Annotated in this window: 50 protein-coding genes and 1 CRISPR repeat array (2 of these 51 only partly in view); of the genes, 30 read left to right on the forward strand and 20 right to left on the reverse strand. The window is 72.8% G+C overall.

The window, feature by feature from the left end; all coding sequences use genetic code 11:
* Window positions 1-775 carry the 3' portion of an ABC transporter ATP-binding protein gene (locus AMK24_RS04895; protein ID WP_079190421.1) on the forward strand. Its footprint begins 113 nt before the window's first position, so the window shows 775 of its 888 coding nt (coding positions 114-888); the start codon falls outside the window, past its left edge; the stop codon is at window positions 773-775.
* Entirely contained in the window at window positions 760-1953 is a 1194-nt protein-coding gene (locus AMK24_RS04900; protein ID WP_073765256.1) for an ABC transporter permease, read from the forward strand. Before AMK24_RS04895 ends, AMK24_RS04900 begins: the two co-directional genes overlap by 16 nt.
* A gap of 110 nt (window positions 1954-2063) precedes the next feature.
* Here AMK24_RS04900 and AMK24_RS04905 read toward each other — a convergent pair whose 3' ends face one another.
* Window positions 2064-2966 carry a CPBP family intramembrane glutamic endopeptidase gene (locus AMK24_RS04905; protein ID WP_073765258.1) on the reverse strand — a complete coding sequence of 301 codons (903 nt, stop codon included), beginning with the start codon at window positions 2964-2966 and terminating at the stop codon, window positions 2064-2066.
* 347 nt (window positions 2967-3313) lie between these two features.
* On the reverse strand, window positions 3314-3736 hold the full coding sequence (locus AMK24_RS04910; protein ID WP_073765260.1) for a peptidoglycan-binding domain-containing protein: 423 nt from the start codon (window positions 3734-3736) through the stop codon (window positions 3314-3316).
* A gap of 676 nt (window positions 3737-4412) precedes the next feature.
* Here AMK24_RS04910 and AMK24_RS04915 point away from each other — a divergent pair.
* A complete protein-coding gene (locus AMK24_RS04915) occupies window positions 4413-5192 on the forward strand; it encodes a hypothetical protein (protein ID WP_073765699.1) in 780 nt (259 codons plus the stop codon).
* Window positions 5193-5348: 156 nt separating this feature from the next.
* Here the strand turns inward: AMK24_RS04915 and AMK24_RS04920 are convergent, their stop codons facing one another.
* Window positions 5349-5765 (reverse strand): hypothetical protein, encoded by a 417-nt coding sequence (locus AMK24_RS04920; protein ID WP_073765262.1) that lies wholly within the window; start codon window positions 5763-5765, stop codon window positions 5349-5351.
* 332 nt (window positions 5766-6097) lie between these two features.
* Here AMK24_RS04920 and AMK24_RS04925 point away from each other — a divergent pair, with 332 nt between their 5' ends.
* The 3 genes from AMK24_RS04925 to AMK24_RS04935 all read left to right on the forward strand — a co-directional run bounded on the left by AMK24_RS04925 (window position 6098) and on the right by AMK24_RS04935 (window position 9314).
* Window positions 6098-6967 (forward strand): helix-turn-helix domain-containing protein, encoded by an 870-nt coding sequence (locus AMK24_RS04925; protein ID WP_073765264.1) that lies wholly within the window; start codon window positions 6098-6100, stop codon window positions 6965-6967.
* Window positions 6942-7763 carry an SAM-dependent methyltransferase gene (locus tag AMK24_RS04930; protein ID WP_073765267.1) on the forward strand — a complete coding sequence of 274 codons (822 nt, stop codon included), beginning with the start codon at window positions 6942-6944 and terminating at the stop codon, window positions 7761-7763. Before AMK24_RS04925 ends, AMK24_RS04930 begins: the two co-directional genes overlap by 26 nt.
* An 87-nt stretch (window positions 7764-7850) precedes the next feature.
* A complete protein-coding gene (locus AMK24_RS04935) occupies window positions 7851-9314 on the forward strand; it encodes a helix-turn-helix domain-containing protein (RefSeq protein ID WP_073765269.1) in 1464 nt (487 codons plus the stop codon).
* Window positions 9315-9513: 199 nt separating this feature from the next.
* Here AMK24_RS04935 and AMK24_RS04940 read toward each other — a convergent pair whose 3' ends face one another.
* The 3 genes from AMK24_RS04940 to AMK24_RS04950 form a co-directional block, all read right to left on the reverse strand.
* On the reverse strand, window positions 9514-9843 hold the full coding sequence (locus AMK24_RS04940; protein ID WP_073765271.1) for a nuclear transport factor 2 family protein: 330 nt from the start codon (window positions 9841-9843) through the stop codon (window positions 9514-9516).
* Between the two features lie 166 nt (window positions 9844-10009).
* Window positions 10010-10897 (reverse strand): LysR family transcriptional regulator, encoded by an 888-nt coding sequence (locus tag AMK24_RS04945; protein ID WP_073765273.1) that lies wholly within the window; start codon window positions 10895-10897, stop codon window positions 10010-10012.
* A 188-nt stretch (window positions 10898-11085) separates the two neighbouring features.
* Window positions 11086-11847 carry an SDR family oxidoreductase gene (locus tag AMK24_RS04950; protein ID WP_073765275.1) on the reverse strand — a complete coding sequence of 254 codons (762 nt, stop codon included), beginning with the start codon at window positions 11845-11847 and terminating at the stop codon, window positions 11086-11088.
* 290 nt (window positions 11848-12137) lie between these two features.
* Here AMK24_RS04950 and AMK24_RS04955 point away from each other — a divergent pair, with 290 nt between their 5' ends.
* The gene (locus AMK24_RS04955; RefSeq protein WP_073765277.1) at window positions 12138-13082 is read left to right on the forward strand and encodes an SDR family oxidoreductase; all 945 of its coding nucleotides are present in this window, start codon (window positions 12138-12140) and stop codon (window positions 13080-13082) included.
* Window positions 13083-13217: 135 nt separating this feature from the next.
* On the forward strand, window positions 13218-15326 hold the full coding sequence (locus tag AMK24_RS04960; protein ID WP_073765279.1) for a serine/threonine-protein kinase: 2109 nt from the start codon (window positions 13218-13220) through the stop codon (window positions 15324-15326).
* 262 nt (window positions 15327-15588) lie between these two features.
* Here AMK24_RS04960 and AMK24_RS04965 read toward each other — a convergent pair whose 3' ends face one another.
* The 3 genes from AMK24_RS04965 to AMK24_RS32530 all read right to left on the reverse strand — a co-directional run bounded on the left by AMK24_RS04965 (window position 15589) and on the right by AMK24_RS32530 (window position 20268).
* Window positions 15589-16074 carry a hypothetical protein gene (locus AMK24_RS04965; protein WP_073765701.1) on the reverse strand — a complete coding sequence of 162 codons (486 nt, stop codon included), beginning with the start codon at window positions 16072-16074 and terminating at the stop codon, window positions 15589-15591.
* 161 nt (window positions 16075-16235) lie between these two features.
* Window positions 16236-17639 carry an erythromycin esterase family protein gene (locus AMK24_RS04970; protein WP_073765281.1) on the reverse strand — a complete coding sequence of 468 codons (1404 nt, stop codon included), beginning with the start codon at window positions 17637-17639 and terminating at the stop codon, window positions 16236-16238.
* 370 nt (window positions 17640-18009) lie between these two features.
* Window positions 18010-18770: a CRISPR direct-repeat array (repeat unit 29 nt; unit sequence GGGACCACCCCCGCGTGCGCGGGGACCAC).
* A 220-nt stretch (window positions 18771-18990) separates the two neighbouring features.
* Entirely contained in the window at window positions 18991-20268 is a 1278-nt protein-coding gene (locus tag AMK24_RS32530) for a MarR family transcriptional regulator (RefSeq protein WP_079190422.1), read from the reverse strand.
* A gap of 585 nt (window positions 20269-20853) precedes the next feature.
* Between AMK24_RS32530 and cutA the strand changes: the two genes are divergently transcribed.
* Entirely contained in the window at window positions 20854-21177 is a 324-nt protein-coding gene (gene cutA / locus AMK24_RS04985; RefSeq protein WP_199876368.1) for a divalent-cation tolerance protein CutA, read from the forward strand.
* Here cutA and AMK24_RS04990 read toward each other — a convergent pair.
* Window positions 21174-22475, reverse strand: coding sequence for a helix-turn-helix domain-containing protein (locus AMK24_RS04990; protein ID WP_073765283.1), 1302 nt, complete (start codon window positions 22473-22475; stop codon window positions 21174-21176). The genes cutA and AMK24_RS04990 overlap by 4 nt on opposite strands.
* Window positions 22476-23299: 824 nt before the next feature.
* On the opposite strand from AMK24_RS04990, the gene AMK24_RS04995 reads away from it, so the two are divergent.
* The 7 genes from AMK24_RS04995 to AMK24_RS05025 all read left to right on the forward strand — a co-directional run bounded on the left by AMK24_RS04995 (window position 23300) and on the right by AMK24_RS05025 (window position 29387).
* On the forward strand, window positions 23300-23719 hold the full coding sequence (locus AMK24_RS04995; protein ID WP_242434907.1) for an ATP-binding protein: 420 nt from the start codon (window positions 23300-23302) through the stop codon (window positions 23717-23719).
* Window positions 23720-23863: 144 nt separating this feature from the next.
* Window positions 23864-25069 carry a hypothetical protein gene (locus AMK24_RS05000; RefSeq protein ID WP_073765286.1) on the forward strand — a complete coding sequence of 402 codons (1206 nt, stop codon included), beginning with the start codon at window positions 23864-23866 and terminating at the stop codon, window positions 25067-25069.
* On the forward strand, window positions 25066-25971 hold the full coding sequence (locus tag AMK24_RS05005) for a lactate/malate family dehydrogenase (RefSeq protein ID WP_107427350.1): 906 nt from the start codon (window positions 25066-25068) through the stop codon (window positions 25969-25971). Before AMK24_RS05000 ends, AMK24_RS05005 begins: the two co-directional genes overlap by 4 nt.
* The gene (locus AMK24_RS05010) at window positions 25968-27110 is read left to right on the forward strand and encodes a hypothetical protein (protein WP_073765290.1); all 1143 of its coding nucleotides are present in this window, start codon (window positions 25968-25970) and stop codon (window positions 27108-27110) included. Before AMK24_RS05005 ends, AMK24_RS05010 begins: the two co-directional genes overlap by 4 nt.
* 81 nt (window positions 27111-27191) lie before the next feature.
* Entirely contained in the window at window positions 27192-27866 is a 675-nt protein-coding gene (locus AMK24_RS05015) for a hypothetical protein (protein WP_073765292.1), read from the forward strand.
* Between the two features lie 280 nt (window positions 27867-28146).
* Window positions 28147-28644, forward strand: a complete 498-nt coding sequence (locus AMK24_RS05020; protein ID WP_073765294.1) for a hypothetical protein — start codon at window positions 28147-28149, stop codon at window positions 28642-28644.
* A gap of 89 nt (window positions 28645-28733) precedes the next feature.
* Window positions 28734-29387: a class I SAM-dependent methyltransferase gene (locus tag AMK24_RS05025; RefSeq protein ID WP_073765296.1), complete on the forward strand. Its 654-nt coding sequence runs from the start codon at window positions 28734-28736 to the stop codon at window positions 29385-29387.
* Between the two features lie 1403 nt (window positions 29388-30790).
* On the opposite strand, the gene AMK24_RS05030 is transcribed toward AMK24_RS05025, so the two are convergent.
* Window positions 30791-31237, reverse strand: a complete 447-nt coding sequence (locus AMK24_RS05030; RefSeq protein WP_073765298.1) for a VOC family protein — start codon at window positions 31235-31237, stop codon at window positions 30791-30793.
* Window positions 31238-31326: 89 nt separating this feature from the next.
* Between AMK24_RS05030 and pip the strand changes: the two genes are divergently transcribed.
* Window positions 31327-32301: a prolyl aminopeptidase gene (pip, locus tag AMK24_RS05035; RefSeq protein ID WP_073765300.1), complete on the forward strand. Its 975-nt coding sequence runs from the start codon at window positions 31327-31329 to the stop codon at window positions 32299-32301.
* Window positions 32302-32427: 126 nt separating this feature from the next.
* On the opposite strand, the gene AMK24_RS05040 is transcribed toward pip, so the two are convergent.
* Window positions 32428-32601, reverse strand: coding sequence for a CsbD family protein (locus tag AMK24_RS05040; protein ID WP_073765302.1), 174 nt, complete (start codon window positions 32599-32601; stop codon window positions 32428-32430).
* 122 nt (window positions 32602-32723) lie between these two features.
* On the opposite strand from AMK24_RS05040, the gene AMK24_RS34565 reads away from it, so the two are divergent.
* The 5 genes from AMK24_RS34565 to AMK24_RS05065 all read left to right on the forward strand — a co-directional run bounded on the left by AMK24_RS34565 (window position 32724) and on the right by AMK24_RS05065 (window position 37433).
* Window positions 32724-33116, forward strand: coding sequence for a DUF5133 domain-containing protein (locus AMK24_RS34565; RefSeq protein WP_242434908.1), 393 nt, complete (start codon window positions 32724-32726; stop codon window positions 33114-33116).
* Between the two features lie 27 nt (window positions 33117-33143).
* Window positions 33144-33584, forward strand: a complete 441-nt coding sequence (locus AMK24_RS05050; RefSeq protein WP_073765304.1) for an ATP-binding protein — start codon at window positions 33144-33146, stop codon at window positions 33582-33584.
* A 315-nt stretch (window positions 33585-33899) separates the two neighbouring features.
* The gene (locus AMK24_RS05055; protein ID WP_073765306.1) at window positions 33900-35624 is read left to right on the forward strand and encodes a diacylglycerol kinase family protein; all 1725 of its coding nucleotides are present in this window, start codon (window positions 33900-33902) and stop codon (window positions 35622-35624) included.
* Window positions 35624-36577, forward strand: coding sequence for a YihY/virulence factor BrkB family protein (locus tag AMK24_RS05060; protein ID WP_073765308.1), 954 nt, complete (start codon window positions 35624-35626; stop codon window positions 36575-36577). Before AMK24_RS05055 ends, AMK24_RS05060 begins: the two co-directional genes overlap by 1 nt.
* A 1-nt stretch (window position 36578) precedes the next feature.
* Entirely contained in the window at window positions 36579-37433 is an 855-nt protein-coding gene (locus AMK24_RS05065) for a phosphatase PAP2 family protein (RefSeq protein WP_073765310.1), read from the forward strand.
* 134 nt (window positions 37434-37567) lie between these two features.
* Here AMK24_RS05065 and AMK24_RS05070 read toward each other — a convergent pair whose 3' ends face one another.
* The gene (locus tag AMK24_RS05070) at window positions 37568-38038 is read right to left on the reverse strand and encodes a hypothetical protein (protein ID WP_073765312.1); all 471 of its coding nucleotides are present in this window, start codon (window positions 38036-38038) and stop codon (window positions 37568-37570) included.
* 267 nt (window positions 38039-38305) lie between these two features.
* Here AMK24_RS05070 and AMK24_RS05075 point away from each other — a divergent pair, with 267 nt between their 5' ends.
* Window positions 38306-38548 carry a DUF6411 family protein gene (locus tag AMK24_RS05075; protein ID WP_073765314.1) on the forward strand — a complete coding sequence of 81 codons (243 nt, stop codon included), beginning with the start codon at window positions 38306-38308 and terminating at the stop codon, window positions 38546-38548.
* Window positions 38549-38711: 163 nt separating this feature from the next.
* Here the strand turns inward: AMK24_RS05075 and AMK24_RS05080 are convergent, their stop codons facing one another.
* The 3 genes from AMK24_RS05080 to AMK24_RS05095 form a co-directional block, all read right to left on the reverse strand.
* Window positions 38712-39701, reverse strand: coding sequence for an aldo/keto reductase (locus AMK24_RS05080; RefSeq protein WP_073765316.1), 990 nt, complete (start codon window positions 39699-39701; stop codon window positions 38712-38714).
* Window positions 39702-40084: 383 nt separating this feature from the next.
* Window positions 40085-41419: an MFS transporter gene (locus AMK24_RS05090; protein WP_073765318.1), complete on the reverse strand. Its 1335-nt coding sequence runs from the start codon at window positions 41417-41419 to the stop codon at window positions 40085-40087.
* 137 nt (window positions 41420-41556) lie between these two features.
* On the reverse strand, window positions 41557-41997 hold the full coding sequence (locus tag AMK24_RS05095; protein ID WP_073765320.1) for a MarR family winged helix-turn-helix transcriptional regulator: 441 nt from the start codon (window positions 41995-41997) through the stop codon (window positions 41557-41559).
* Window positions 41998-42131: 134 nt separating this feature from the next.
* Here AMK24_RS05095 and AMK24_RS05100 point away from each other — a divergent pair, with 134 nt between their 5' ends.
* A complete protein-coding gene (locus AMK24_RS05100) occupies window positions 42132-42392 on the forward strand; it encodes a hypothetical protein (protein ID WP_073765322.1) in 261 nt (86 codons plus the stop codon).
* 44 nt (window positions 42393-42436) lie between these two features.
* Here the strand turns inward: AMK24_RS05100 and AMK24_RS05105 are convergent, their stop codons facing one another.
* A complete protein-coding gene (locus tag AMK24_RS05105; protein WP_073765324.1) occupies window positions 42437-43891 on the reverse strand; it encodes an NCS2 family permease in 1455 nt (484 codons plus the stop codon).
* A gap of 264 nt (window positions 43892-44155) precedes the next feature.
* On the opposite strand from AMK24_RS05105, the gene AMK24_RS05110 reads away from it, so the two are divergent.
* The gene (locus AMK24_RS05110) at window positions 44156-44488 is read left to right on the forward strand and encodes a DUF2530 domain-containing protein (protein ID WP_073765326.1); all 333 of its coding nucleotides are present in this window, start codon (window positions 44156-44158) and stop codon (window positions 44486-44488) included.
* Between the two features lie 130 nt (window positions 44489-44618).
* Window positions 44619-47186 (forward strand): HAD-IC family P-type ATPase, encoded by a 2568-nt coding sequence (locus AMK24_RS05115; RefSeq protein WP_073765328.1) that lies wholly within the window; start codon window positions 44619-44621, stop codon window positions 47184-47186.
* 75 nt (window positions 47187-47261) lie between these two features.
* Here AMK24_RS05115 and AMK24_RS05120 read toward each other — a convergent pair whose 3' ends face one another.
* The 3 genes from AMK24_RS05120 to AMK24_RS05130 all read right to left on the reverse strand — a co-directional run bounded on the left by AMK24_RS05120 (window position 47262) and on the right by AMK24_RS05130 (window position 52806).
* Window positions 47262-48119 carry a DUF5707 domain-containing protein gene (locus AMK24_RS05120; RefSeq protein WP_073765330.1) on the reverse strand — a complete coding sequence of 286 codons (858 nt, stop codon included), beginning with the start codon at window positions 48117-48119 and terminating at the stop codon, window positions 47262-47264.
* 191 nt (window positions 48120-48310) lie between these two features.
* Window positions 48311-51520, reverse strand: coding sequence for a sacsin N-terminal ATP-binding-like domain-containing protein (locus AMK24_RS05125; protein ID WP_073765332.1), 3210 nt, complete (start codon window positions 51518-51520; stop codon window positions 48311-48313).
* 353 nt (window positions 51521-51873) lie between these two features.
* Window positions 51874-52806, reverse strand: a complete 933-nt coding sequence (locus AMK24_RS05130) for a DUF3027 domain-containing protein (RefSeq protein ID WP_242434910.1) — start codon at window positions 52804-52806, stop codon at window positions 51874-51876.
* A gap of 393 nt (window positions 52807-53199) precedes the next feature.
* Between AMK24_RS05130 and AMK24_RS05140 the strand changes: the two genes are divergently transcribed.
* From AMK24_RS05140 to AMK24_RS05155, 4 genes are all read left to right on the forward strand, one after another.
* Window positions 53200-54639, forward strand: a complete 1440-nt coding sequence (locus AMK24_RS05140) for an MFS transporter (RefSeq protein ID WP_073765335.1) — start codon at window positions 53200-53202, stop codon at window positions 54637-54639.
* A 27-nt stretch (window positions 54640-54666) separates the two neighbouring features.
* Entirely contained in the window at window positions 54667-55143 is a 477-nt protein-coding gene (locus AMK24_RS05145) for a DUF2771 domain-containing protein (RefSeq protein ID WP_073765336.1), read from the forward strand.
* A 67-nt stretch (window positions 55144-55210) separates the two neighbouring features.
* Complete coding sequence (locus AMK24_RS05150; RefSeq protein WP_073765337.1) at window positions 55211-55906, forward strand: futalosine hydrolase; 696 nt, start codon at window positions 55211-55213, stop codon at window positions 55904-55906.
* A protein-coding gene (locus AMK24_RS05155; protein WP_073765338.1) for a 1,4-dihydroxy-6-naphthoate synthase crosses the window boundary here: on the forward strand, window positions 55896-56227 show its 5' end (the start). 547 nt of this gene lie beyond the right edge of the window; the window shows 332 of its 879 coding nt (coding positions 1-332); it begins with the start codon at window positions 55896-55898; its stop codon lies beyond the right edge, outside the window. The genes AMK24_RS05150 and AMK24_RS05155 overlap by 11 nt, the downstream gene beginning before the upstream one ends.

The following is a 56227-nucleotide window of genomic DNA, read 5'->3' on the forward strand; positions in this document are numbered from 1 at the left end:
CGTCCACGAGGGCGAACTCCTCGCGGTGGTCGGCCCGTCCGGCTCCGGCAAGTCCACGATGCTCAACGTCATGGGCACCCTGGACCGGCCCACCACGGGCACGGTCCGGGTCGCCGGCTACGACGTGTCCACGCTCTCCGACGCCCGCCTCTCCGCCCTGCGCGCCCGCCACATCGGCTTCGTGTTCCAGCACTTCCACCTGGCGGCGGGCCGCGACGCGGTGGACAACGTCGCCGACGGGCTGCTGTACACGGGCGCCGCCCTCCGGGAGCGGCGCGAGAGAGCGCGCCGAGCACTGGACCGGGTGGGCCTGGGTCACCGGACCTCGCACACCCCGAACGAACTGTCCGGCGGCGAGAAGCAGCGCGTGGCCATCGCCCGCGCCCTGGTCGGCGAGCCCGGCCTGCTGCTGGCGGACGAGCCGACCGGGGCCCTGGACACCGCGTCCGGCGCCGTCGTCATGGAGCTGCTGCACGAGCTGAACGCGTCCGGCACCACGGTCTGCGTGATCACCCACGACCAGCAGATCGCGGCCTCGCTGCCGCGGCGGGTCCGCTTCCGGGACGGCGAGGTGGTCGCGGACGAGCGCTCTCCCGTACGCACGGACGGACGCTCCCCGGCCCGTACGGACGAAGGCTCTCCGGTCCGTACGGGGGAGAGCCCCCCGGCCCGTACGGACGAGAGTCCCCCGGCCCGTACGGGGGAGAGTCCCCCGGTCCGTACGGACGAGGGTTCCGCGATACGTACGGGGGTGGACGCATGGCCCGCGGTCTGAAACCCGCCCGGCTCTCCGCCCGGGACGTCCTGCGCGTCGGCGCGGTCGGTCTGCGGGCGCGCCGGGCCCGGGTGGTGCTCTCGGCGCTCGGCATCGCCATCGGCATCGCGACGATGGTCGCGGTCGTCGGCCTGTCCGAGTCGAGCCGCGCGGACCTGATGTCCCGGCTCGACCGGCTCGGCACCAACCTCCTCACCGCCGAGGCGGGCGACACCCCGATGGGCGGCACGGTCGAGCTGCCGAAGAACGCGGTGGCGATGGTCGAGCGGATCGGCCCGGTGCTCCACGCCACGGCCACCGCCGAGGTCGACGCCCGGATCCGCCGCAGCGACGTCGTCCCCGAGGAGCGCACCGCCGGGGTCACCGCGCAGGCGGCCCGGACCGATCTGCTCTCCACGCTCGGCGGCGAGGTCGCCCGGGGCACCTGGCTGACGCCGGCCGGGGAGCGGCTGCCCACGACCGTCCTGGGAGCGGTGGCGGCGGACCGGATCGGCATCACGCGCCCCGGCGAGACGATCATGATGAACGACGTGCGCGTGGTCGTCGTCGGCATCCTCGAACCCGTCGAGCTGGTCCCGACCCTGGACCGGGTGGCGCTGGTCGGATTCCCGGCCGCCGAGCGCTACTTCGGTTTCGACGGCCGCCCCACCACCGTCTTCGAGCGCTCCACGGACGCCTCGGTGGAGGACGTGCGGGCGGTGCTGGCCCGTACGGTCAGCCCCGGCAACGAGGCCGCCGTCCGGGTCTCGCGCCCCTCGGACGCGCTGGCGGCCCGGGCGGCGGCCGACACAGGGCTGAGGACCCTGATGCTCGGGCTGGGCGCGGTGGCCCTGCTGGTCGGCGGGGTGGGCGTCGCCAACACGATGGTCGTCTCCGTGCTGGAGCGCCGCCAGGAGATCGGCCTGCGCCGTTCGCTGGGGGCGACGCGCAACGCGATCCGGCTCCAGTTCCTGACGGAGTCGCTGCTGCTGTCCGCACTGGGCGGGGCGGCGGGAGCCCTGCTGGGGGCGGGCGCGACCTACGGGTTCGCACGGGTGCAGGGGTGGACGGCGGTGATCCCGCCCTGGTCCCTGGCGGGCGGCCTGGCCGCGACCCTGCTGATCGGCGTCGTCGCGGGCCTCTATCCGGCGATCCGCGCGGCCCGCCTGCACCCCACGGTGGCGCTGAACGCGGTGTGAGGGGCGGAATGGTTGCGGCGGGGGACGGCGGACGACGCGGAACGGTGACGACGCGGGGTGCGAGCCGCGAGGGCGGGGCGGGCTGTGGGAGGAGCGGGGCGGGCCGCGCCTCAGGGGCTGACCCGCTCGACGCCGCGCCGTTCCGCGAGCTTCGCGACGATCAGGCAGTACAGCGGGGCGAAGACGAGTTCCAGGACGAGGGCCTGCCAGGGGGCGTCGGCTGCGGTGCTGCTGTCGTCGAGGTCCCCGAAGCCCGCCGCCAGGCCGAAAGCCAGCAGGTTGTTGGCGGTGTGCAGCACGATCACCGCTTCGAGGCCGCCGGTGCGGATCACCAGCCAGCCCCACCACATGGCCGAGTAGAACAGCAGGAGGAATCCGGAGAGTTCGCCGAACCCGTGGGCCAGGGCGAACAGCAGGGACGCCACGACGATCGCGGGCCACGGCGAACGCACCGTCCGGCCGATCGCCTGGACCAGCCAGCCCCGGAAGACGTACTCCTCCGCTGCGGCCTGGAACGGGACGAGCGCCAGGACCACGGCCAGGCTCAGCAGGAAGTAGGGCCAGCCCGGGAAGCCTCCGCCCGACTCGGTGAGCGGCTCGGAGTCCCAGGTCCACGCGATCAGCAGCCCGATCTGCAGGATGATCAGCGGGACGCCCACGGCGGCGCACCACCCGAGCCAGCCCCAGCGAAGCCGCCCGACGACGGAGGACAGGGTTCCGGCGGGGCGGCGGCCCAGGAGCCGGACGACGCCCATGACGACGGGTATGCCGATCGCGATGCCGAGGAGCGAGATGGTCAGGTCGGCGACCGGGTCCTCGAAGAAGAGGTGGCTGTCCGCCGAGTCGGGCCCCGCGTCCAGCACCTCGGCGATGACCACGCCGATCAGGGTGACGGCCAGGACGCCTCCCACGACCAGCAGCAGGGCGACCACCACCTCGCCCAGCCAGCCGAACCGCCCGCCCTGGCCGTTGCGCCCCTGCTCGTCGTAGCGGGAGCCCGAGGGCGCGCGCACCGGGCCGGACGGCGGACGGCCCCAGGGCGGGGGCGCGTCCCAGCCGCCCTGCCAGGACGCCGGGGGCGGCGGGATCGGCGGGCCGGCCGGACGCGACGGCTCGGCCGGGGCCGACGGCGGGGCCCAGGGCGACGGAGGCGGAGTCCAGGGCGACGGGGGCTGGTTCGGGGGTACGTCGGGAGGCGGGTTCACACCAGCGATCTTCGGCTGCCGCGCGGCACGGGTCAACGCGGTACGCGGCCGGGGCAGGGGCAGGGGTCGAGCGTGTCACCCCAGGCGTCCCACGCGCTCACGGCCCGCGGCCCCGGCGCCACGATGGCGGTGCCGGGACCGCGGGACCGGATTCCCTACTTCCGCAGCTGGCGCCAGGTGGACGGCCCGACGATGCCGTCCGCTCCGATTCCCCGAGCGCGCTGGAACGCGGTGACCGCGCTCTTGGTCCCCGGGCCGAACTGCCCGTCGACCGTCACGCCGTGACCGTGATAGCCGAGGAGGCACTGGATCTCCCGGACCCGGTCGCCGGTGGCCCCCTGACTGATCACGACGTTCCACGCCCAGCTGTAGCCCGCGGTCAGCCCCGCGTAGTCCACGCCCACCTTCCAGTAGACCGAGCATGCTGCCTGCACCGAGACGGCCGTCGCGTTCCGTCCCGTCTCCGTCGAGGCGGCCGCGGTGCCGGGGCCGGCCAGCACGGTCCCGAGAGCGAGGGCCGAACAGACGGCTGCACCGGTGAACGCGCCACGGAACCGCGTCGAGGACCGCATGCTCATGTTTTCTCCTTGGTCGGTGCGGTTCGTCATGGAACAGACCGCGTCGGGCTGATGCGGCGACACACTGGCACGGCGAGGAAACGGCCACCAGAAGCCCCGCCCTGTTCTGGACAGAACGGAACTGTCCTGCGGCAGCCTTGTCCAGGCGTGAACCGTGATTCCGAAAGGGCGGCCGCCCACGGAATTCACCGGCGAACGGCGAGCAACCCTTTTCATCCGGGCCTGCGAGGGAGCTGGGTGATCAGCGACTCGACGCCTCGGCCTCCACCGGCTCGTCCACCCGTTCCGCAGGCAGACCCTCCTGCGCGCGAGAAGGGAACCAGCGAAAACCCCCGCAGAGGAGGCGGGCGGTGGTGGGCCCGGAATACGCGGAGCGCGTGCGACCGGTCCCTCCGCGGAACAGCGGGAGGCCGGCGAACGCACTCCTCGGGCCGAAAACTCTTGCTCGCCGTCAAGGGCGGTGGTCCATAACGTGGCCCGAAGTGACCGCCGGGGCGTCCGCGCCGTGGAGGACGAGTGGCTCATCGTCCGCGTGCTCACCGCCGGTCACCGGTCCGGACGTGCCGCGGTGATCAGATCGTTGCCGCTCCCCCTACAACCGAGGAGAACCGTCCCCGGTCACACAGTCAGCCGGAGGAAGGCCTTTGGCAGGAGAGAAGCGGGGCGGGGCCGGATGATGCGCAAGACGGTGTGGAGAGCGGCGGTGGCCGGCGGGGCGGCGGCGGTGTTCACCGGGGTGGCGGCCGTGCCGGCCGGGGCGGCGGAGGGCGGGGTCTCCTTCAGCCGGGTCACGGTGAACGGCGGGAAGCCGATCGTGCTCGGAGTGAAGAAGGAGGTCGAGCTGTACGTGACCTTCCGGATGACGACCAAGCTGAAGTACAGGTTCGGGCCGATGGTGTTCCCCTACCGGGGCGCGGTGGGTTCCAGCGAAACGCTGTGGAATTCCATCATCACCAACGACTGCGAGGTCGTGGACCAGGCCAAGGGCGTCTGCGACTTCGAGGAATGGCTGACCATCGATCCGCGCCACTACGACTTCGGCAACGAGGACGCGGGCACCTGGAAGACCGCGGCCAGGGTGAGCCTCTCCAAGGACACCGAGGACATCGACGACCAGAAGCTCCCGCTCCACGTCCAGCGGGCCACCCGGGTCACGGTCAACGCCTCCCCGGAGCCGGTCCGGAAGGGCGGGACGATCACCGTGACCGGCCGGGTCACCCGGGCGAACTGGGACACCCACACGTACCAGGGGTACGCGGGCCGCACGGTGAGCCTCCAGTTCAAGGCGGCGGGCGCCTCCTCGTACAAGACGGTCAAGAAGGCGGTGTCGAACGGCACGGGGGCGCTCAGGACCACGGTGAAGGCGGGCGCGTCCGGGACGTGGCGTTGGACGTACTTCGGCAACACCACGTCCGGCGCGAACTCGTCGGCCGGGGACCGGGTGGAGGTGCGGTAGCCGACGGGTGACGGGCGTACGGGCATCACGGGCGGCACCGTGTCGCCCGGCGCCACGGACACCGGCCTTGTGGACGCGGCCGGCGGCCCACCGGCCGAGCAGTCCCGCGCAGCGGAACACGCCCGCCGCGAGAACGCCCTCCGTCCGACCGGAGGATCAGTCGTTCCGCTCCACCGTGGTCGTCCGCACCAGCGACACCGGCTCCGACTGCTGGTTGGAGGCCGAGACGCGGGTGGTCTCCCGCGTGAGGCGGAGCCCCATGGTGGTGAGGGCGTCGGTGTCGTACAGCGCGCACAGGAGCGCCGCCGCGGCCGAGAGCGTCATCGAGTCCATCGGGCCGTGTCCGAACTGCGCGGCCATGTCCGGGTCGTCGAGAGCGGCCTGCTGGGCGTGGGCGAGCACCCGGTGCGGATCGTCGACGACGAGTTCGTCGATCTGGATGCGCTGGGCGCGGACACGCAGGTCGAGCGGGCGGGGCGGAGCGGACATCGGACCAGTGACGACGGACCGGAGCCTCGGATGGGTCAGGGGGGCCAGGTCGGAGAGTTCGGTCAGGTCGGTCACGTGGTTCATGAGGTGGGCTCCAGAGAACGGGCCGCCGGAACGACGGTGCGTGGAACGGCAGTGCACGAGACAGCCGGGGCGGTGCGGAGCGACGGACGGGCGTGGGAACGGGACCGGTGGGCGGGCCGGGCCGGTACGGGGCCACAGCCGTTGGCGGACACGGGAGTCGGGAGCGGCGGAGGAGGTGGGGCCAAGATCGAACCTGTCTCTCCCGGCGGACGTGGAATACGGTCGGACATGCTTACCTTGGGAGCGCCGTGCGAACGTCGCAAGGTGCGCTGTGTGCATTCCGCGCAAGCTGCGCGGAATGTCGGGTAGTTCGAGCCGAATCGGGGGGCGCGGTGGCGCGCGAGAGATCGGGCCGGACAGCGCGGCATCTGGTCCTGGTGGCTCGCCTGCGGCGTCTGCGGGAGGGCGCCGGGCTGTCCGTACCGCAGGCCGCGGCCCAGTTGGGCTGGCACCCCTCGACGCTGCGGCGGCTGGAACAGGCGCAGACCTCCCTCGACGGAGGCCAGGTGTCCGCCCTGCTCGCCGTCTACGGGGCGGGCGCGGCCGAGACCGACGACATCATGGGGCGGCTGAACTCCGCCAACCTGCCCGGCTGGTGGCATCCGTGGCGGGACGCGATGGACCCCTGGCAGATGGACGTGATGAGCGTGGAGTCCGCCGCGGGCGTCGTGCGCACCTGGAACCCGGCGCTGGTTCCGTCGCTGCTGCGCACCCCCGCGTACGCGATGGCCGTCGACGCGATCACGCGTCCGGATCAGGACGAGTCCGTACGGCGTCGGCGGGCGGACTTCTTGATGGAGCGTCAAAAGCGGCTCCGAGAACAGCAGACGAGGCTGTGGGCGCTGCTTCCCGTCACCGCCCTGCGCTGCCGCGTGGGCGGCGACGAGGTGATGCGCGAGCAGATGCGGGCCCTGTGCCGGATCGCCGAACGGGGCGACGTGACCGTGCAGTTGCACCCGGAGTACGCACCCCCGCACCCGTTGACCGGCGTACCGGCGTTGAGCCTGTACCGGGTGGAGGTGCGGGAGATCGCGGACCATGTGGTGCGGGAGGGAGGCCTGCCCGGAACGGCGGAGGTGTGGGACAGTCCGCACCCGGTGCAGACGTATCAGGGAATGCTGGACGTGTCGTGCGTGATGGCGATGCGGCCGGCCCGAACAGGAGAGGTGTTGCAGGATGAGTACGACCGGAAATGGGCCTGACGGAAATGGGCCGGAACTGCCCGCCCAGATCGACACGAGCGTCGCGCACTCGGCACGCGTCTGGAACTACTGGCTCGGCGGCAAGGACAACTTCCCCGCGGACCGAGCGGCGGGCGACGCGTACCGGGAGAAGTACCCGCTGATCGAGACGTTCGCCCGGGAGTCGCGCGACTTCCTCCGCCGCACGGTCACCTATCTCGCCCGGGACGCGGGAATCCGGCAGTTCCTCGACGTCGGCGCGGGGCTGCCGACCGCGAACAACACGCACGAGGTCGCCCAGCGGATAGCCCCCGACTCCCGGATCGTCTACGTCGACCACGACCCGCTGGTGCTCCTGCACGTCCACGCCCTGCTGACCAGCACCCCCGAGGGTGCGACCGCGTACGTCGAGGCGGACATGCGCGACACCGACGCCGTGCTCGCCGGGGCGGCGAAGACCCTGGACCTGACCCGGCCGGTCGCCCTCGTGATCAGCGACGTCCTCGGACACATCGTGGACTGGGACGACGCCCTCTCCCTCGTCCGCCGCCTGGTGGACCGCCTCCCCTCCGGCAGCTACCTCTCGCTCAGCCACTCCACCGCCTCCGACGACGCCCACCGGGCCGTCCAGGACGAGTACAACGCGAGTGGCGCGATCCCCTACATCTTCCGTGAGCCGGAGGTGACGGTCGCGTTCTTCGAGGGGCTGGAGATGGTGGAGCCGGGCATGGTGTCCTGGCCGAACTGGCGGCCCGACGCCAACACCGGCACCACCACGGCCCGAGCCGGGTGGGGCGCGGTCGCCCGCATCCCCTGATCCACGGCCCACGATCCACGTACGCAACCGCCGCGCCGCGCCCGGGACCTCCCCGGACGCGGCGCGCACGGCCGCAGAGGCTTGCGCATGAGCACCACAGGCACGACCGACCACGGGGACCCCGGCCCGTGGGGCGCCCGCGACGGGTGGGAGACGGCGGGCCGGCTGCTGCGTGCGGCGACCGGCTCCGGGGCCGGTCTGATCGCCGAGGCCGCGTCCCTGGTCCAGGGGTGGGCCGTGCTGGCCGACCCGATCGCCGGGGCCGTCTACAGCTCCCCCGCCGCCGCTGCCGCCAACGGCGTCCACGCGGCGGCGGCCCCGCAGGAACACCCGTACAGCGTCCAACTCCCCGCCGCCGGCGCCGTTCTCGTCCTGACGCCCGCACCGGCCACGCCCCCCGGGCACACCAGCCACGTCGCCGCGACCACGGCGGCGCTCCTGGAAGTGCGCGGGCAGCGGGCGGCGGAGCTGCGCGGAGAGCAGATGCGGCTGCACACCACCCTTCTGCGGCTGCTGCTGGCCGGGCACACCGACGCCGTCGTGGACGCCCTGGGCGGGAGCGGGTACTCGCACGTCACCGTCTACCGGCTCACCGGCGACGACGCCCCCGCCGCCCACCAGGTCCTCTGGCGGGCCGTACGCCCCGCTCTCGCCCCGCACACCGACGCCTGCACGCTGCTGGGCCGGATCGACGGCGAGCTGGTCGTCGCCGAGGTGCACCGCGGCGCCGACGACGGCCGCCTCCTGCGCCTGGTCTCGCGGGTGTGCGAGCGGCACGGCATGCTCGCGGGCATGGCGGGGCCCCTGCCGCTGCCCGAGATGTCCACCGCCTACGGCGACGCGGCCGCCGCCCGGCACAGCGCCACCCCCGACCACCGCATCGTCCCCGCCGACGCGGTCGGCGCGCCCCGGCTCGCGCCGCTCCTGCCCACCGCCCCGTACACGCGGTGGGCGGCGTCCGCACTGCGTCCGCTGGACCCGGCCCACCGGCACCTGCTCCTGGTGTGGCTCCGCACCGGCAGCACCCCCCGTGCCGCCGCGGCCCTCGGCCTGTCCGCCGGAACGGTACGGGCCCGGGTACGCGAGTTCGCGCGTCTGCTCGACGCGGACCTGGAGGACGTCACCGTCCGGGCCCACCTGCTGCTCGCCCTCCGCGCGCCCGCCGTGGACGGAACCGGGGAGGGGGCCGGGGACGCCCCTGTGCCGCCCGGCCCGGCCCGGTTGGACGTGCTGCCGGGCGGGCTCCTGGACACCGAGGCCGTACGGAGCTGGGCCGGCGGTCTCGTCGGCGGCCTGGAGCCGCACCTGCGGATCGCCCTGACCTGCTGGCTGCGCCATCACGCCCGCACCGCCCCCGCCGCGGCTGAGCTGCACGTCCACCGCACCACGTTGGCCAACTGGATCGGCCGGTGCGCCGAACATCTCGCGCGGAATCTCGCCGACGCCACCGTGCGCGCCGAGATCCACCTCGCACTGAGCATCACCCGGAGCGGCGCCGACGACCCCGCGTCCCTGCCCCGGCGCGGCGGACGCACCTACCGCCGCATGTGAACGGCCCCGGCCGCCGCCGGGTGCGCGGGCCGTGCCGCACGCCGCCGTGAGGAAAAGACCGTGCCGCACACCGCCATCCGGGGCGGGCCGTGCCGCAAGCCGCCCTCAGCACGGGACCGTGTCGCACACCGACGTCCGCGAAGGACCACATCGCACGCCGCCCTACGGGAGACGGCCGCGCACCCCCGGGTACGCGGTCTCAGGCCGGTGCCTGGCCCGTCTCGAAGCGGCTGACGCGGCCGTCGGTGACCGTGAAGATCCACCGGGTCCGCATCGTGCCCCAGGCATCGTTGGTGTAGTCGACGACGAGGCTGCGGCCGTCGTCGGAGGCTTCCACGACCTTCATGCGCCCGTTGGCCTGCGGGGAGAAGATCTCCTTCTCCGTCCAGGCCGCCAGGTCCCGTTCACTGCCGTCGTCGGACATGGTGGCGTCCTCGGTGAGGACGTCGGCGAAGAAGGCGTCCTTGTCGCCCGCGTTCACCGCGGCGACGAACCTCTCCACCACCGGGTCGCTGATCGATGGGGTCATCGTGTTCCTCCTCGGCCGCCCGTCCGGGAGCGGGTGTCCCGGAATCCCACCCGAGTCTCTGTCGGCGCCCCCGTCATCGCATGTCGGGACGTCTCTGCCCCCCGTCACCGGCCTCGCCCCCCGGTCACCTGTCGCCGGCCCGGCGGGGCGCCCCACCCCGCACCCTTCACCCCTCGCCCCCGGACCCGACCCGGCTCAGGAACAGGTCCCGCCCCGGACACGTCGTATGCGTCGGCCACAGAGCGTGGACCGGAACCCGCACGGGCGGGACGAGATCGACGACCCGCGCCGCGCCGCCCGCCGCCGGGCCCGGCGGCGTCGTGACGAAGGCGATGCGGCCGGTCGCGGTGACGGCTGTGACCGGGGGCGTGCCCTGGACCGGGTTGCGGCGCGTGTCCGGCTCCACGCCCGCCCGGCGGCAGAGGCCGATCAACAGGTCCGTGTACGCGGACGAGCCGGGCTCGCCCCACACCGTGAGGGGCTGGTCGCGCAGGTCGGCGACGGCCACCGAGGCTCGGGCCGCCAGCGGGTGTCCGGCCGGTACGGCGACCCGCAGACGGTGTTCCGCGATCCGGGCCCGCGTCAACCCCGTACCGGCGGGCATCGCGCGGCTCAGCCCCACGTCGCAGGCGCCCGTGAGCAGTTGTTCGCGCAGTTCGTCGGGGAAGAGCTGGCGGACATGGGCCTGGATGCCTTCCTCCTCCGTACGGGCTCGGGTCAGCAGCTCCACGACCTCCTCGGCGGTGACGGCCGGGGTGTGGCCGATACGCAGGTGCCCCGCCCGGCCCCGGCCGATACGACGGGCGCGGTCCAGGGCGGCGAGCGCCTGGGCGTTCAGGGCGCGGGCGTCCTCGATGAGGGCCTGCCCGGCCGGGGTGGGGGTGACGTGCTGGTGGCTCCGGTCCAGGAGCCGGACCCCGACGTGCCGTTCCAACGTGCGGACGGAGGTGCTCAGCGCCTGCTGGCTGAGGTGCAGCCGTTCGGCCGCGCGGGTGAACCCGCCCTCCTCCGCGACGGCGACGAGGTGCTCCAGCTTGCGCAGGTCCAGACTCAACGCGGCCTCCTGTACGCCGGAGAGGATCGGTGGAACGACGAGGATCGGCTGACGGGACAGCCCTGAGGGGAAGGAGCCGGCCGGCCGGAAGCTGACCGGTCAGGGGGTGCCGGCCCCCGACCGGACCGGAGCAGCGGTCAAGGGGCAGGCCGGCGGCCGACACGTCACGGGTCAGGACGGGCGGGCGGTCAGCGGACCGTGTAACCGCCGTTGGCGAAGATCGTCTGACCGGTGATCCACCCGCCGTCGGTGACCAGGAACTTCACCAGCGGCGCGATGTCCTCGATCTCCGTGAGCCGGCCGCCCATCGCCTGGGACTTGTGGAACTCCACGCGCTCCGGCGTCTCCTGCGGGTAGAAGAACGGGGTGTCCATCGGTCCGGGGGCCACGTTGTTCACGGAGATGCCGCGCGGCGCGAACTCCTTGGCCGCCGCACGGGTGAAGTGCTCCAGCGGGGCCTTCGCGCCCGCGTAGGTGGAGTAGCCGTCCGTGAAGGCGGCGAGCAGGGACGTCACCAGGCTGACGATGCGGCCGCCGTCGTTGAGGCGCGCCCCGGCCTCCTGGAGGAAGAAGTACGCCGCCTTGGAGTTGATCGCGAACATGCGGTCGTACTCCTCCTCGGTCGTCTCGGCGATCGGCTTCCGCAGCACCATCCCGGTGGTGTTCACGGCGACGTCCACCCCGCCGAAGGCGTCCAGCGCCTGGTCGAAGAGGCTCCGCACCCCCTCCACGCGGGTCAGGTCCTCGCGGACGACGACGGCCTGCGCGCCGGCGCCCCGTACGGACTCCGCCGTCTTCTCGGCGTCGGCGGCGGTGTTCTCACCGTGGTAGTGGACGACGACGTTCGCGCCGGCCTCACCCAGCGTGCGGCTGATGAGGCCGCCCAGGTTCTTCGCGCCTCCGGCGACCACCGCGGTCCTGCCGTTCAGCGCCTGCTGCTGCTCCCCCATGGGAGATCCCTCTCTCGTTCGTTCATTCGTTCGCCTGTTTCGGACCTGCACGCGCCCCGAAAGGCCCACTACGGTCCGTTCAGCCCTTTCATCGCGGTTTCCGCTTTTCTCCGCCCACGCTAGGAGCGGACTCCGCAGGACGGAAACACAAAGATCGTGTCGGCCCACAAGGAAGACGGGTCGCCGCAGGTCAGCGCAGGACTTCACAGGTCATCACAGGCGCAGGAGTGTCCGTCCGGGTCTCCGGAAAGCCCGTTGACGTACACGTACGGGGCGCGAAGGATCGCCGTGTGACGACCGCCGAGCAGCCTTCGACCGCCCCGGCCCGCCCCATCGCGCTGATCACCGGCGTCGGCCGCAGCATCGGCATCGGCGCGGGCATCGCGCGCAGGATGGCGGCCTCCGGCTGGGACGTGGCCTTCACCTACTGGACGCCGTACGACCGCCGTATGGCGTGGGGCGCCGAGCCGGGCGCCGCCGCGTCCATCGCGGACGAGCTGGCCGGGGCGGGGGCCCGTACGGCGGCGATCGAGGCGGACCTGACCGACGCCGAGGCCCCGGCGCGCATCTTCGACGAGGTCGAGCGGCGCCTCGGCGGGCAGGTGACCGCGCTGATCCTCTCGCACGCGGAGTCGGTGGATTCGGGTCTGCTGGACACCACAGTGGAGGCGTTCGACCGGCACTTCACGGTGAACGCGCGGGCGAGCTGGCTGCTGATCCGCGAGTACGGGCTGCGCTTCCGGGGCGTAGGGGGAGACGGCGTGCCGGGCGGTACGGGAGACGTGCCGGGCGGCACGGAAGGCGGCGTTCCGGACGGCACGCCGGGTGCCACGGCCGACGCTCGGGAAGGCGTTCCGGGCGACTCGCCGGCTGGCCCGACCGCCGCCTCCGACCCCGCCCCCCGCCCCGCGACGGGCCGGATCGTGGCGCTCACCAGCGACCACACCGTCGGCAACCTCCCGTACGGGGCGAGCAAGGGCGCGCTGGACCGCATCACGCTGGCCGCCGCGCACGAGCTGGCCCACCTCGGGGTCACGGCGAACGTCGTCAACCCCGGCCCGGTGGACACCGGCTGGATGACCGACGGCCTGCGCGAGGCCCTGGTGCGGGGCACTCCCCTCGGCCGCCTCGGCACCCCGCGCGACACCGCCCACCTGGTGGATTTCCTCTGTTCCCCCCAAGGCCAGTGGATCAACGGCCAGTTACTCAAGAGCAACGGCGGCGCGGCGTCCTGACGCCGTACGGGAGGGCTTCCCGCCGTCGAGGCGCGCCGGTGGACCACGCTCGGGAACACGACGTCCCGTCAGCACGTCCGAACGCGCCGCAACACGTCTAATCTGGCCTGGTCCACGCAGTGCACAGGGGGTCGTATGCGCAACGAAGACAGGGCCGACCGGGCATACGGCGGGCAGGGGGACGACGGTCGGGAACACGACCGCCGCGCGGACGACGGGCGGGCACACGACGGCCGACCGCACCACTCCCCGGACCCCGAAGCCGGTCCGCCCGCCGCCCGGACCGTGATCGACGGCCGCTACGAGCTGCTGGAGCCGATCGGCAGCGGCGGGATGGGCGAGGTCTGGAAGGCCCGTGACCTGCGGTTGCGCCGGTTCGTCGCCGTGAAGGGGCTGCTCGACCGGAACGCCATGACCGCGGGCACGCAAGCGGCGGCGATGCAGCGGGCGCGGCGCGAGGCGGAGGCCATCGCCAAGATCGAGCACCAGAACGTGGTGACGGTCCACGACCAGGTGGAGACCGACCACCAGATCTGGATCGTGATGAAGCTGCTCGAAGCGCGTTCGCTGGGCGACCTCTTGAGCAGTGAACGGGTCCTCGCCGTGCCGAGGGCGGCGAACATCGGCCTCCAGATCGTCCAGGGCCTGCGGGCGGTCCACGCGGCGTCGGTCGTCCACCGCGACGTGAAGCCGGGCAACGTCCTCGTACGGGACGACGGTCTCGTGATCCTGGTGGACTTCGGGATCGCCACCTTCGAGGGCGCGGACCGGGTGACCCGGTCCGGCAGTGTCATCGGCACCCCTCCGTACCTGGCGCCCGAACTGTTCGCCCCCACCTCTCCGGGCCCCACGCCCGCCTCCGACCTGTGGGCGCTCGGCGTCACGCTGTACGAGATGGTGGAGGGCCGGGCGCCTTTCGCCGGGCACGAGGTGTGGGAGGTCCAGGAGAACATCCGGCAGTCCCCCGACCCGGCCCTCCGGTACGCCGGGCCCCTCGCCCCGGTCATCCAGGGGCTGTTGGCCACGGACCCGCGCGAACGGCTGGACGCGGCCACGGCCGAGGCGATGCTCCGCGAGGTGCTCGGGGATCCGGCCGCGCCGCACGCCGGCGTGGCCGGCCCGGAGACGCACCCGCCGACGGCGGCCGCGACACCGGACACGCCGAACCCGTCGCCCCCCTCCCCCGCCCCGGCCGTCGCTCCTCCCGCCCCCGGCCCCACGCCCCCGCCCGCCCCTCGTGCGGCGGCGGCGAACGGGGGAGGCCACGGCCGGCGGGGCTGGAAGGCGGCGGCGGCTGCCGTGTGCCTGGCGCTGCTGGCCGGCGCGGGCTGGCTGGTCTCGCAGGGCGACGACGACGGCGGGGGAAGCGGCGGCGGCTCCGCGGCCACCCAGGGCCAGGGAGAGGACGGGGGCCGGGGAGGGGGCGGCGGCACGGCCGGGAGCGGCACGCAGGAACGGTGGAAGGACACCCACCCCACCCTGAAGATCGGCGTCAAGGACGACCAGCCGGGGCTGAGCATCTTCGACCGGAAGTCGCGTACGTACAAGGGGTACGACATCGACCTGGCCTACGCCATCGCGGAGAGCATGGGCTACGGGAAGGGCGAGGTCGCCTTCACCACGGTCGCCACGGACTACCGGAGCACCGCCCTGAAGACCAAGCAGGTGGACCTGGTCATCGCCTCGTACAGCATCACCGACGACCGCAAGACGGCCTCCCCGGGCGGCTACAGCGTCGATTTCGCGGGTCCGTACTACGAGGCGAGCCGGGGCTTCCTGGTACGGGAGAAGTCGGCCAAGTACACGATCAACGACTCCAGCGACCTGCGGGACCTGGACGTGGAGGTGTGCACGGCGCGGGAGTCGACCTACGAGAAGGCGCTGCCGAAGCTGGGCTTCACCATGGCGAAGTCGCAGCCCAACACCTACCAGGACTGCCTGGACAAGCTGTTGGACCCGAAGTCCGACGTGTACGCGGTGGCTTCGGACGACATCATCCTCGCCGGGTACGTCGAGGCCAACCCGGGGAAGGTGCGCCGCCTGGAGAACATCCAGGGCGCGGAGGGCTACGGCGTGGCGATGCGGCCGAAGACCCGGGGGCTCAAGGGCGAGGTGTGCTCGGCGCTGCGGACGATCCTGGCCGGCCGGATCTGGGAGGACATGTACAAGGAGAACCTGTCGGGCCTGGTGGGCAACGAGAACCCGCCGGGGCGCCCGGACCTGACGGAGTGCGCGGGGTTCTGAGCGGCGGTTCGGCGGGCCGGGCGTCCCAGGGGGGGCGCCGGGCCCGTGGGACGCCGGGTTGCCGGGGTTCGGGCCACGGGCTGCTGGGTCCTCGGGCCACGGGGCCACGGGGCTGCTGGGTCCTCGGGCCGGCGGACCCTCGGGCCTTCACGTCCTCGGCCCAGCCCGCCCGGCCCACCGTTTGCCGCCTGCCGTTTGCCGCTCGCCGCTTGCCGCCCGACCACTCCCCGGCTCACCGCTCCCTGACTCCCCGCCCCCCTGCTCACCGCTCGGGGAAACGCTCCCCGCACCGGCTGCAGAAGACCGGGGCGGGGTCCTGCGACAGCCGCCCGCACCCGGGGCAGACCCGGTCCAGCATGCAGGGCCCCTCGCCGCCCTCGTCCGCCCCGCTGGGCGGCTTGATGGCGAGGCCGGGGCGGCGGCGGTGGACGGTGAGGTAGCCGAGCCCGTCCGGCCCCGCGACCAGCGCGCGCCGGGACGTGCGCGGCAGCCACAGGACGGTGCCGTCCTCCAGAGCCAGGTCACGGCCGCCCGCCCGGGCCGTCCCCCCGCCCTCCAGGACGACGAGGAGCACGTCGAGCACGTCCTCCTGATGCTCCCCGACCTCGGTGCCGGCGGGGAGCCGCACCAGATTGGCGTCCAACTCCCGACCGGGCTCGGCCAGATGCCACAGCGCACCGCGCTCATCGTCCTCGACGGCGGCGAGGACGTCGGTGAGCACGGCGAGAATCTCAGGAGTGGCGTTCACGACGTCCAGGCTACGCGGGGCCGCCGCCACGCAGAACTCGTCGCCCTCGGGGCCGGCCGTCACCCCAGACTGCCCGTCGCATCGATCGCTCCGCAGGCCGCGGCCCGACCACAACGGAACGGACCCGAGCCGTACGCACCTCCGTGGCGCGCGGCCCGGTGCTACTTGAGCATGCGGGCCGCCTCCACCTGGTGGAGGTGCACGACGACGTCGTACGCCTCCGCGAACCGGACCTGCGGGGCGTCCGCGATTCCCGGGTAGGTGGCGCCGATGTTCTTGACGGTCTGCGGCGCGGCGAGCCAGGCCCGGGCCGCGGCGGGGGTGCCGCGCAGGTCCACCATGAAGTCGCGGTACCGCACCCGGTCGAGGGTGTGCTCGGCGGTGCCGGGCACGGCCGGGCCGACACTGAAGCGGTGAGCGGCGCCGTCCCGGCCGGAGGCGTTGAACGAGCCGTGGTCGAAGGTGAGGCCGACACTCACATAGCCGCTGCCCAGCAGCTCGCGGAGGAATTCGCCCTGGACCTTCGGGTAGTGGTCGGGAATGTAGGTCTTGAGGGCGATGTGGCCGTTGTGGGCGGCGAGCATGATCTTGTTGCCGGTTCGCCGCTGCCACCAGGCGACGTTCTCCGCCATGACCCGGTCGCGATGGAGCATCGCGTCGCGGATGCCCTGCGGGCCGTCCAGGTCGAAGGCGAACAGCGTGGCCATCTGGTGGATCGCGGTGGCGTGCTGGAGGGCCCAGGCGTACGCGTCGGCGTCGGCGCCCGTGCCGGGCCGCTGCTTGAGCAGGCCCACCGCCCGGCCGGCCCGCTCGGCGAGCTCCTTGCGTGTGGCCAGCGGCTTCGCCCAGTAGTCGTTGACGTACTTCTCGGCTTCGGTGGTGGGCCGCAGGTCCCGGTACAGTGCGGCGAGTTGCGGGGCGAGTTCGGGGCGGGCCTTGGCCGCGTAGGCACTCACCTTGTCGTACAGTTCGGCACCGGCGAACCCGCCGTCGTCGCCGACGAAGCGCACCGGGTCCTTCGGGTGCTTGACGTTGTAGGCGCGCATCCACTGGAAGAGTTCGCGATACTCGGCGTTGTTCCACCACCGGTAGTCGCCCTGGAACTCCTCGTCCATGATCTGCTTCAAGTCGCCCTCGCCGCGCGTGACGTAGGCGTCGATCCGCAATCCGGTGCTCCACGCGGTTTCGAGGGCGAACGCCCGGAAACCCTTCTCCTCCACCAGGTACCGGAAGGCCCGGTGCTTGACGGTGAAGAACTCGTGCGAGCTGTGGGTGGCCTCGCCCACCCCCACCACCCGGGCGTCGCCGACCATCCGGCCGAACGGGCGCAGATCGGCCAGCCCACCGCCGGGCTCGGTGGTCCGCAGCGGGTGGGCCGCCCGGCTGAGGGCCGCCTCGGGAGAGCGGAAAGCGGCGGACGTGACCTCCTGCGAGCCGGCGAGCGCGGCGGCAGCCGAGGCGGTGGACGTGGCGGGAGGCGTGGTGGCTGAGGCGACCGGAGAGACGGCCAGGGTGGCACCGAGCGGGACGAGCAGGGCGCTGAGCAGGAATGTGCGCGTGTTCATGGGCCCCACTCTCGCCGCGTGCGGGCACCCCGGACCATCCGGTGCACCCCCGAACCGCCCGGGCCTCAACCCCACCCGCCGTCGGGGCATTGGCCCCGGTCGGAAAGGGGGGACCACTATGTTGTCAAACCTGAATCCATGAGGTACCGGTTGCACGAGCGATGAGAAACGGCTCTCGCCACCGACCGTCCGTGGAAACCGTCACGCGGGCGCGCGACGAGGTCTCGCAGCCGGGTCCGACCACGCGAGCCGACCGAGGGGCCGGATGGTCAGGGTGTCGAGGTCGACGCCTGCCAGCTGGTCAAGGATGAAGCAGAAGGTGCGTGCGCGGGGACCACCCATCTCGGTGCCATCGTTCCCGCAGGTGCTTGGGACCACCCCCGCATGCACGGGGACCACACTTCAGTGGCACGGTCCGAAGAGATGGATCCGGGACCACCCCTGCGTGCGCGGGGACCACTCCTTGACGAGCGCGCGGGGAAAGTAGGAGTCGGGACCACCCCCGCGTGCGCGGGGACCACCGCGATCGGCCGGGCGCTCGAAGAGATCGAGCGGGACCACCCCCGCGTGCGCGGGGACCACTCGCCCTGCTTGTCGGCCCACTGGATGTCGAGGGGACCACCCCCGCGTGCGCGGGGACCACGAGGTCTTCCCCAGGTAGAGGCCGCCATGGACGGGACCACCCCCGCGTGCGCGGGGACCACCTCCTCACGGCGGCAAGCGCCACCGCCCTCGGAGGACCACCCCCGCGTGCGCGGGGACCACAGTCAAGGGGATGGACCACGCCGACACCGTCAGGGACCACCCCCGCGTGCGCGGGGACCACGCGGCCAAGCTCGCGGCCGCGACCTACGCCGCGGGACCACCCCCGCGTGCGCGGGGACCACGCTTCTGGCCCGCTGGCGGGGCCCCGTCGCACGGGACCACCCCCGCGTGCGCGGGGACCACCCCGCCAAGCCCGACGCGGCGGCGACCGCCGAGGGACCACCCCCGCGTGCGCGGGGACCACCCATACCGGGCGAGGCGGACCGCCATGTCGTCGGGACCACCCCCGCGTGCGCGGGGACCACCGTCTTGTACGTCACGCCGTACAGCTCTGCGAGGGACCACCCCCGCGTGCGCGGGGACCACAGTTCGTGACCTGCGGGTTTAGGCGGCTGGGTAGCGGTTTTTGCTTACTTCTTGAGAAACCGGCATGCCTCACCTTTGATTACGAAACGGTCATGTCTGGGGTGCGGGTGGTGTCATTCTGCCTGCTGCCGGTCGCGTCGGGACGACTTCAGCGCAAGAGGCGGGGCTCCGCGCCCTGCGGAGTGGTTCTGGGTAGCGGGCCGACCCTGCCGGTCGGGATTCAGACGGGCTTGAGGAGGGTGCGGAGGTTGGCCATACGCGCTTTCACGGTGGCGACTTCGGCGGGGGCGGGCGTGGCGGTGTCGCCGTGGGCATGGGCATGGGCGTGGCGGCAGGGGCGACAGAGGCCGTCCGGTAGGGCTTCGGGGTGGCCGGGGCGGCCGCAGTTGGTGCATTCGATGAGGATGCGACGGGCGGGCGCTGGGGTGCCGGGCCCTGGTCGGGCGGTTTCTGGCGTGGGGAGTTGGGGCGGGATCTTGTCGGTGAGGCGGCGGCGGATGAGGCCGGCGGGGGAATCGATCTGCGCGGGGAGTCCTGCGGTGAGGGCGCTGGTGAGGTAGTCGACGCTGACGCCTCGTGCGAGCCATGCGGTGGCGAGGGGTTCGAGGGCGGCGCAGTCGTGGGCGGAGAGGGCGAGACGGTGGTCGTCGCGGCCCAGGCGGGCCAACGCCAGGTAGGCCGGGGAGGGCCCGGGTTCAGGGGCGGTTCGGAACGTCGCCGGGACCGGGCCTTGGACGGGCGGCACGGGGGCGACAGGCTCGGCGGGCGGCACGTGAACCGTGGCTCGGGTGGGTGGCGCGTGAGTCATGGCCTGCGGGGGCAGAGCCGGTTCGGCGTCGTGGAGTTGGGATGCGTCGGCATCGCGGGGCCGGGACGCGGCGGGCGCGGGGCCGGGACGCGGCGGGCGCGGGGAGCGGGGTGCGTCGGGCGCGGGGAGCGGGGTGCGTCGGTGCGGTACGGCGGCGGGTCCGGGGGCCCGTTCCCCTGCCGGGCCTTCCGGGTGCGCGGGAGGCGGTTCCGCGGTCGGGGCCCACGGCGGAGGGGGCGTCGGGTTGCCGCCCGGGGCGGCCGGTGGCGGGGCGGTGGTCTGCGCGGCGTTCTCCGCAGCGAGGTGGGCGTTCCACCACTCGTTGTCGCGCGCGGTGCGGGACCAGAACGTACGGAAGGCCCACCGCACTTCGTCGCCCGTGCCGACCGCGCAGCGTACGCGGCGCAGGTGGCCCGCGACGGACAGGGCATTGAGCGCGGTGGAGACGGCCTGCTGGCCGTAGAGCGGGAGTTGTCTGGCCAGTTGCTTCACGCTCATCGCCGCGCCCTCGGGGAGGTGGTCGATGAACCCGGCCACGTACCGCTCACGGGTCGGAAGCAGGGCGAAGTCGTCGCGGGTGCGTGGCTGCTGGTTCGGTGCGGAGCGTTTGCCGTAACCCGGACTGGCCATCGGGTAGGCGTGGGGGGCTGCTGGAGCGGACGGGGCGGAGCTAAGGTGCTGAGTAGCCAATGGATCGGCTTTCTGGGTTAACGATCTTGCGGTTAGACCCTGGCCCGGTGCTCCAACACCGTGTCGGGGTCGTTTGGTTCTCGCACCGTAGACAGTCGTCACGCTGCGCCGCAAGCCGTCACCATTAGTCATACTTGCTGGCCGCGACGGAGCCGGGAGAGCGGGGAGGTTTACCCAACCCTGTGTACTACCAGCTGGTTTAAAAGGAGCTCGGGCCTTGGGGTTTGCATCCCGAGACCCGGAACCCGCGCTTCGGCCCCGATCCCCCTCGCCCCGCCCCCGCGTGCGCGGGGACCACCGATCGTATTCGGGTGGATACTGATGGTCCGCGCGCTTCGCCCCAAGCAGCCGTACGACGCGGCCCCTCGTGGCGCCGCTGACGAGCCCGGTCGTACTCCCCCGTGGGTACGGCCGGGCTCGCTGACGTCGGCGGGTATCCGTTCGCGGTCTGATCGTTCGCCTTCTCCGGAGGCTACTGCTGCTCAACGGGCCCGCGCGCAGGTGCCCTGCTCTCCGAGCCGGGACGCCTTCGTGTTGCTGAAAGCGACCTCCACGGAGGCGGGGCGTTCTCGTAGGCTCGCGGCCATGACTGAATGCGTGCAGGTATCGACAGCTACAGAGACTCGCGAGCAGGCGGTCGCTCTGGCCGCCGGTGCCGTTGAGCAGCGCCTTGCGGCTGGGGCGCAGGTGGTGGGCCCCGTCGTCAGCGTCTTCTGGCACCTGGGTGAGCAGGGCACGGGAGAGGAGTGGCAGTTGCTTCTCAAGACGACGAAGGACCGATACCCCGAGCTGGAGGGCTACCTTCTCGACAAGCACCCTTGGGATAACCCGGAGGTGTGCGCCGTGCCCATCGTCTTGGGCGCCGACCGGTGCCTTCAGTGGGTCCAGGCTTCGGTAGAGCCGTCCTAGACGGCGTCGCGGTCCAGGAGTTCACGGACGGCCCCGATGTTGGCGTGCGGGCGTAGATGGGTGATCAGCGGCGTGAGTCGCTGTGCGGGGCGCTGTGATGCGACCCCGTATGCGAGAGTGGCCGCCCGGTTGACGTGCCTCGCGGCCTCCTCGACCTCCCCGGCAGTCAGGTATGCCTGTGCGAGCCAGGACAGATAGAGGGACTTGTCCCGGGCGTGGTCGTCGGAGTACCGGTCGAGTGCCCGGGTGAGGACAGGAACGGCGCGCAGGGGGCGATTGAGTTCCGTCCAGCACCGGCCCGTCATGATCTCCAGTTCCGTGTAGTCGACCCAGGTTGACCAGTCCGGTTGCGGCTCGTCTTCCTCGGTGGTGTCCAGGGCGACACGGGCGGCATCCAGTGCGCGCTCGGTGTCGGTTACCTGGCCATCGACGGCGCAGGCCCATGCCAGACGCTCGTAGAGGAGCGCGCGGACGGTGGACGGGGTGCTGGGAGTGATCGTGGCGCAGGAGGCTCGCGCGACGGAGACGGCGGCCCTCCGGTCGTCGGAGAGTTCCTGATACGCGAGGAAGGCCAGGGCATTGCCGTAGAGGTCGTCATCGTGGGCGTCGCGGGCGTGCGCCCGACTCTCCTCGTACAGGCTCCTGGCCTCCCGGGCCCGGCCGCCGTCGAAGGCTGCCCACCCGGCTTGCTGCGCCTGCTCGGCCAGGAGGCTCGTGAGCTTCTGGCGGGCATCGCCGGTGAACAGGGCGTCGCGCAGCAGCGACTTCGTGTGCTGGACCTCTGCGAGGTACACCCGGTGGGTGTCGCCTCCTCCGAGGACGATGTCGAGGCGGCGGAGGCGGGCAGCGCGGGCGCGAAGCTGGTTGACATAGGCCGGGGTGATGCGGCGGGGTGGCTCCGGCCGGTGGAGTGAGGGGAGAGCGGCGGCGAGGCCGGTGGTGGCGGCCTGGAGGATCGTTCGGCGTCGCACGTGCGGGTGTCCCGTCTCGTCAGTGTGTCCAGGAGAGTCGGTTTCCCACGGCTGGGCAGCCAGGCCGAGCACGTGACCAGGGATGCGTAAGGCGTTGGCGATCTGGATGATCTTCTCGAACGTCGTGATCCGGCCGATGCCCCTTGCGAGTTCCCCGACGCGGTTCGGCTTGATGTCGCACTCCGTGGCAATCCTGGAGTACGAGATGCCGGCACGTTCGCGTGCGAGGCGGAAGACAGTCCCGAAGTCGTGGGCTACCAGCGCGCGATGTACGTCCTCTTGGTCAAGGAAGTCGCGCGGCAGAGCTGTCGGCGGCTGGTAGGTCATGCGGCTCTCCTGCCTGCTCCTCTCCACTGTGCGGGAGGGAGGTCCACGGGGCGTACCCATGATGGGTATACCCGCGATGGGCACGCGCAGCATTCGGCAGAAAAGCACTCTCGGGAGGCAAGGCCCCGGGAGCGGTGATGGCCGCTTACCCCGGGCGACGACTGACTAGGAGTCGCCGTGCTTGAGCGTACCCACGGCTCCGTACCGGAGTTGCTGCGATGCATGAACTGACTGGCCCGGTTGAGCTGGGGCTCGAGCAGCGTCTCGCGGGTGGCACTGGCTGCTGGGGGCGGCCCAGTCCCCGCAGGCCGCCAAGGACGACTGGGCGGACGAGGGGACGACGTTCCTGCGTCCCGGCAATCTGTTCGGCGCGGTCGCGGTCCGCGCCTCACTGGTACACACCGCGCTCCTCCTGGACGACCCGGCCGAGTGCGGCCCGTCGCTGTGGGCCCGCCTGGGCGGGGCCCCGGTCTTCCACCAGGAGAACCAGTTCGGTCGGGAAGGGGGCGTACGTGGTCCTCGTCTCGACGGACGCGGCGGCGCAGTGGGACGTTCCCGGGTCGGTGGCGCACCACCGCGGCGCGCTGCTGGAGGTCCCGGCACCGGACCGGGGTGCCGATCTGGTGGGTAGTCCCGGTGGACGCCCCGGTTCAGCTGTGCGACCCGGGATCGCTCGCCGTCCTGGGGAAACAGGGGTTCGACATGATCACCGGCCAGTTGGGGCGGTCGTGATGCTGGAAACCCTGCTCCGTGCGGCTGCGCCCGTGGTGACGGTATCCCCAGCAGTTCGCAGACGCCCATCCAGGAGGATCGGAGCGCTTGTCATGGTCGATGCCGGAGCGGGCCGGATGCCCGCCTACACCAAGACGCTGCCGAGGGACGCCGTGTCCGCGCGCCGCGCCCGGCGCCTGGTGCGGCTGGCGCTGGACGTGTGGGGGCTGCCCGGCGTACAGGACGCGGCCGAGCTGGTCGTGAGCGAGCTGGTGACGAACGCCGTGCTGCACGCACAGAGCGACCGGGTCCGGGTGTCCGTCACCCGGCTCGGGGTGGAGCAGGTGCGGGTCGCCGTCGCCGACCTGTCGAAGGACCGGCCGGCTGTTCGTACCGCCGATGACGAGCAGGAGTCCGGGCGGGGCCTGGGCATCGTGGAGGCGCTGAGCGGCGGCCAGTGGGGCGTCGACCTCTTGCCATGCGGAAAGCGCGTGTGGGCCGCCCTCAGCCCGGAGGGCAAGCCCGGTGAGTGAGCGTGCGGCGCAGGTTCTCTACTGGGTGGCCCTCGCGACGCTCTTGTCGGTGCTCTGCCTGGGCATCTCGTGGGGCGGGCCGGCCTGATGCGACCGCGTTGTACGCGGTCGGCACATGAACGCGATCCGAGAACGGAGGAGTTGATGACGCTGACCACGAGCGGGGCCACGGTGGTGGACTCGGAGGAGCTGTACGCGGCGAGCCGGAGGGTGATCGCCCTCGCGGTCGATGACCTGTGGCCGGACCGGAATGTCGTCATTGGGCCGCAGAGCCCGAGCATCACGTCGTACGTCTGCCCGGTGACGGTCGACGGCGTTGAACTGTTCGCGAAGTACGGATGGTTGAGCACATCGCTGGTGTCGATCCTGCGCGGCGCGCGGGGGACGATGGCGAAGGTGATGGAGGTGCAGGAGCCGTACACCAGGAGCCGTGACTCGGTGACGCGGAGGGAGTACCAGCACCTGGAAGCGCTGCGGGAGATCGGCCGCCCCCGGGTGGCGGACACCGCCGGGTTCCGTGCTGGCGTCCTGCTCACCCACGCCGTGCCGGGGACGACGATCGCCGAGGAGATCATCGCCCGCCCCTGGGACACCTCCGCTCTCCTGGACACGGTCCTGGTGTCGCTGAGGGACCTGCACAGCGAAGCGGGAGCGGGGTATCTGCGGGGGGCGTGGCCGATCGACGAACGGAACATCGTCGACATCTTCCGGAGAAAGTTCACGGGCCCGAACGGGCCGGGATACATCGCCGAACTCGGCTGCGACAGCGGGCTCGAAGAGGCCGAGCGCCTGACCGTCGTCGACCTCGTCGGCAACACGGTACGCCGACTGTGGCGGCTCGCAGTGGCGCTCCCTTCCCGGCAGCAGACGGCCGTTTTCGGAGACCTCAAGCCCGAGCACGTCTTCCTGGGCAGCCACCGGCTCACTTTCATCGACCCGGCGCTCCAGTGGGCGGCTGGGCCGCAGCCCGACATGGCGAAGCTCTGCGGCCGGGCGTTGCTGCTGGCTCTGGACCACCACGAGCTGCGGGCCGAACAGCAGATCATGCAGGGCGTGATGACCTCGTTGAACCGGTACTTCGCGGCGTTGCCGAAGGCGCAGCGGGCCGACGCGCTGCGGGAGACGATGATCCTGTTGCTGATGGATACGACGAACTACTTGGCCTCGTGTCTGTCCGCGCCGCCCGGCTGTCCGCTGTCGGTCTCGCAGCGGACGCTCCTGTCGCAGGGGTGCCGGGTCGCACAGGTCGTGGAGCGCGCCAGCGGGCTTCTCATCGGGTCGATGACGGGGCCCGACCTGATCGACGCCATTTTCAGCGAAGTTGAGCACACCACGTGGGGCCGGCGGTGACGGGGCCGGTGGTGGGGGTCGTCGGTGCGGGCGCGGTCGGCCAGGCGGTCGCGGCCGTCCTGGTGTCGGCCGCGCTGCCCGAGCGGCTGATCATCGCGTCCAAAAGGGCCGAGCAGCCGCGCGGACTGGTGGCCGACCTCCAGGACCTCGCGCTGTCCGTCCGGTCCGGCACTCGTGCCGAGGCGGGGTGTGCGGAGGACCTTCACGGGTGCGACGCGGTGGTGGTGGCCCTGCGCACCGACTTCACGAATGCTGAGGCCCGCGACATCCGCCGAGGTGGTGCCGCGGCTAACGCGCCTGCGATCAGCTCCTTGGCGCACGGGCTGCACGGGTACAGCGGAAGTGTCCTCGTCGTCACGAACCCCGTGGATCTGCTGGCCCGCCTCTTCGCCGAGGTGTCCGGGTGCGCCCGGGTCTACGGGATCGGCTCCAACTTGGATTCGGTCCGCTACCGGATGATCCTCGCCGAACGGGAGCGGGTCTCCCCGCACCGGGTCCAGGGCCACGTCGTTGGGGAGCACGGCGACCACGCGGTCCTGTGCCTGTCCACGACGACGGTCGACGGCCGCCCGGTGTCCGCCCCGGCCCGCGCGGTCGCGGAAGAACTCCAGCGGCGGCCGGCTCTGATCCGGGCCGGGATCGGCCGTACGCGCTATGGCCCGGCCGGATCCGTGCTGTCGACGCTCCGCAAGGCCCTCGGCCTGGCCGACGGCGTCGAGGAACTGTCCGTGTCGTACGGGGACGTCTGGCTCGGCCTCCCCTTGCGCTTCACCGGCGGCATGGCCGTGCCCTGCCTGCCGCCCCTCACCCGCTTCGAGCGCCTGCGTCTGGACTCTGCAGCCAGCAGCCTCCGAGACGCCTACACCCATCTGCCTGCTCCAGTCGAGAGGATCCCCGCATGATCACCGCTACACGCCTTGAGGCCGCTTCTGCGGCCGTCACCGTCCTGAGTAATCGGACGGAGGTGACGGACTGGGCCCAGAGGTACTTCGGCCCGTGGTGGGCCGCGTCTGTGGTCGACGCTTCGAAAGCGTGCGTGGGCCCCACGGTCGTCGCGATGGTCGACCCGACCAAGTACGCGGCGCTCACCCGCCAGGTCCACGACGGCCAGCAGACCGAGGAAGTCCAGTACGCGCGGCACCGGATGCTCGTCGCCCGGGGCGGGGAAGACATCATCGCGGCGTCGCCGGACGAGGCGATCGCGTACCACGGCAACCCGTCCACGGGGCGACTGGAACTCTCCGGTACCGGCGTGATGGAGCTGGCGCTGGCAACCGCGCGCCTGGCCCGCGAAGTCATCCGGGGCCAGTTGCTGCGGGAGGGATGGGCGGTCCTGCACGCATCGGCTGTCGTGCGGCCGGAGGACGGGGCGACGCTCCTCGCGTTCGGCGGCAAGGGGGCGGGCAAGACGACGACCGCGCTCCTGCTGGCATTGGCCGGGTGGCAGCTCCTCGCCAACGACCGGGTGCTGGTCCGGCCGACCGGTGAGCAGGACGTGGAGGTGGTGCCGTGGCCCTCCGCGGCTGCTCTCGGTCTCGGCCTGGTCGACTCCCTCGGCTGGGGGGCGGCGGCGCGCGGCCACCTGCAGGAAGGCGGGGCTTTCCACCCGACGCAGCACGAGACGGTGACGGACGCCCTCCTCGCCGGGAACTTCTCGCCGCTGTGGGAGCCCGACAGGCGGAGGGAGCGGAAGGTCCAGGTGTTCCCCGAGCAGTTCACGCCGCTGTTCGGCGTCGAGCTGGCCACGGAAGGCCGCGCGGCCGGGCTTCTCTTCCCCCGGGTCGAAGCGGCGGGCTCGCCTCACGTCAGCGACGGCGCCCACGCGCTCGGGCCGGGAGAAGACGACTTCATGTCCGGTGCCACGGAGGACCGGTACCCCGATGTCTTCGAGCTGGCGCGCGGCGTCGACGGGGGTGGTCGGCGCAGTGCCCGTGACGAGGTGACGGCACGCCTCGCGAAACTCCCGCATCTGCGGGTCCGCCTGAACCATGACGTGCCGGCCAGCGTCGCCGCCCTCCGGAAGGCCGCCGAGACGATCTGACGCCAGGCCGACAAAGCTTCCGCACCCCAGTCGGCTGGGGTGCGGGATCCACCACGCCACTGATCTTCGACCGAGGACAGGATGACCACTACCGAACCCGTCTACGATCCAGCCGACCTCCGGAGCGGGCGCGCCCTCGTGAACTACCAGCTCGTCCAGTTGGGTATCGGCGAGAGCTGGGTGTACGGCGTTTCGGAGCACGGCCAGCGGACTGCGCGCCACGTCGTGCCGGCGGACGTGGGCGTTTGCCGCGCCTACGTCCTCACCGAAGCCGCCTGGCCTGACGGCGCGGAGCTGTGCGTCACGGTGAGCTGGACGCCGGATACGGCCCTCCGCCGCGACTACCAGAAGGGTAAGTTTCCGGCCGGAGCCACGGAGCACTGGCAGGAGCGGGTCGCCGCGACTGCCTGCGCCCTGGAGTCCCTGGGGTACGTCGTGGAGTCGAGCGGGGGGAGTTCACTCCACTACCACTACGACGCCGGACTGCTGGTCTCCCGGCTGTGCGAAGGAGCGACGCCGCGGGAGGCACTCCCTGACGCTGCGTGGGCTCTGCCCAAGCCGGTGCCGCCGAACCACCAAGAGCGCATCTGGCGTTACGCCGATCGGTCTCCGGAGCACGTCGTCCGCGACGTGGTGCGCAAGGCGGGGTGGCGCTGGTTCGACGATGACCCGCAGGCACCGGATGGCCGGGGTGCCCATCCGATCACTCAGATGGTTTGGCCGCCTGAAGCAAAGCGGTGCACATGGGTGACCTGATGGCCGGCAGCCGCTTCCGCTCGCTCCACGGAGACCGGCCTGCTGCCCGCCGGTGCCGAGGACCACTGGCGCGACTGCCTCGACCAGCTGAGGACGGTCCTGATCGACGGAGGGCGCCACATCCGCTCCCGCGACCGCCCGTGGGGCCCGGGAGACGAGACCGCTGAATTCCTCGTCTACCGCCTCGCCCCGCGACTGAGGGGCAGGCCCAACACACTCCGCATCCCGACCACGGGGGTGCGGGTTCCATCGCACGACTCGACGATCGACGGAGGACAGGATGACCATCGCAGTTCAGCCGCCCACCCTCGCCCGTACCAGCGATCCGGAACAGATCCTCAACGACCTGGCGCCGCACATCGAGCACCTGACGGTGAACGTCATGGACGGCAGCTCTCTGTGGGAGCGGGAGATCTCCCTGCTCCTCCGCGACAACACCATGGTGCGGAACATGGCGGAGAGGATCCTCGGCCAGGCCGTGGCGTACACCGTGTGCGCCATGGAGAACCCGGACGTCCACCTCGGCGTCGGAAAGCTCGTCGACATCGGTGTCCATCAGCTCATCCTCGACACTCCGGTCTACTGGGCGCTCTGCAAGGTCCACAACGCCGGGATGTACAAGCACCACGCCCCGTTCATCCAACGCCGGAGCGACGGCCTGTGCCTGCGCACCGCGGACTTCCTCGCGGCAGACGGCTGGGATGTCGACGGGGAGCTCTGGGCGATCGACGGAGCCGACTGCTCCCCGTGCGACAGCAAGGTCCCCGACAGCCACTGACTCGCACTTCGTGCCCCCTACGCTGGCCCCTGCCTCTCCTCTCGCGCGGAGGGCGGGGCCCTCGCCCGTCACCTACTGAGAGAGGCGCCGTGCCCGCACGTCACGACATCGCAGCCGAGACGGAACTCTGGGACACCTACGCCGCGACGGCGTTCAAGGACGACATGGAGCCGACGTTCTGCTGGACGCAGTACGCCGGCCACGGCCCGGGGCCGGAGCTTCTCGGTGACCCGACGACCACGCTGGAGATCGGCTGCGGCACCGGCCGGGCGCTCGCCTTCCTCGCCGAGCGCGGGATCAAGGCGACGGGTATCGACCTATCGCCGGCGATGGTGAAGAAGGTGACCGCGAGGTGGGCCGGTACGGGGGCCGACTTCGTCTGTGGCGAGGTGTTGGAGACCCTTGCTGCGGACCCGGCGACGTATGACGCCATCTACTCGATCTTCGGCGCGGTGTGGTTCACCGACCCGGCCCGGCTGCTCCCGCTCGTCGCGGACCGGCTTCGGCCGGGCGGGGTCCTCGCGTTCTCCCATCCTCCGGCGATCCCCGGGGCATACGGGCCGCAAGGCATGTACAAGGGCGGGTTCACCGGACGGGCTATGTACACCTACCGGTACAGCTACACCCCGCGTCGGTGGACCGGCCTTCTCGAGCGGGCCGGCTTCCGCGACGTTGACGCCCGGGTCGTGGAGGCTCCGGATGTCGGGCACATCGGGACGCTCCTGGTGACCGCTCGCCGCTGACCCTGCGCCCGGTGATCTCGAAAGCCCGGCAGTACGCTGCCGGGCTTTCGTCATTCCGGTGTTAGGGCGTGTTTCGAAAGTAGCGCCGTCCGCCCGGAGGGCGGGCTCGGCGGCGTCCGGTGCGTGCGATCGCAAGGCGGAGGGCCGCCCCGATACCGGTTGTATCGGGGTGGTCCCGACAACGCGGCGAGCGTGCGTGCCGGGCGTCGCCGAACAGGCGGGACTTTCGAAACACGCCCTAGAACCCGGCAGGGGAATAGTGATCGACCGTTCGGCCTTCTGGTGACGGTTTGGTGGGTTCTGCGCCGCTCGTCCCGCGCAGCCGCCAAGGTCGGGGCTTACGAACGGGTGGTCCTTGGTTGAACTGCTGCTAATTTGCCGGTCTGGCCTAAGACGATGCCCCAGGGGCCACCCTCGCGTGCGCGGGGACCATGACTCGACGCTGGACCAGGTGATCCGGGTCGAGGGACCGCCCCCCCGCGTGCGCGGGGACCACTTCGCCGATCTCGTCGGCGCTCCATCCGGTGCGGGACCACCCCCGTATGCGCGGGGACCACCCGCGTGACCGGACCAAGATCGTTCTTGCCCAAGGACCACCCCCGCGTGCGCGGGGACCACCAAGATTAGGGCGCATCTTCGGTTCCTTCGTGGGGACCACCCCCGCGTGCGCGGGGACCACCGAGGTGGCGGCATGAGCAACCACCCGACCCTGGGACCACCCCCGCGTGCGCGGGGACCACTCATGGCCTTGTCCTCTGAGGGGTGGTGAGTGGGGACCACCCCCGCGTGCGCGGGGACCACACCCGGGCCTGGAAGCGAGAGGCGCCGACGGTGGGACCACCCCCGCGTGCGCGGGGACCACCTCCAAGCGCCCCTGCTGCACCCATCCGTCGAGGGACCACCCCCGCGTGCGCGGGGACCACAGTTCGTGACCTGCGGGTTTAGGTGGCGGGGTAGCGGTTTTTACTTACTTCTTGAGAAACCGGCATACTTCACCTTTTTCACATTCCACGGCATCGCCGCTCCCCCTGAGCGCGAACGGTCAGCGGGCGGGGCCCAGGTCTGCCCGTGCAACCCGGTTCCAGCTCACCGTAAGGCGCGACGCGCCCCGATCACCACGGTACCGGCCGGATTCGTGGGCGCTTCCGTGCCGTCAAGGGCCGGATGCGTCAGGCGGGGCATGCGCAGTTCATCCACCTCGCCATCGAAACGGGCGGCCCCTCGGGCAGCGGGGTGAAGTCACCCCCCCCAACGAGGAGGCCACCGGGGTGGGCCGTGGTCCATGCCCGTTCCACAGCCACCGCGAAGTCCTTGTGCGGAGAGCGCCCGTGCGCGGACTTGAGGCACGGGCGCGGAAACGGTCCGGCGCGGACGGCTTCTCGGGGTTCTACGGCCCCTGGACGCTACGAGTTGGACGCCGGAGGGGCCGCCGCCACGCAGAACTCGTTGCCCTCGGGGTCGGCCATCACCACATGGTGCTCATCGACCTCCGCCACCACGGACCCGCCCGCCGCCACCAGCCGCGCGGCCTCCGCGCGGATACGGTCCCACCGTTCGGCGGGGGTGCCGTGGACCGCGATCCGCACGTCGATGTGCAGCCGGTTCTTCGCGGTCTTCGGCTCGGGGACCTTGAGGAGGGAGAGCCGGGGGCCGATGCCGTCCGGGTCGCAGAGCCAGGCTCCGTCGTCGACCGTCTCGCCCTCCGGCAGGTCGAACTGGGCGAGCCATTCCTCCCGGGTCGCGAACGGGGGCGGCGGGGGCTGGTCCACGTATCCCAGGGCCGACTTCCAGAAGGCGGCGAGGAGTTGGGCGTCGGAACAGTCCAGGGTCAGATCGATGCGTACCGGCATGCCCGGAACCGTAGGAGATGCCTCCGCTCGGCGCATCCGCGTAACGTGGCCCATCCCCCACCGCCCACCGCACCGAGAGGGAGGCCGCCGTGCGTCGCGAGCCGAACGACCCGTATCCGCCGATCGAACCCTACGAGAGCGGCATGCTGGACGTCGGGGACGGCAACCTCGTGTACTGGGAGGTGTGCGGCAACCCGGACGGCAAGCCCGCCCTCGTGGTGCACGGCGGCCCCGGCTCGGGGAGCACGCCCCGCTCGCGGCAGTACTTCGACCCGGACCGCTACCGGGTGGTCCTCTTCGACCAGCGGGGCTGCGGGCGCTCGACCCCGCACGCGAGCGATCCGGCGACGGACATGGCGTACAACACGACGGCGCACCTGATCTCCGACATGGAGCGCCTGCGGGAGCACCTGAACATCGACAAGTGGCTTCTGTACGGGGGATCGTGGGGCTCGACACTGATCCTGGCGTACGCGGAGGAACACCCGGAGCGGGTCACGGAGGCGGTCATCCCCTCGGTGACGACGACCCGCCGCAGCGAGATCGACTGGCTCTACCGGGGCGTCGGCCACCTCTTCCCCGAGGCGTGGGACGCCTTCCGCGCGGGCGTTCCCGAGACGAGCGACCCCGCCGGCCTGGTCGCCGCGTACGCCCGCCGCATGGAGAGCGAGGACGCCGCCGTCCGGGAGAAGGCCACGGCGGACTGGTGCGCCTGGGAGGACGCGGTGGTCTCGATGGAGGCGGTCGCGGGCCCGCCTCCGTACAGCGGGCGACCGGACCGCGACCAGCAGGCCCTCGTCCGGATCTGCAGCCACTACTTCTCCCACGGGGCCTGGCTGGGGGAGGGCCAACTCCTCGCCCGCGCACACCGCCTGGCCGGCATCCCGGCCGTCCTGATCCACGGCCGCTTCGACCTGGCCGGCCCTCTGGTCACCGCCTGGGAACTCGACCGCGCCTGGCCGGACGCCCGCCTGACGGTCATCGACAACGCGGGCCACATGGGCGGCCCGAAGACCCGGCGCGCGGTACTGGAGGCGCTGGACGGGTTCGCGGGCAAGGGGTGAGGCCGGAGCGAAGGAAAAAGGCTGCCGAGGCCGGGGCCCCGGACCCGGACAGCGGCCGGGGCGGGTCGGCGCCGGGCCCCGCGGAGGCGGACTGCGCGGGGCCCGGCGCCGCCAGGTGAGGGAGCGTCAGTCGGTCAGGGTGTCCTTGATCTTCTCCTTGGCCTGGCGGGCGTCGCCCTTGGCCTGCTCGGCCCGGCCCTCGGCGGTGAGGCGTTCGTTGCCGACGGTACGCCCGGCGACTTCCTTGATCTTGCCCTTGGCCTGCTCGGTCTTGGCCCGGCTCTTCTCGTCAGCAGCCATGTCACTCACCTCGTGATGTGGTCGGCGTGTGCGATCAGTCACCGCCTGACCGCCCTCGCCCCCTTCAAACCTGTCTCCACCCGTGCGGACCATTCCCCCGAAAACGGCTGCGGGAAGAAGACATGACAGAGGGGTGCCCCGGGCACAAGGTGTGCCACATCGCCCCTGCGACGGCTGGTGAGGACACGATGCTGATCCCGAGCCCGGAAGCCATGCGGACCCTGCTGGCCCGCTACAACGAGTTGCAGCTGCGCCACTCCCAGGACTCCGACTACGAACTGCAGCGGAGCCTGGAGGACGTGACGTACACGCTCTGTGTGAGTACCGGCACCCGTACCGTCCACGACGCCCTGCTCGTCGCCGACACGATCCTGCGGAGGGCGGCGGCCGAGGAGGAGGCGGCGTCGGGCGCCCCCGCCCACCCCGGGACGGGCCCGCGTGTGGCGGGTCGGCGCACGACAGGTGAGCGCGTGAGGGCTGCGCGTCCGGCCATTCCGAAGCCGCGGGCCCTCTGACCCGTACCGTACGAAAGGAGTCGGCTCGTGGAGAACGAGGGAGCCGACAGGGGAAACCTCGTGTGCCGGCCGAGGACGGCCGCCGAGGCGCGCCAGGAGGTGGAGTACGCCCTCTATCCGCTGCGCTGCGCGCCCGACGCCCGGTACCGGACGGCCCATCAGGACGGGGTCTGGGACGCCGTGATCGTCGCCTCCGAACTCGTCGGCCATGTGCTCCACCACCGGGCGGGCGCTTCCCGGGACTGCTTCCTCGTCTGCACCCTGAACTGCGGCGAGATCACCATCAGCGTCACCGACCCCTGCGACGAGGTCCTGCCCGCCTCGCCCATCGCCCCGGACCCGCGTCGCGGCGGGCTGGAGGGGTTGGGCTGGTGGCTGGTCCACCATCTCGCCGACCACGTCGACATCGTGCGGCTGCCCGAGGGGGGCCGGGCCATCACCGCAGCCGTGCCGCTCTCCGGGCCCTGAGCCCCTGAGCCCCGGCGGCCCGGCAGCCCGTGGACCGCGAGCCGACGACCCACCCGCCCAGCGACCCGCAGGCCCGCCGACCCGATCCGCAGGCCCACCTATCCGCCGACCCACCGCCCCGACCCGGCCCGCCGCCGTACCGGACGCGCCCGACCGACCGCCCGCCCGTGCCACCGCACAGCCGGAATGCGTACGCCGCCGGGAAGCCTGACCCGCGCACGAGAGGGCATACGGCGAAGCGCCGAGGGAGAACAGGCTCCCGCGAACCGCCGCCGGGCGAAGCAGACGCCGGGCGGAGCAGACGGGGGGAACCCGATGGACACCACCGTGACGAGAAGAGAGCCGCAGGGGCCGGGAGAGGCCGCGGACCGGGGTGCGCCCGCCCCCCGACGCCCCGGCCGCTCCCCCGCCCTCACCAGCGGAGCCGGACACGCGGCGGTCCGCGTCGCCGCCTTCGCCGTCTGCCAGGCGGCCTTCATGGTCGGCATCGGTCTGCTGATCACCGGACCGGCCCGGGGCCTGTGGCCGGTGACGGCGGAGGACGCGGTCGTCGAGGCCCTCGTCCGCGCCCGCACCGGCACGCTCGACGCGCTCTCCACGGCCGTCTCCGCCCTCGGGGACACCGCCACCGTGGTCGGCCTCACCTTCCTCGTCTGCCTCGCACTGGTCCTGGCGCCCCGGCTGCCCCGGCGGCGCGAGGCCGTCTTCCTCGCCGCGGCGGTGTCACTCCAGTCGGCGGTGTTCGTCCTGATCACCGCCTGCGTGGACCGGGCCCGCCCGGACCTGGAGCGCCTGGACGGCTCCCCGCCCACCTCCAGCTACACCTCCGGGCACACCGGAGCGGCCACCGCCCTGTACGCCGGTCTCGCCGTCCTGGTCCTGTCCCGGGTACGCGCCCCGTGGCGCAGGCCGCTGGCCGCCCTGCTGCTGCTGGTTCCGCTCCTCGTGGGGCTGGCGCGGCTGTACCGGGGCATGCACCACCCCACCGACGTGGCGGGTGGGCTGGCGAACGGCACGCTCTCCCTTCTCGTCGTGGGGCGGGCCGTGCTGCCCGGCCACTCCTGGGCGGCACGGCCCCCCGCCGACGCCCTGGCCATCGCCGTGGCCGCCGCCGGACACCGGCCCGCCCCCGCGCGGAAGCACGCCACCGTCATCGTCAACCCGACGGTGACCGACCGGGCCACCCGGGAGCGGCTGAGGCTGGTCCTCGCCCGACACGGTTACCGCGACGCCCCGTTCGTCGAGACCACCGTGCAGGACCCGGGCGGCGGCCGGACGGCCGAGGCCCTGCGCGCCGGGGCCGAGCTGATCGTGGTCTGCGGCGGCGACGGCACGGTCCGCGCGGTGGCGGACGCCCTGGCCGGCACGGGCGTCCCGCTGGTCCTCGTACCGTGCGGCACCGGCAACCTGCTGGCCCGCAACCTGGGCCTGCCCCTCGCCCCCGCCGAGGCCCTGGCGGCGGGCCTGGCCGGCGGCCCCCGGGCCCTGGACCTGGGCCGGATCGAGGGCGACGGGTTCCCCGCCGTCCACTTCACGGCGATGGCCGGGGCGGGGCTGGACGCGGTGATGCTGGAGGAGACGTCCGACCGCGCCAAGTCGCTCCTGGGCTGGCCCGCGTACGTCCTGGCCGGGGTGAAGGCGCTGCGCGCGCCCCGGATACGGCTGACCGTCCGCCTGGACGGCGGGCCGGAACTGCGCCGCACCGCCCGGATGGTCCTCATCGCCAACGTGGGGGCCGTCCAGGCGGGCGCGGCACCGGTCCCCGCCGCCCGGCCCGACGACGGGCTGCTGGATCTCGCGCTCTTCGATCCGCAGGGCGTGGGCGGCTGGCTGCGCACGGCGGGAGTGCTGCTGGGCGGGGGCCGGGGCGCGGGCGAGGGGCGACCGGTGGAGTTCCACACCTTCCGCCGCGCCGAACTGTCCTTCACCCGGCCGCAGTCGCGGGAGGTCGACGGCGACCCGGTGGGCCCCGGGCTCCGCCTCGCCGCAGAGGTCCGGCCCGGCGCGCTGACCGTCATGCTCCCCGGGCGGGGACGCTGATGGGGACCGCGACCCGGGTTCCGGTGACCCGTGACATGAGCGGGGACGAACTCTCCGGCGACGAGGCGTTCGCGGCCCTGCGCCGGTACGGCCGCTGGGCCCTGATGCGGGACGCCTTCACCCGTTTCCGGTACGCCGACGGCTTCAGCCACGCCCGCGCGCTGGCCCTCCAGACGATCCTGGCGACCGTTCCCCTGGTGATCGCCTTCGTCGGGCTGTCGGCCGAACTGCACACCGAGAGCGTGGGCAGAATCGCCGAACTCACCATCCGCGGCCTCAGCGAGGGTCCGAGCGCCGACGTGGTGGACGACGCCCTGGGCCGCCACCGGCGGAGCGACGGCGACGGCCCCGAGATCGCCCTCTGGCTGGGGCTCGCCTTCTCCCTCGCCAACGTCACCACCGCGATGTGCCAGATAGAACGCGGCGCCAACCGGATCTACGGCGTGGAGCGGGACCGCGTCTTCCACCGCAAGTACCTGCGCGGACTGGTGATGGCCCTGAGCGCCGGCATCCCGCTCGGCATCGGCTCCGTGATGATGGTGGCGGGCGGGGAACTCGTCGCGGCCGTCACCTCCGTGTACGGGCTGGGCGACGCCGCCCGGGAGGCGGGGGACCTGCTCCGCTGGCCGCTCGGCTTCCTGCTCGCGCTCGTCTCGGCGAGCGCGGTCTTCCGCCGCTCCCCGCGCCGCAAGCAGCCGGGCTATACGTGGCTGGCCTTCGGGGCGGCCGTCTACCTCGTCCTGTGGACGGCGCTGACCTGGCTCCTGAGCCTCTACCTCGGGATCAGCGGCTCCTTCGACACCGTCTACGGACCCCTGAGCGCGTTCATGTCGCTGCTCCTGTGGGCCTACCTCACCTCCATAGCCCTCTTCGTCGGACTGGCCTTCGCCGCCCAACTGGAGGCCGTCCGGGCCCGCGCACCCGGACCGATCACCCCCGACCCCGGAGCCTGACGTGCCACGACCCACCGCTCGCCCTCCCGTACCGGACCCCACCGGGCCCGGCTCCGAACGGACCCGCCGTGCGGACCGCCGCCTCGGCGTGCGGCTGGCGGTCGCGCTCGCGGCCGGGGCGGCCGCCGCGGTCCCGTTCGCGCTGCTGGCGGTCCTCGTCGAAGGGGCGTGGCCGCCGCTGCGGCGCGTGGACGCGGGCGCGGCCCACCGGCTGCACGCGGTGGCGCTGGACCATCCGGCGTGGACGGCGACGCTGCGCGTCCTCTCAGACTGGGTGTGGGACCCCGCGACGCTGCGCACGGCGGTCGCGCTGCTCACCGTGTGGCTGCTGTACCGGCGGGCGTGGCGGCTCGCGGCGTGGGCGGCGACCACCGCGATCGGCGGCGCGCTGATCGGGGTGCTCGTGAAGGTCGTGGTGGAGCGGGCCAGGCCCTCGCTGCCGGCCCCGGTGGCCCACGCGCCGGGCTACTCGTTCCCCTCGGGCCACGCGATGACGGCCGTCACGTCGTGCGCCGTCCTCCTGCTGGTCCTGCTGCCGCTGGTCCCGCGCGGGTGGCGCGGGCCGTGCTGGGCGGCGGCGGGGCTCTCCGTCCTGGGCGTCGGGTTCACCAGGGTCGCGCTCGGCGTCCACTGGTTCAGCGACGTCATCGGCGGGTGGCTGCTGGGCGGGGCGGTCGTCGTCCTGACCGGCTGGGCCTTCGCGGCATGGCGGAGGGATGCGGGCCGCCCCCGTACGGAGGTGTCGGAAGGGCTCGAACCCGAACTGGCCGACGACCGCCCGGAGCCGGAGGCGTACAGCGCTCCGAACGGCCCGGCGAGCAGCCCGGCGAGGGGCACAGACGACCGGCGCTCCTGAGCGGCCGGGGACGCGGTCAGCGCTCCCGACCAGCCCGGGCGGGGCCGGTGCCTGCGGTCGGCCGGCCCCGGCGGGCGCCCTGGCCCGGCCGGAGCGTCCGCCGGACCAGGGTGCCCGGACCGGCCGGGCCGGGGTCAGTACCCCTGGCCGGCCAGGAAGGACGCGAAGTCCAGCGTCAGGGACCGGGCCTCGGGTACGTTCGCTCCGTCCTCCCCGTCCACCAGCACGAACACGCAGACGTCCCGCCCCGCCCGCACCACCCACATGGCGCGGTCGCCGTCCCTCAGCAGAGCGAGTTCCAGCTCGCTCCCGGTGACGGCGTCGGACACCGCCTCGCGGCTCTCGCGCCGCCACAGGACGTCCGCGATCCGCAGGCCCCTCTGATGGACAGTCTCCTCGCACACCGTGCGCAGGGCCTCGACGTCGTCCGGGCCGCCCGCCACCGACCGGAAGTAGGGGAGGCCGTCCTCGTCACCGCGCCCCGCGACGGCGAAGAACCCCGCCTCGGCGGAGAACGCGGCGGCCGCCCGCACGGGCGACGGCGTCTCGCCGAGGGTCAGATGCGTACGGAGGGCCTCGCCCCACTGTTCGGCCACCGGGGTCATCGGTGCCTCCTCTTCGTCGACTGCCGCTCGGCGCAGAATCTCCTGCCCTGGTATTCCCCGGCCAGACGGGTTCCTCCGCACCCGTACGGAAAGCCTCGCGGACGAGTCGCGAACGCGCGCCGGATTCAGCGGCCGGGGAAGGGGCACACGTGGCAAGCACCGCTTCCGGACGCCCCCACGACGACGGCGACCCAGGACACAGGTCCAGAAGACAGCTCCAGGACCCCGCGTCAACGCCCCGTCACCGCACCAGGACAAGGAGTCGCCATGATGATCGTAGGAGTAGTCGCCGTCTGCGTCGTTCTCGCCGTACTCGCCTTCCTCGTACCGCGCCTCTCCCGCCACCCGGAACGCGGCACCCAGCGCACGCTGGGCGCGGGCTCCCGGGCCGGCGGCAAGGCCCCCGGCGTCCTGGGCCGCATCTTCAGCAAGCCGTTCCGCAGCAGCTCCAAGGCCGTCGGCCGCAGCGGCTCGGCCGGTCGGCGCGCCCGCGGCCACATGCCGTTCTGAGCCGGGCGGCGCACGAACGCCGGTGTGAGCCCCGGGGGCGCACGAACGCCGGGTCCGAACCGCGGCGACGCGCGCGAACACCCGAAGGGCCCTCCCGCCCCACGCCTGAAGGGTCCTCCCGTCACGACGCGGACGGGAGGGCCCTTCCGTTACGACGGCGGCGCTACCAGGCGAACGCCTCCGGCGACGGGCCCGGCCCGGGGAAGATCTCGTCCAGACCCGTGAGCACGGCCTCCGGAAGGTCCAGTTCCAGGGCGCGCAGGGCGCTGTCCAGCTGGTCGGCGGTGCGCGGGCCGACGATCGGGCCCGTGACGCCGGGGCGGGTCAGCAGCCACGCCAGGGCCGCCTCGCCAGGCTCCAGGCCGTGCTTGTCGAGCAGGTCCTCGTACGCCTGGATCTGCTGACGGGTGGCGGGGTCCGCCAAGGCGTCGGCCGCCCGGCCCGAGGCGCGGCGGCCGCCCTCGGCGGTCTTCCGGATGACGCCGCCCAGCAGCCCGCCGTGCAGCGGGGACCAGGGGATGACCCCGAGTCCGTACTCCTGCGCGGCCGGGATGACCTCCATCTCGGCGCGGCGTTCGGCGAGGTTGTAGATGCACTGCTCGCTGACCAGGCCGAGGGAGCCCCGGCGGGCCGCCTGCTCGTTGGCCTGGGCGATCTTGTAGCCGGGGAAGTTCGAGGAACCGGCGTAGAGGATCTTGCCCTGCTGGACCAGGACGTCGATCGCCTGCCAGATCTCGTCGAACGGCGTGTTCCGGTCGACGTGGTGGAACTGGTACAGGTCGATGTGATCGGTCTGGAGGCGCTTGAGCGAGGCGTCGACCGCCCGCCGGATGTTCACGGCGGAGAGCTTGTCGTGGTTCGGCCAGGCCTCACCGTCGGCGCCCATGTTCCCGTACATCTTGGTGGCCAGGACCACCTTGTCGCGACGGCCGCCGCCCTGGGCGAACCAGGTGCCGAGGATCTCCTCGGTGCGCCCCTTGTTCTCGCCCCAGCCGTAGACGTTGGCCGTGTCGAAGAAGTTCAGGCCCGCGCCGAGCGCGGCGTCCATGATGGCGTGGCTGTCCGACTCGTTGGTCTGCGGGCCGAAGTTCATCGTCCCGAGGACGAGCCGGCTGACCTTGAGTCCCGTACGTCCGAGCTGTGTGTACTCCATGGGTCCCCAGCCAACTCCTTCGAGTCCACTCCAGGCAAGCGCCCACGTCCGGGCGGGCAGGTGCGGCGGGCCCGCGGGCCGGTCCGCCGACGCGGCCCGCCCGGCTCAGCCGCCGAGGGCGGCCCCCACGGCGACGACGACGAACATCAGCACGAGCACGGCCGCCATGACGCGGTTTCTGGTCTTCGGGTCCACCCTTCGAGCGTAACGGCTCCGCCCCCGGGGCCTGCGGCCAGGCCCGGCCCGCCGCCCGGCCTCCTCAACGGCCTCGTCCTCGCGACCGACGCCTTCCCCCGCGACTGACGCCCCGCACACGAAGGACGCCCTCCTCCCGGGAGACCGGGAGGAGGGCGTTTCGCGCGTGCGGGGCCGTGCCCGCCGCTCTACGCCGCCGTCGCCAACTGCTCGCGCGGGACGAAGCGGACGTGGGGGCGGCCCGGGCGGAGGTCCACCTTCAGGCGGAGTCCGCCGACGCGGGCCAGGGCGAAGCCCACGGCCAGGGCGGCGATCACCGAGATCGCACCGCCGGCCGCGAAGCCGACGCGGGCGCCGTACGTGTCGCTGATCCAGCCGACGATCGGGGCGCCCACCGGCGTGCCCCCGGCGAAGACCATCATGTACAGGCTCATCACCCGGCCGCGCATCTCCGGGTCCGCGGCCATCTGGACGCTCGTGTTCGCGGTGATGTTCGTCGTCAGCCCGAGCATCCCGATCGGGACCAGCAGGAGCGAGAACAGCCAGACGTACGGGGAGAGGGACGCGGCGATCTCCAGCAGCCCGAAGGCCGTGCCCGCCGCCACCAGCATCCGCAGCCGCGAGGAGCGGCGGCGGGCCGAGAGCAGCGCGCCGGCCAGCGAACCGGCCGCCATGAGGATGTTGAAGAACGAGTACATGCCCGCGCCGCCGTCGAAGATCTCGTCGGCGAAGGCGGTCAGCCAGATCGGGAAGTTGAAGCCGAAGGTGCCGACGAAGCCGACCAGGACGATCGGCCAGACCAGGTCGGGGCGGCCCCGGACGTAAGCGAGGCCCTCGCGGAGCTGGCCCTTGGCGCGGGGCACGGTCACCGAGGCGTGGAGTTCGTCTCTGCGCATCATCAGCAGGCCGACGAGCGGGGCCAGGAAGGAGAGGCCGTTGAACAGGAACGCCCAGCCGCTGCCGACCGTGGTGATCAGGACGCCCGCGACGGCGGGGCCGATGAGCCGGGCGGACTGGAAGTTCGCCGAGTTCAGGCTGACCGCGTTGCGCAGGTGCGCGGGGCCGACCATCTCGGAGACGAACGACTGCCGGGCCGGGTTGTCGACGACGGTCACCATGCCGAGGAGGAAGGCGACCAGGTAGACGTGCCAGACCTCGACGACCCCGGTCAGGGTCAGGACGGCGAGCGCGATGCCGCACAGGCCGAGCATGGCCTGGCTGACGAGCAGGATCTGCCGCTTCGGGAGCCGGTCGGCTATGACGCCGCCGTACAGGCCGAACAGCAGCATGGGAAGGAACTGGAGGGCCGTGGTGATGCCGACGGCCGTCGCGGAACCCGTCAGGCTCAGGACGAGCCAGTCCTGCGTGATGCGGGACATCCAGGTACCGGTGTTGGAGATCACGGCGCCCGTGGCGAACAGGCGGTAGTTGCGGATCTTCAGCGACGAGAAGGTCCCGCCGGTCGTGCTCTCGTGGGTGGAAGTCGGTGCGGGGGCGGAGTCTGCTCCGGATCCCGTACTCAAAAGGGTTCATCTCCTCGGGCGTCTGCGGTGTTCGGTCCGACGAGGACGTGACGACGGGCGCTCCGGCGGGGGCCCGGTGCGGACCGGACGGCGTACGTCCGGTCCGGCGGCGGGTCATCGTCGGCGCGCCCGTGGGGTCACAGGTGGGCGAGCTTCTCCAACACGGGCGCGGCGGCCCGAAGCGTCTCCCACTCGTCCTCGTCCAGGCCCTCGGCGAGATGGGTCAGCCAGGCGTTCCGCTTGGTGCGGCTCTCCGCGAGCATGGCCTCGGCCTGCTCGGTCTGGCTGACCATCTTCTGCCGACGGTCATCGGGGTGCGGTTCCAGCCTGACCAGCCCCTTCGCTTCCAGCAGCGCGACGATGCGGGTCATCGACGGAGGCTGGACGTGCTCCTTGCGGGCCAGCTCGCCGGGGGTGGCCGAGCCACAGCGGGCGAGGGTGCCGAGCACCGACATCTCGGTGGGGCTCAGCGACTCGTCGACCCGCTGGTGCTTGAGGCGACGGCCCAGCAGCATCACGGCGGAGCGGAGGGAGCTCACGGCGGCGGCACTGTCGCCGTCGTGGATCAGGTCAGGCATGTTTGTTAGCGTAACTCATTACCCTACCTAAATACCACTCGGTAGTGCAGGTGCGGAAATCTACTCACCCGAACGAGTGAGTTCGGAGCGGAAAGTGACGCGAGGAACACTCCGGGGCGGCGACCCTGCTGGGCATGGGATCGACAGTACTCAGCCTGCGGATAGACGGTGAGCTGCTCGACCGGCTCCGGCAGCACGCCGCCAAACGCGGAATGAGCGTCCAGGACTACGTGGTCCGGACGCTCATTCGCGACGACTTCGACGAACGCTTCACCGCGGCCGTCGAGGAGACGGAGAAGTTCTACGGCGACTCCGGCGGGAGCGTGACGCCCCCGGCCGGCGGGGCCGGCGACGCCACCACCCATGTGATGGGGGTGACACCGCCGGTCACCTGACGGGGGCGGTTGTGCCGGTCACCCGACGAGGGCGGCGCCCCGGGTCACGTGAGGCCGAGCGCCGGCATCGCGTAGTAGAAGACGAACACCGCCGCCACCGCGTACATGGCCACCGGGACCTCACGGCCGCGGCCGGCCGCCAGCCGCAGCACGGCGAAGGCGATGAAGCCGATGCCGATGCCGTTGGTGATCGAGTACGTGAACGGCATCATCAGCATCGCGAGGAACGCCGGGATCGCGAGCGTGTGGTCGCTCCAGTCGATGTCCCGCACCGAGCCCGCGATGATCAGGAAGCCGACCGCCAGCAGGGCGGGCGTGGCCGCCTGCGAGGGGACCATGGTCGCCAGCGGGGTGAGGAACAGCGCCACCGAGAAGAGCAGGCCGGTCACCACGCTCGCCAGCCCGGTCCGGGCGCCCTCGCCGACGCCCGCGGTGGACTCCACGAAGCACGTGGTGGCGGAGGAGGAGCTGGCGCCGCCCGCCGCGACCGCGACGCCGTCCACGAGCAGCACCTTGTTGATGCCGGGGAAGTTGCCGTCCCGGTCCATCAGCTTCGCCTCGTCCCCGACGCCGAGGATGGTGCCCATCGCGTCGAAGAAGCAGGACAGCAGCACGGTGAAGACGAACAGGACGCCCGTCAGGACGCCGACCTTCTCGAAGCCGCCGAACAGGCTGACCTGGCCGAGGAGCCCGAAGTCCGGCGTGGAGACCGGGCTGCCCGGCCACGAGGGCGTCGTCAGACCCCACGCCCCCTCGGGCAGGCCCGCGATCGCGTCGATGACCACGGCGACGACCGTCATCGCGACGATGGAGATGAGGATCGCGCCGGGCACCTTGCGCACGATCAGCGCGAGCGTCAGCAGCGTGCCGAGCACGAAGACCAGCACCGGCCAGCCGTTGAGGTGGCCGTCGCCGCCGAGCTGGAGCGGCACGGTGGTGTGCGCGGCGTCCGGCATGCGCGAGACGAAGCCCGAGTCGACCAGGCCGATCAGCAGGATGAAGAGGCCGATCCCGATCGCGATGCCCTTGCGGAGCGATTTCGGCACGGCGTTCATCACGCGTTCCCGCAGCCCGGTGGCGACCAGCAGCATCACCACGATGCCCGCGAGGACGACCATGCCCATCGCGTCGGGCCAGCTCATCCGGGGGGCGAGCTGGAGCGCGACGACGGTGTTGACGCCGAGGCCGGCGGCGAGCGCGATCGGCACGTTGCCGATGACGCCCATCAGCAGCGTGGAGAAGGCGGCGGACAGCACCGTGGCGGTGACCAGCTGCCCGTTGTCGAGCTGGTGGCCGTACATGTCCTTCGCGCTGCCCAGGATGATCGGGTTGAGCACGATGATGTACGCCATCGCGAAGAACGTGGCGAACCCGCCGCGGAACTCCCGGGCGACGGTGGACCCCCGCTCGGAGATCTTGAAGAACCGGTCCAGGCTGCCCTGGGACTGCGGAGCCGACGGGGGCGGGGTGTCGACCGGAGCGGTGGCCGAGGGGGACATGGGTGACCTCAGTCGTACGTAGGGAGGTAAGGCGGGGCGCTACCAGGCGGGAAGCAAAGGGACGAAAGGTGATCGCATTTGGATGTTCAGACGAAGAATTCGAGCCAACCCAAAGCAGATTCAGTATGAATACATCAAGCGAAGATCGCTATCTCCGCGCGTAGACCCGTGGCGCCACTGGGGCCCGGACGCCTTCCCGCAGCCTCCCCGGCCCCCGTGCCCGCCGATCGGAGAGCCTCCGGACCCGCCCCATACACTGAGGTCATGGAGAAGTGGACCCCGAAGCACGAGGCGCCCGAACCCCTGGAGGGCCCCGTCGTCGCCACCGTCGTCGGCGGCACGATCCTCTGGTTCGTCCTCTTCCTCGCCCAGCTCCCCTTCTACGGCTGGTTCGCGGACCGCGGCCACACCTGGTGGGTGTGGACCCCGCTGGCCGGCGCCGGACTCGGCCTGATCGGCATCTGGTACGTGCGCGGGCGCGACGCCGCCCTCAAGCGGCACGCGGCCCGGGCGGCGGCGAAGGACGCCGCCGGAGCGGAGGCCGAGGGCAGCGCGCTGGGCGCCGGACGGACGGGCCGCCCCGACCGGCTCGGTTGAGGCGCCGGTCCGGGCCGACCGGGGCCGGGCGCACCCCCGTACGACCACAGGCCCGACTTCGTCCTCCCGTGGTCGGATCTTCACCCCTCCCGGTGGGTGGTTCCCCGGGTACGCCCGTAACGTCGGAGCCATGACGCAGCGGGCACTCGATTCCTCCGGAGGACAGACCCCCGGACGCGGGGAGCACTCCCCCGACACCTCCCGGTCCTCCCGGAACCCCCCGGCCTCGCGGCAGGCCGGGATCGACGCGGGGGCGGAACTCGATCCCGTCCACCCCGTGGACCCGCCGCCGGCCCGCCGGTCCGCGGGGCTGAGCGCCGCCGAGGTCGCCGAACGGGTCGCCCGCGGCGAGGTCAACGACGTCCCCGTACGCTCCTCCCGGTCGGTCGCCGAGATCGTCCGGGCCAACGTCTTCACCCGGTTCAACCTGATCATCGGCGTGCTCTGGGTGATCATGCTGTTCGTCGCGCCGATCCAGGACAGCCTCTTCGGTTTCGTGATCGTCGCCAACACCGGCATCGGCATCATCCAGGAGTGGCGGGCCAAGAGGACCCTGGACAGCCTCGCGGTGATCGGCGAGGCGAAGCCGACCGTGCGCCGCGACGGGGTGGCCGCCGAGATCTCCACCTCCGGGATCGTCCTCGGCGACCTCGTCGAGCTGGGCCCGGGCGACAAGGTCGTCGTGGACGGCACGGTCGCGGAGGCCGACAGTCTGGAGATCGACGAGTCGCTGCTCACCGGCGAGGCCGACCCGGTGGTCAAGCGGGCCGGCGACCAGGTGATGTCCGGCAGCTTCGTCGTGGCGGGCGGCGGGGCGTTCACCGCGACCAAGGTGGGCCGCGAGGCGTACGCGGCGCAGCTCGCGGAGGAGGCGTCACGCTTCACGCTCGTCCACTCCGAGCTGCGCAGCGGCATCAGCACGATCCTGAAGTACGTCACCTGGATGATGGTTCCGACCGCGATCGGGCTGATCATCAGCCAGCTCGTCGTGAAGGACACCGACTTCAAGGACTCCGTCGCCCGGACCGTCGGCGGCATCGTCCCGATGATCCCCGAGGGCCTGGTCCTGCTCACGTCGGTGGCCTTCGCCATCGGGGTCGTACGGCTCGGCCGCAAGCAGTGCCTGGTGCAGGAGCTGCCCGCCATCGAGGGGCTCGCCCGGGTGGACGTGGTCTGCCTGGACAAGACGGGCACGCTCACCGAGGGCGGCATGGACGTCAGCGAGGTCCGGCCGCTGAACGGGGGCGACGAGGCGTACGTCCAGCGGGTGCTGCGGGCCTTCGGCTCCTCGGACTCCCGGCCCAACGCCAGCCTCCAGGCCATCGTCGACGCGTACCCGGCGGACGGCGGGGACGCCGGAGGCAGCGGCGCGGACGGCGGCGGCACGGGGACCGGTGACGCGGAGGCGTGGACGGTCACCGACGCGATGCCGTTCTCCTCGGCGCGCAAGTACAGCGGCGCCGCGTTCACCGAGGCGGACGGGACGGCCTCCGCCTGGCTGCTCGGCGCCCCCGACGTCCTGCTGTCCGAGGGCGACCCGGTCCTCGGGCAGATCGAACAGCTCAACGAGCAGGGCCTGCGGGTGCTCCTGCTGGCCCGCGTCCCGGGCGGCGCGCCGGCCGCGCCCGGCGCGGCCGACGAGGCCGTCCCCACCGCCCTGGTCGTCCTGGAGCAGCGGCTGCGCCCGGACGCGGGCGACACGCTCGCGTACTTCGCGGACCAGCACGTGGCCGCCAAGGTCATCTCCGGCGACAACGCGGTCTCGGTCGGCGCGGTCGCCGGGAAGCTGGGCCTGGCGGGCGCGGAGAACACGCTGGACGCCCGCCGGCTGCCGAGCGACCCGGACAAGATGGCCACGGCCATGGAGCGGAACGCGGTCTTCGGCCGGGTCACCCCGCAGCAGAAGCGGGAGATGGTGGCCGCCCTCCAGTCGCGCGGCCACACGGTCGCGATGACCGGAGACGGCGTGAACGACGTCCTCGCGCTCAAGGACGCGGACATCGGCGTCTCGATGGGCTCGGGCTCGGAGGCGACGCGCGCGGTGGCGCAGATCGTGCTGCTGAACAACAGCTTCGCGACGCTGCCCTCGGTGGTGGCCGAGGGCCGCCGGGTGATCGGCAACATCACCCGCGTCGCGACGCTCTTCCTGACGAAGACGGTCTACTCGGTGCTGCTGGCGATCCTGGTGGTCTGCACCCAGGTGGAGTACCCGTTCCTGCCGAGGCACCTGACCCTGCTGTCGACGCTGACCATCGGCGTCCCGGCGTTCTTCCTGGCCCTCGCGCCGAACAAGGAGCGCGCCCGGCCCCACTTCGTACGGCGCGTCATGCGGTACGCGATCCCCTCGGGCGTCCTCGCGGCGGCGTCCACCTTCGCCACGTACCTGCTGGCCCGCCACCACTACTCCGGGGCGGGCGCGCTGGAGGCCGAGACGAGCGCGGCGACGCTGACGCTGTTCCTGGTCTCGATGTACGTCCTGGCGATCATCGCCCGCCCCTACACCTGGTGGCGCGTGGCCCTGGTGGCGGCGATGGGGCTCGGCTTCCTGATCGTGCTCGTGGTGCCGTGGCTCCAGGACTTCTTCGCGCTGAGGCTGGTGGGCACGGTGATGCCGTGGGCGGCGGTCGGCGTCGCGGCGGCGGCGGCCGTCCTGCTGGAGTTCGTCTGGCGCTGGGTGGGGCGGCGCTTCGGGGCGTAGGGGCGGCCACGGACACGGAGAAGCCCCCGGGAGGACCGCCGTCCTCCCGGGGGCTTCTCCGTGTGCCCGCGGTGACTACTTCACGTCGAGGTAGTCACCGGCGGCCGAGACGGCCGGGGTGCTCGGCGTGCCGACGAAGCTGTAGCGCCAGTGACCGTCGGCCGAGGCCTTGACGGTGGTCTTCAGGGCGCCGGTCGAGCTGGTCTTGACGGTCTTGACCGTCGTGTAGCTCTTGGCGCCCTTCTTCTTGAACTGGAGCTTCACGGACTGGCCGCTGTAGCCCTTGTACGTGCCGGTCTCCCAGTTCGCACGGGTCAGCTTGCCGGTGACCGTGATGGTCTTGCCCTTCTTCACCGGCTCCGGCGAGGCGTTCACGGTCAGCTTCGAGAACCGCTGGACGCGGACCTTGGAGGCGGTCTCCCGCAAGACCTCCTCGTCGTCGTTGGCGACGGCGACGGCGCCGACGCGCCACCAGGTCGCGTCCGAGTTGATCAGGAAGGCGGGGTCGAGGGTGATGGTGCCCTTGCAGGTCGTGGTGGTGGCGTTGACCGCCTTGCAGGAGATCGACTTCTCGTTCGGGTCGAAGCCGAAGCTGTCCTCGTCGTCGAGGGACGAGCCGATCCAGAGGAACGCGGCGGCCCCGGCGATGCCGGAGTCGTCGGTGGCCGTCACGGTGTAGGGCACCGTCTGCTTCGACTTGGTGCCGACCGCGATCGGCTTGCCGCCGTTGACGACCGCCGAGGTGATCGTGCCGTTGCCGTACGCGGTGGCGGCGAAGGCACGCTGCGACTTCTCCCCGGCCGAGGGCTGGGGGGCGGTGAAGCCGCGGTCCACGGTCCAGGAGCGACCGTCATCGGCCTGCGCGGCCGGTACTGCGAAAGCGGAAAGGGCCAGGGCGCCGGTGACGGCGGCCACGGTGGCACGAATACGCATGTGTCCCCAAGTGGAGAAGGGGCCCCGGGGCGCGCTCGTGTCGTCAGCCCGGCGGGGCCCATCTGATCCATGAGCCTCTTGGCTCACTGGAACAGACATGCGAACCAGGTGAACGGTTGTACATCTCCATGACTTTTCTGTGAAGCCGCCCGGTCCGCGTGCCGCCGCCCCCCGGCCCCCTCCGGGCCGGCTCAGTCGAACCAGCGGTCCCGGGCCAGTTCGTCCGTCCGGGACGGGTCCTCCAGCAGGGCCGCGACCTCGAAGCGGCGGGGCCACTGGCCCGCCGCCCAGGCCAGGCCGGCCGCCACGCCCTCCAGGGTGGCGGCGTGGACGGTGCCGTCCGGGGTGCGGCGCCAGTCCAGTTCGACGCCGCCCGCGCGCAGTTCGGTGTGCTCGACGTACGTTTCCGGGGTGCCGGGGCCCAGCAGGACGCGGACGGAGTCCGGTACGCGGTGCTCCTCGCCCTCACCGGTGACGTCCGCCTCGACCGTCTCGCCGAGGCGGCGCACCTGGAGCAGGTCGGCCAGGTCGGCGGCGCGGGACGGGGCGACCGGGAGCAGGGGGAGGCCCTCGGCGAGGGGCAGCACGTCGGGGGCGTCCGCGATCACGGCGTCGGCCGCGTCGACCACCACCACCTCGCCGTCCACCACGGCCCGCAGCTCGTCCGGCAGCGTCACCCGGTCCGGGTCCAGGTCGGCCAGCGCCGTGTAGAGGGCGTGCAGGTGTACGGGGGTGACGGGGCGGTCCTCGTCGGCGAGGCGGCCCAGCAGTTCGGCCGCGCCGCCCGGTTCGTCCAGGAGGGCGTCCACCGAGGTCCGCACGCCGAGGGCCCGCAGCACCTCGACGTCCTCGAAGCCGGTGGCGTCCACCGCGTCGTAGAGCCCGGCCAGCCGGGGGTCGCCGCCCGCCGCGCGCAGTCCGGCCGGGCGGCGGCCGTCCAGCACGGGGTGGTCGCGCAGCCACCACGCGGTGTACGGGCGCACGGACCGCGTGGTGCCGTCCGGGAGCAGCACCCGTACCGGCTGGGTCAGCGCGTCGCGCAACGGCGGCCGCGCCAGCATCGCGAGCGCCTGCGGCCAGGCGCCGTCGTCCACCAGGTCCAGGTCCCGTACGGCGACGATCTCGGTGGCGACGGGCGGCACCGGGGTCTCGGGCAGCTGGTCGAGCAGGTCCTCGCACCACACGTCGACGGCGTCCAGCAGTCCGGCGTCGTCGGGTTCGGCGAAGTCGCCGTCGCGGGGGTCCAGTTCGTCCGGGTCGAGGACGACGTCGGTGGCCCGCACGAGGGCGAAGGCGGCGAGCACCCCGCAGGCGGTGAGCGGGGCTTCGCCCCATCGGTCGGCCAACTCCTGGTCGATGAAACCCAGTTCCCCCTCCCGCATGATCTGCGCGAACGGGCTGCCGGGGAGGACGAGTTCGCCCGCCGGGGCCGGTTCGCCGTCCTCGTCGGGGAGGGCGAGCGCGCCGAGCCAGGGTTCGTCGCCGGGGCCGAGTTCGGCGTCGCGCACCAGGGTGAGGACGGTCTCCGCCAGTTCGTCGGCGTCGAGCGCGTCCTCGTCCCAGATCTCGCCCGCGTCGAGCGATCCCGCGACGGCCGCCCGCACCTGAGGGGTCGTCAGCACGGCGCGGGGGGTGGCGGGCAGGGACCCGAGCTTCTCCAGCAGGGGGTGGGCGGCGTCGGGGTGGGCGACCTTGAGGCCGAGCCGGGAGAGCCGGGCGAGCAGGGGGCCGGTGAGCGCGTCCGGGAGGGGCAGCAGGACCTGGCGCGGTCCGATCACGGTGCGCGGCGGGCGGTCCGCCCGCTCGTCCTCCGGGTCGCCCGCGAGCGGGACGGGGAGGCCGGTGAGCCGGTCGGGGTCGGTGCCCGCGAGGCTGTCGTAGAGCCTGCGCCACCAGGCGGGGTCGCGTTCCAGTCCGGCGAGGCGGTCGATCGCCTCGGTCAGCGGAACCCGGGCCACCCCGAGGGTGCGCAGCTCGGTGCGCCGCTCCAGACCGGCGGGCAGCAGGCAGGGCAGCACCTCGGCGAGCACCCGTACGGTCCCGGCCCCGACGCCCTCCACGACCTCGGCCTCCACGGGCCGCAGGGCCGAGGCGGTGTCCTGCGCACGGTCGCGGTCCTCTTCCCAGTCGTCCCCCCAGCCCTCCCGGTCGGCCTCGGGGTCGCGGGGCGCGGCGGGCTCCAGGAACGCGATCCGGGGCAGCCGGTCCAGGACCGCCGCGCGCAGGGCCCCGTCGAGGCCGCCCTTGCCGAGCCGGCCGGGCACCAGGTCGATGGTCCCGGTGGACACCGGCCGCCAGCCGCCCAGCAGCTCGGCGTAGGCGTCGGCCGCCCGCTCCACCAGGAAGTCGGTGAGCGGCCCCGGCGCGGGGTGCCTGCGGGCGGTGTCCAGCGGGAAGGAGGCGATGAGCAGGGCGGGGACGCCGAGCGGTTCGTCGGTCGGCGTCGGGGCGTGCACGACGGGGGCCGTACGGGGGTGGAGCGGGGCGCCCTCCTCGTCGACCGGGACCGCCCAGGTCACCGACCAGTGCGGGCGCAGCCGCTCCTCGACCGGGCGGTCGGCGAGCAGGGCGGGCTCGACGGGTCCGTGGCGGAAGACGGTGCGCCAGCGGTTCAGCCCGTGGGCGGTGTCGTCGATGTGGATGTACGGGCCGTGGACCGAGCGGGTCAGGGTCCGCGTCCCGTCCGGGGTCTCGACGACGACCTCGTCCAGGCCGGGCAGCGTGAGCAGCAGCGCGTCGTCCACGGCGGCCAGCAGCCGGGTCGCCAGGTCCTCGGCGGTGCCGTCGCGCAGGGGCAGCACGACGACGGTGTCGTACCCCTGGGGCGCCGAGCCCTCGGCGGGCAGCGGCAGCCGCAGCAGCGGTACGTGCCCGTCGCGGCGGCGCAGTTCGTCACCGAGGCCGGGGGAGCCGACGGCCGCCTGACGGGCCAGTTCGCGGGCCTCTGCCAGCGACCAGCGGACCCCGCCGTGGACGCCGAGGACGGCGGGCTCGTCGCTGACCGCGAGGACGGCGGCGAACCCGACGCCGAAGCGGCCCACGGCGGACTCGTGGCCCTCGCGCTTGGCGGAGGCCCGCAGGGTGGACAGGGACTCCACGCCGGTGGCGTCGAGCGGGGCCCCGGTGTTGGCGGCGGCCAGGACGCAGCGGCCGTCCGGGTCGCCGGGGGCGGCGGGGTGCAGGGTGAGGCGGAGCCGGCCCGGCACGCGGGCGCGGGCGGCGGCGTCGGCGGCGTTCTGGGCCAGTTCGACGACGAGCCGGTCGCGGTAGCCGCCGAGCGCGAGGTCCTCCTCGGCGTTGGCGTCCTCCCGGAACCGGGCGGGCCCGGCGCCCCACGCGTCGAGCACGCCGCGCCGCAGCCGTGCCGTCCCGAACGGATCGGCCCCCTCGGTCGCCTTCATGCTCACGCTCTCGACTCCGTTCGGTGAGGGGAGGCCGTGGTGCCCCTGCGGCCCAGTGTGCGCCCGAAGGTACCGCGCGTGCCGCGCCGAGGGCGTACGACGCCCGCCCGGCGCTCGGCGATCCGGGCCTTTCCGGCCGGCCCGGCGCTCACGGCGGCCGGGGCGACCCGGCCTGTCCGGCGTCCGGGGACGGAACCCCCGGCGGGGGCGTTTCACGCCCGTCCGGCGGTGGAGGACGGAACCCCCCGGGCGGGGCGGACGGCGCGCAGACAGGGCTCCGGGGCCCGGCGCCTCGATACGGCCCCCGGCGGTCCCCGGGCGCCGCACGCCCGGCCCCCCGGCGGGCGGGGGCGTCAGGAGTGGCCCAGGTCCTCCGACAGCCCGTCCGGCTCGTCCGGGACCGAGCCGCCGCCCCGCTCCGCCCGCAGCGTGTACGCGTCCACCCGCATCGTGTCCAGCGCGTGCGGGGCCGGCTTCGGCGGGGTGGGCATCACCGCGGCCTCGGAGTGCCCGCCGCACCCGTACGCCAGCGACACCACGTGCCCGTCCGCCGGGCCGAACTCGTTCGCGCACACCCCGAACGCCTGCTTCAGCGACCCCGCCATCGGGATCAGGAACGCACAGCTCACACACGTCGCCGGGGCGGCCTGCGCCATCGGCGTCCGCGGGCCGAACGCCTCGTCCCATCGGTCGGCGGCTTCCATCAGCCCGTACCGGGACAGCACCCGCGCCCGGCGCGTGCCCAGCTCCTCGGCCACCGCGGCGATCGAACCCCGGCTGGTCGCGGCCACCGGCCGGTCGGTCAGCTCGGCGTCCTCCGCGTCGACGAGCTGCGCCATCTCCTCGGAGACCAGCGAGTTCGGCGGCGGCTCGTCCCCGCCGCTCCAGCCGGGCTCCAGCCGCAGGTCCTCCGCCTCGGTGGGCAGCAGGTCGCCGGGGCCCATGTCGCCGGGGCGCAGCCGCTCGCTCCACGGCACCCACTCCGGGGCGAGGAGTGCGTCCGCCCCCGGCAGCAGCACCGTTTCGTCCAGGGTGACGTTCTTCGCGCGGGAGGCCCGCGCCACCGTCACCGCCCAGCGCCAGCCCCGGTAGCCGGGCTCCTTGGCCTCGAAGTAGTGCGTGACGACGCGGTCCCCCTCGGAGACCACGCCGACATGCTCACCGACCACACCGGGGGCGGCGGCATCCTCGGCGGCCTCGCGCGCGAGGTCCACCGCCTCGGCGCACAGGCGGTCGGGAACGGGGGGACGGGCCGTACGGCTTCGCGTCGTCGTCGCAGCACTCACAGGTCTTCGCTTCTCTCCATACGCCAGTCTCACGAGCGCGCCAGCTGCTGGACGATTGTCGTTGCGGCCGGACAAGCCAGACGGGTCGGGGCGGAGCGGACCTGGGGGCCGCGTCGACGTCCACACCCGTTGTGCCTGCCTCGGGCGCGCCTTCTGCCATCCATTCTGCGGGATCGCGGAGAAGCGTGCGGCCAAGAACAAACGCCGGTGGCGCGTTAAGCACGCTACCCTCTCCGCCGCTCCGCGCCCACCTGCCCGCCCCAAACGTGCCGTATCCGTTCCCCGGCGGACGCCGGCGCCCGGCTCCCCCGACAGGGCGTCAACCGGGACGCCCCGCGCGAGTCCGTGACCGATCACCGTTCGAACCCGCCGGGGTTGGGGCACTATGACGAGGTGGCTGGCACCAGGTCGCACGACGGCCCCGGCCCGCTCCGCAGGGCGGGACGGGCGACCGGGCGTGCCCTGCGCGCCCCGTTCACCGGCACGGCGCGCTCCATCCGCAGGGCGACGCACGCCCACGGGGCCGGCGAGTCGGGCCTCGGCAAACTGATCGAGCTGCACGCGGTGAACGGCGCGGGCGACGTCATGATCACGGTCGCCCTCGCCTCCACGGTCTTCTTCTCCGTGCCCACGGACGAGGCGCGCGGCCGGGTCGCGCTCTACCTCGCCATCACAATGGCCCCCTTCACCCTCCTCGCCCCGGTGATCGGCCCGCTGCTGGACCGGCTGCCGCACGGCCGCCGTGCCGCGATGGCCGGGGCGATGCTGGCCCGGGCGCTGCTCGCGGTCACCATGTCGGGCGCGGTCGCCACGGGCGGCCTGGAGCTGTACCCGGCCGCACTGGGCGTCCTGGTCTGCTCGAAGGCGTACGGCGTGGTGCGCAGCGCGGTCGTGCCGCGCCTGCTGCCCCCCGGGTTCTCCCTGGTGAAGGCGAACTCCCGGGTCACCCTGGCGGGACTGCTGGCCACGGGGGTGGCGGCCCCGATCGGGGCCGGCCTCCAGACCGTCGGCTCCGCCTGGCCGCTCTACGGGGCCTGCGCGATCTTCGTCGCGGGCACCTTCCTCGCCTTCACCCTGCCGCCCAAGGTCGACTCCGCGAAGGGCGAGCGCCGGGCGCGGCTGATCGACCCGCACCACGAGCAGCCCGCCCCGCGCCCCGCCGCCGCCGGGGAGGGCGGCACCCGGGCGGGCCTGTACAGGAGAGGCAACGGGCGGAAACCGGCCAAGGAGCGGCCACCGGGCCTGCGGTCCGTCGGCGGGTCCGTCCTGCACGGGCTCCAGGCCAACGCCGCGCACCGGGCTCTCTCGGGCTTCCTCATCTTCTTCCTGGCCTTCCTGCTGCGCGAGCACCCGCTGGCCGGGCAGAGCGCGGCGGTCTCGCTCGGCATCGTCGGCGTGGCGGCCGGGGCGGGCAACGCCTGCGGGACGGCGGTGGGCTCCTGGCTCAGGGCACGCGGCCCCGAGGTCATCATCGCGACCGTGCTGGGGCTCGCGCTGGGTACGGCGCTCCTGGCCGCGGTCTTCTTCTCCACGGTCCTGGTCGCCGCGCTCGGCGCGGTCGCCGGTTTCACCCAGGCCCTCTCCAAGCTGTCGCTCGACGCGATGATCCAGCGGGACGTGCCGGAGGAGGTCCGCACGTCGGCGTTCGCCCGCTCGGAGACGTTGCTCCAGATGGCCTGGGTGGTCGGCGGCGGCATCGGGATCGCCCTGCCGCTCAACGCGGTGCTCGGCATGTCGGTCGCCGCAGGGCTTCTGGCGCTCGGCGCGGCGGCCTCCGTACGGGGCCTCCTGGGGGCCGCGCGGCGCGGCACGCCGCACCCCCGCGTGGCGTGAACGGAAGCGACCGATAGCCTTCGGCCCATGACCGTTGCGTTCTTCTCCGGTAAGGGCCGTCGAATCGGCGTAGCTCTTGGTGCCGTGTCCGCGGGACTCCTTGTCCTGTCCGCCTGCGACAAGCCGACGCCGCTCGCCACCGTGACGGTCGGCAGCGACTCGGTGAACACCGAGGCCGCCTGCTACAACGACGGGGAGGCGATCAAGGAATCCCTCGTCCAGGACTGCCTGAACAAGAAGGCCGAGAAGACCGTCGAGGTCTCCATGGACGACAAGGTCCGCTTCGGCGTCGACCCCGAGATCGCCGAGAACGGCTGGACGCTCTTCATCAACGGCCAGCAGGCCGAGCAGGAGCCGTACGACAAGACCTACCGGACGATCCCCGGCAGCGCCTTCTTCGCCAGCCAGACGGGCAAGCCCGCCGAGAAGACGACCATCTCCATCGTGGAGACCAAGGGCAAGAAGCTCACGGGCATCTGGCAGTTCGAGCTCAAGAAGGACTGAACCGTCCGGGCCGGGCGGGACCGGCCCGCCGAGCGTCCTCCCCGTCCTCGACCCTGAGGCTGAATCCGTGCGTGTGCTGGTCGTGACCGCTGTCCCGGTGGAACGGGACGCGGTCACGCGTGCGTTCGGGGGCGCCCAGGAGACGGTGGCGGTCCCGGGGGCCGAGCTGCACCGCAGTGGGGCGTTCGACGTGCTGGCGGGCGGCGCGGGCCCGGCCGCCGCCGCGGCGGCCACCGCGTTCGCCCTGGCTTCCACGCCCGCGCCGTACGGCCTCGTCGTCTCGGCCGGGATCGGCGGGGCGTTCACCCCGCTGACCCCGCTCGGTTCGCCGGTCGTGGCGAGCGGCATCGTCGCCGCCGACCTGGGCGCCGAGTCCCCCGAGGGCTTCCTCCCGGTCACCGCGCTCGGTTTCGGCCGGGACCGCTTCACCCCGCCGCCCGCGCTCGTACGGGAGGTGGCGGCCGCCACGGGCGCCGCCGCCGGTCCCGTCCTGACCGTCTCCACCGCGACCGGATCCGCCGAGCGCGCCGGGGCCCTGCTCGCCGCGCACCCGGGGGCGCTGGTCGAGGCGATGGAGGGCTTCGGGGTCGCGGAGGCCGCCGCCCGCGCCGACGTGCCCGTACTGGAACTGCGGGCCGTCTCGAACGCCGTCGGCCCCCGCGACCGGGACGCCTGGCGCATCGGGGACGCGCTGGCGGCGCTCACGGACGCGTTCGGGAAGAGCGCCCCCGTACTGGAAGGTTGGAACCGGCATGACCACTGAAACCGCACCCGGCGGCGGCCCGGCCGGGAACGCCGTCCGGATCGCCTACTCGCCCTGCCCCAACGACACGTTCGTCTTCGACGCCTGGGCGCACGGCCGGGTACCCGGCGCGCCCCCGCTGGACGTGACCTTCGCCGACATCGACCTCACCAACGGCATGGCCGAACGCGGCGAGCTGGACGTCCTGAAGGTGTCGTACGCCGTGCTGCCGTGGGTGCTCGACGAGTACGCGCTGCTGCCGTGCGGCGGGGCGCTGGGCCGGGGCTGCGGCCCGCTGGTCCTCACCCGGGAGCCGGGCCTCGACCTGACCGGCCGGAGGGT

It is taken from the genome of Streptomyces sp. CB02366 (assembly GCF_001905905.1).
Classification (GTDB): Bacteria; Actinomycetota; Actinomycetes; order Streptomycetales; family Streptomycetaceae; genus Streptomyces.

What these genes read in the sequence shown, in the direction of transcription:
- cutA (WP_199876368.1), top strand. Translation starts at nt 20,854, where the DNA reads ATGACTGAATGCGTGCAGGTATCGACAGCTACAGAGACTCGCGAGCAG.
- AMK24_RS05145 (WP_073765336.1), top strand. Translation starts at nt 54,667, where the DNA reads ATGACCGTTGCGTTCTTCTCCGGTAAGGGCCGTCGAATCGGCGTAGCT.
- AMK24_RS05060 (WP_073765308.1), top strand. Translation starts at nt 35,624, where the DNA reads ATGGGGACCGCGACCCGGGTTCCGGTGACCCGTGACATGAGCGGGGAC.
- AMK24_RS05040 (WP_073765302.1), bottom strand. Translation starts at nt 32,601, where the DNA reads ATGGCTGCTGACGAGAAGAGCCGGGCCAAGACCGAGCAGGCCAAGGGC.
- AMK24_RS04990 (WP_073765283.1), bottom strand. Translation starts at nt 22,475, where the DNA reads ATGACCTACCAGCCGCCGACAGCTCTGCCGCGCGACTTCCTTGACCAA.
- AMK24_RS04940 (WP_073765271.1), bottom strand. Translation starts at nt 9,843, where the DNA reads ATGACCCCATCGATCAGCGACCCGGTGGTGGAGAGGTTCGTCGCCGCG.
- AMK24_RS04915 (WP_073765699.1), top strand. Translation starts at nt 4,413, where the DNA reads ATGCGCAAGACGGTGTGGAGAGCGGCGGTGGCCGGCGGGGCGGCGGCG.
- AMK24_RS05080 (WP_073765316.1), bottom strand. Translation starts at nt 39,701, where the DNA reads ATGGAGTACACACAGCTCGGACGTACGGGACTCAAGGTCAGCCGGCTC.
- AMK24_RS05055 (WP_073765306.1), top strand. Translation starts at nt 33,900, where the DNA reads ATGGACACCACCGTGACGAGAAGAGAGCCGCAGGGGCCGGGAGAGGCC.
- AMK24_RS05015 (WP_073765292.1), top strand. Translation starts at nt 27,192, where the DNA reads ATGACCACTACCGAACCCGTCTACGATCCAGCCGACCTCCGGAGCGGG.
- AMK24_RS04995 (WP_242434907.1), top strand. Translation starts at nt 23,300, where the DNA reads ATGGTCGATGCCGGAGCGGGCCGGATGCCCGCCTACACCAAGACGCTG.
- AMK24_RS04930 (WP_073765267.1), top strand. Translation starts at nt 6,942, where the DNA reads ATGAGTACGACCGGAAATGGGCCTGACGGAAATGGGCCGGAACTGCCC.
- AMK24_RS05100 (WP_073765322.1), top strand. Translation starts at nt 42,132, where the DNA reads ATGGGATCGACAGTACTCAGCCTGCGGATAGACGGTGAGCTGCTCGAC.
- AMK24_RS05120 (WP_073765330.1), bottom strand. Translation starts at nt 48,119, where the DNA reads ATGCGTATTCGTGCCACCGTGGCCGCCGTCACCGGCGCCCTGGCCCTT.
- AMK24_RS04920 (WP_073765262.1), bottom strand. Translation starts at nt 5,765, where the DNA reads ATGAACCACGTGACCGACCTGACCGAACTCTCCGACCTGGCCCCCCTG.
- AMK24_RS04900 (WP_073765256.1), top strand. Translation starts at nt 760, where the DNA reads ATGGCCCGCGGTCTGAAACCCGCCCGGCTCTCCGCCCGGGACGTCCTG.
- AMK24_RS05075 (WP_073765314.1), top strand. Translation starts at nt 38,306, where the DNA reads ATGATGATCGTAGGAGTAGTCGCCGTCTGCGTCGTTCTCGCCGTACTC.
- AMK24_RS04970 (WP_073765281.1), bottom strand. Translation starts at nt 17,639, where the DNA reads ATGAACACGCGCACATTCCTGCTCAGCGCCCTGCTCGTCCCGCTCGGT.
- AMK24_RS04935 (WP_073765269.1), top strand. Translation starts at nt 7,851, where the DNA reads ATGAGCACCACAGGCACGACCGACCACGGGGACCCCGGCCCGTGGGGC.
- AMK24_RS04960 (WP_073765279.1), top strand. Translation starts at nt 13,218, where the DNA reads ATGCGCAACGAAGACAGGGCCGACCGGGCATACGGCGGGCAGGGGGAC.
- AMK24_RS04910 (WP_073765260.1), bottom strand. Translation starts at nt 3,736, where the DNA reads ATGAGCATGCGGTCCTCGACGCGGTTCCGTGGCGCGTTCACCGGTGCA.
- AMK24_RS04950 (WP_073765275.1), bottom strand. Translation starts at nt 11,847, where the DNA reads ATGGGGGAGCAGCAGCAGGCGCTGAACGGCAGGACCGCGGTGGTCGCC.
- AMK24_RS34565 (WP_242434908.1), top strand. Translation starts at nt 32,724, where the DNA reads ATGACAGAGGGGTGCCCCGGGCACAAGGTGTGCCACATCGCCCCTGCG.
- AMK24_RS05070 (WP_073765312.1), bottom strand. Translation starts at nt 38,038, where the DNA reads ATGACCCCGGTGGCCGAACAGTGGGGCGAGGCCCTCCGTACGCATCTG.
- AMK24_RS05110 (WP_073765326.1), top strand. Translation starts at nt 44,156, where the DNA reads ATGGAGAAGTGGACCCCGAAGCACGAGGCGCCCGAACCCCTGGAGGGC.
- AMK24_RS05125 (WP_073765332.1), bottom strand. Translation starts at nt 51,520, where the DNA reads ATGAAGGCGACCGAGGGGGCCGATCCGTTCGGGACGGCACGGCTGCGG.
- AMK24_RS05115 (WP_073765328.1), top strand. Translation starts at nt 44,619, where the DNA reads ATGACGCAGCGGGCACTCGATTCCTCCGGAGGACAGACCCCCGGACGC.
- AMK24_RS05000 (WP_073765286.1), top strand. Translation starts at nt 23,864, where the DNA reads ATGACGCTGACCACGAGCGGGGCCACGGTGGTGGACTCGGAGGAGCTG.
- AMK24_RS05030 (WP_073765298.1), bottom strand. Translation starts at nt 31,237, where the DNA reads ATGCCGGTACGCATCGATCTGACCCTGGACTGTTCCGACGCCCAACTC.
- AMK24_RS05095 (WP_073765320.1), bottom strand. Translation starts at nt 41,997, where the DNA reads ATGCCTGACCTGATCCACGACGGCGACAGTGCCGCCGCCGTGAGCTCC.
- AMK24_RS05105 (WP_073765324.1), bottom strand. Translation starts at nt 43,891, where the DNA reads ATGTCCCCCTCGGCCACCGCTCCGGTCGACACCCCGCCCCCGTCGGCT.
- AMK24_RS05010 (WP_073765290.1), top strand. Translation starts at nt 25,968, where the DNA reads ATGATCACCGCTACACGCCTTGAGGCCGCTTCTGCGGCCGTCACCGTC.
- AMK24_RS05020 (WP_073765294.1), top strand. Translation starts at nt 28,147, where the DNA reads ATGACCATCGCAGTTCAGCCGCCCACCCTCGCCCGTACCAGCGATCCG.